Source organism: Allokutzneria oryzae, from assembly GCF_042429765.1.
GTDB classification, from domain to species: domain Bacteria; phylum Actinomycetota; class Actinomycetes; order Mycobacteriales; family Pseudonocardiaceae; genus Allokutzneria; species Allokutzneria oryzae.
Window position 1 is genome coordinate 1 of record NZ_JBHLZU010000008.1, and the last position, 57671, is coordinate 57671.

48 protein-coding genes and 3 pseudogenes (1 of these 51 running past the window's edge) are annotated in these 57671 nt (G+C 68.5%); 21 read left to right on the forward strand and 30 right to left on the reverse strand.

The features are described from left to right. Positions 1–242: 242 nt before the first annotated feature. Complete coding sequence (locus ACFFQA_RS09520) at positions 243–671, forward strand: hypothetical protein (protein ID WP_377851352.1); 429 nt, start codon at positions 243–245, stop codon at positions 669–671. Here ACFFQA_RS09520 and coaD read toward each other — a convergent pair. The 6 genes from coaD to ACFFQA_RS09550 form a co-directional block, all read right to left on the reverse strand. Continuing rightward, complete coding sequence (gene coaD / locus ACFFQA_RS09525) at positions 572–1039, reverse strand: pantetheine-phosphate adenylyltransferase (RefSeq protein WP_377851354.1); 468 nt, start codon at positions 1037–1039, stop codon at positions 572–574. The genes ACFFQA_RS09520 and coaD overlap by 100 nt on opposite strands. A 327-nt stretch (positions 1040–1366) precedes the next feature. Then, positions 1367–1654 carry a hypothetical protein gene (locus ACFFQA_RS09530; protein ID WP_377851356.1) on the reverse strand — a complete coding sequence of 96 codons (288 nt, stop codon included), beginning with the start codon at positions 1652–1654 and terminating at the stop codon, positions 1367–1369. Positions 1655–1672: 18 nt separating this feature from the next. Beyond that, complete coding sequence (locus ACFFQA_RS09535) at positions 1673–2056, reverse strand: hypothetical protein (RefSeq protein ID WP_377851358.1); 384 nt, start codon at positions 2054–2056, stop codon at positions 1673–1675. A gap of 555 nt (positions 2057–2611) precedes the next feature. Further along, positions 2612–2857 (reverse strand): hypothetical protein, encoded by a 246-nt coding sequence (locus ACFFQA_RS09540; RefSeq protein ID WP_377851360.1) that lies wholly within the window; start codon positions 2855–2857, stop codon positions 2612–2614. Positions 2858–2990: 133 nt separating this feature from the next. Further along, a complete protein-coding gene (locus ACFFQA_RS09545) occupies positions 2991–3161 on the reverse strand; it encodes a hypothetical protein (RefSeq protein WP_377851362.1) in 171 nt (56 codons plus the stop codon). Continuing rightward, on the reverse strand, positions 3158–4990 hold the full coding sequence (locus tag ACFFQA_RS09550) for an amidase (RefSeq protein ID WP_377851364.1): 1833 nt from the start codon (positions 4988–4990) through the stop codon (positions 3158–3160). The genes ACFFQA_RS09545 and ACFFQA_RS09550 overlap by 4 nt, the downstream gene beginning before the upstream one ends. 231 nt (positions 4991–5221) lie before the next feature. Here ACFFQA_RS09550 and ACFFQA_RS09555 point away from each other — a divergent pair, with 231 nt between their 5' ends. After that, positions 5222–5998 carry an RNA ligase family protein gene (locus tag ACFFQA_RS09555; protein WP_377851366.1) on the forward strand — a complete coding sequence of 259 codons (777 nt, stop codon included), beginning with the start codon at positions 5222–5224 and terminating at the stop codon, positions 5996–5998. Here ACFFQA_RS09555 and ACFFQA_RS09560 read toward each other — a convergent pair. From ACFFQA_RS09560 to ACFFQA_RS09570, 3 genes are all read right to left on the reverse strand, one after another. Beyond that, positions 5968–6204, reverse strand: a complete 237-nt coding sequence (locus ACFFQA_RS09560; protein WP_377851368.1) for a nuclear transport factor 2-like protein — start codon at positions 6202–6204, stop codon at positions 5968–5970. The genes ACFFQA_RS09555 and ACFFQA_RS09560 overlap by 31 nt on opposite strands. Positions 6205–6330: 126 nt before the next feature. After that, entirely contained in the window at positions 6331–7254 is a 924-nt protein-coding gene (gene ku, locus ACFFQA_RS09565) for a non-homologous end joining protein Ku (protein WP_377851370.1), read from the reverse strand. Between the two features lie 103 nt (positions 7255–7357). After that, on the reverse strand, positions 7358–7660 hold the full coding sequence (locus tag ACFFQA_RS09570) for a DUF6355 family natural product biosynthesis protein (RefSeq protein WP_377851372.1): 303 nt from the start codon (positions 7658–7660) through the stop codon (positions 7358–7360). 405 nt (positions 7661–8065) lie between these two features. Between ACFFQA_RS09570 and ACFFQA_RS09575 the strand changes: the two genes are divergently transcribed. After that, a complete protein-coding gene (locus ACFFQA_RS09575) occupies positions 8066–9064 on the forward strand; it encodes an ADP-ribosylglycohydrolase family protein (RefSeq protein ID WP_377851374.1) in 999 nt (332 codons plus the stop codon). A 755-nt stretch (positions 9065–9819) separates the two neighbouring features. Beyond that, the gene (gene fusA, locus ACFFQA_RS09580) at positions 9820–11844 is read left to right on the forward strand and encodes an elongation factor G (RefSeq protein WP_377851376.1); all 2025 of its coding nucleotides are present in this window, start codon (positions 9820–9822) and stop codon (positions 11842–11844) included. A 116-nt stretch (positions 11845–11960) separates the two neighbouring features. On the opposite strand, the gene ACFFQA_RS09585 is transcribed toward fusA, so the two are convergent. Next, entirely contained in the window at positions 11961–12215 is a 255-nt protein-coding gene (locus ACFFQA_RS09585; RefSeq protein WP_377851378.1) for a hypothetical protein, read from the reverse strand. Between the two features lie 254 nt (positions 12216–12469). Here ACFFQA_RS09585 and ACFFQA_RS09590 point away from each other — a divergent pair, with 254 nt between their 5' ends. From ACFFQA_RS09590 to ACFFQA_RS09625, 8 genes and pseudogenes are all read left to right on the forward strand, one after another. Beyond that, positions 12470–12781, forward strand: coding sequence for a DUF6355 family natural product biosynthesis protein (locus tag ACFFQA_RS09590; RefSeq protein WP_377851380.1), 312 nt, complete (start codon positions 12470–12472; stop codon positions 12779–12781). A 126-nt stretch (positions 12782–12907) separates the two neighbouring features. After that, entirely contained in the window at positions 12908–13039 is a 132-nt protein-coding gene (locus tag ACFFQA_RS09595) for a hypothetical protein (RefSeq protein WP_377851382.1), read from the forward strand. 49 nt (positions 13040–13088) lie between these two features. Beyond that, entirely contained in the window at positions 13089–13256 is a 168-nt protein-coding gene (locus ACFFQA_RS09600) for a hypothetical protein (RefSeq protein ID WP_377851384.1), read from the forward strand. 4 nt (positions 13257–13260) lie between these two features. Next, entirely contained in the window at positions 13261–13458 is a 198-nt protein-coding gene (locus ACFFQA_RS09605; protein ID WP_377851386.1) for a hypothetical protein, read from the forward strand. 234 nt (positions 13459–13692) lie between these two features. After that, a pseudogene (locus ACFFQA_RS09610) lies at positions 13693–13890 on the forward strand (transposase); the annotation flags it as partial. Between the two features lie 50 nt (positions 13891–13940). After that, a complete protein-coding gene (locus ACFFQA_RS09615; RefSeq protein ID WP_377851388.1) occupies positions 13941–14417 on the forward strand; it encodes a hypothetical protein in 477 nt (158 codons plus the stop codon). A gap of 131 nt (positions 14418–14548) precedes the next feature. Beyond that, positions 14549–14866, forward strand: coding sequence for a hypothetical protein (locus ACFFQA_RS09620; RefSeq protein WP_377851390.1), 318 nt, complete (start codon positions 14549–14551; stop codon positions 14864–14866). Between the two features lie 212 nt (positions 14867–15078). Further along, on the forward strand, positions 15079–15258 hold the full coding sequence (locus ACFFQA_RS09625) for a hypothetical protein (protein ID WP_377851392.1): 180 nt from the start codon (positions 15079–15081) through the stop codon (positions 15256–15258). A 15-nt stretch (positions 15259–15273) separates the two neighbouring features. Here ACFFQA_RS09625 and ACFFQA_RS09630 read toward each other — a convergent pair whose 3' ends face one another. From ACFFQA_RS09630 to ACFFQA_RS09645, 4 genes are all read right to left on the reverse strand, one after another. Continuing rightward, a complete protein-coding gene (locus tag ACFFQA_RS09630; RefSeq protein WP_377851393.1) occupies positions 15274–16845 on the reverse strand; it encodes an immunity 49 family protein in 1572 nt (523 codons plus the stop codon). Between the two features lie 174 nt (positions 16846–17019). Next, positions 17020–17205, reverse strand: coding sequence for a hypothetical protein (locus ACFFQA_RS09635; protein ID WP_377851394.1), 186 nt, complete (start codon positions 17203–17205; stop codon positions 17020–17022). 100 nt (positions 17206–17305) lie between these two features. Further along, positions 17306–17629, reverse strand: a complete 324-nt coding sequence (locus tag ACFFQA_RS09640) for a hypothetical protein (protein WP_377851395.1) — start codon at positions 17627–17629, stop codon at positions 17306–17308. A 167-nt stretch (positions 17630–17796) separates the two neighbouring features. Next, a complete protein-coding gene (locus ACFFQA_RS09645; protein ID WP_377851396.1) occupies positions 17797–19326 on the reverse strand; it encodes an MFS transporter in 1530 nt (509 codons plus the stop codon). A 164-nt stretch (positions 19327–19490) separates the two neighbouring features. Between ACFFQA_RS09645 and ACFFQA_RS09650 the strand changes: the two genes are divergently transcribed. Next, the gene (locus tag ACFFQA_RS09650; RefSeq protein WP_377851397.1) at positions 19491–19808 is read left to right on the forward strand and encodes a hypothetical protein; all 318 of its coding nucleotides are present in this window, start codon (positions 19491–19493) and stop codon (positions 19806–19808) included. Here the strand turns inward: ACFFQA_RS09650 and ACFFQA_RS09655 are convergent. Continuing rightward, the gene (locus ACFFQA_RS09655) at positions 19771–22272 is read right to left on the reverse strand and encodes an excinuclease ABC subunit UvrA (RefSeq protein WP_377851398.1); all 2502 of its coding nucleotides are present in this window, start codon (positions 22270–22272) and stop codon (positions 19771–19773) included. The genes ACFFQA_RS09650 and ACFFQA_RS09655 overlap by 38 nt on opposite strands. A gap of 131 nt (positions 22273–22403) precedes the next feature. Beyond that, complete coding sequence (locus ACFFQA_RS09660; RefSeq protein WP_377851399.1) at positions 22404–22847, reverse strand: ester cyclase; 444 nt, start codon at positions 22845–22847, stop codon at positions 22404–22406. 83 nt (positions 22848–22930) lie between these two features. Between ACFFQA_RS09660 and ACFFQA_RS09665 the strand changes: the two genes are divergently transcribed. Together ACFFQA_RS09665 and ACFFQA_RS09670 are read left to right on the forward strand one after the other, a co-directional pair. Continuing rightward, positions 22931–23338, forward strand: coding sequence for a MarR family winged helix-turn-helix transcriptional regulator (locus ACFFQA_RS09665; protein ID WP_377851400.1), 408 nt, complete (start codon positions 22931–22933; stop codon positions 23336–23338). A 115-nt stretch (positions 23339–23453) separates the two neighbouring features. Beyond that, entirely contained in the window at positions 23454–24443 is a 990-nt protein-coding gene (locus tag ACFFQA_RS09670; protein WP_377851401.1) for a BtrH N-terminal domain-containing protein, read from the forward strand. Between the two features lie 12 nt (positions 24444–24455). Here ACFFQA_RS09670 and ACFFQA_RS09675 read toward each other — a convergent pair whose 3' ends face one another. Then, entirely contained in the window at positions 24456–25688 is a 1233-nt protein-coding gene (locus tag ACFFQA_RS09675) for an SLC13 family permease (protein ID WP_377851403.1), read from the reverse strand. Between the two features lie 80 nt (positions 25689–25768). Next, the gene (locus ACFFQA_RS09680; RefSeq protein ID WP_377851404.1) at positions 25769–26035 is read right to left on the reverse strand and encodes a GNAT family N-acetyltransferase; all 267 of its coding nucleotides are present in this window, start codon (positions 26033–26035) and stop codon (positions 25769–25771) included. Between ACFFQA_RS09680 and ACFFQA_RS09685 the strand changes: the two genes are divergently transcribed. Continuing rightward, positions 26024–26281: a hypothetical protein gene (locus ACFFQA_RS09685; RefSeq protein WP_377851405.1), complete on the forward strand. Its 258-nt coding sequence runs from the start codon at positions 26024–26026 to the stop codon at positions 26279–26281. The genes ACFFQA_RS09680 and ACFFQA_RS09685 overlap by 12 nt on opposite strands. Before the next feature lie 175 nt (positions 26282–26456). On the opposite strand, the gene ACFFQA_RS09690 is transcribed toward ACFFQA_RS09685, so the two are convergent. Together ACFFQA_RS09690 and ACFFQA_RS09695 are read right to left on the reverse strand one after the other, a co-directional pair. Continuing rightward, on the reverse strand, positions 26457–27191 hold the full coding sequence (locus tag ACFFQA_RS09690) for a class I SAM-dependent methyltransferase (RefSeq protein ID WP_377851406.1): 735 nt from the start codon (positions 27189–27191) through the stop codon (positions 26457–26459). 544 nt (positions 27192–27735) lie between these two features. Further along, positions 27736–28464: a DinB family protein gene (locus ACFFQA_RS09695; RefSeq protein WP_377851452.1), complete on the reverse strand. Its 729-nt coding sequence runs from the start codon at positions 28462–28464 to the stop codon at positions 27736–27738. 46 nt (positions 28465–28510) lie between these two features. Here ACFFQA_RS09695 and ACFFQA_RS09700 point away from each other — a divergent pair. Both ACFFQA_RS09700 and ACFFQA_RS09705 read left to right on the forward strand, forming a co-directional pair. Next, positions 28511–28594: pseudogene (locus tag ACFFQA_RS09700) on the forward strand (IS21-like element helper ATPase IstB); the annotation flags it as partial. 265 nt (positions 28595–28859) lie between these two features. After that, complete coding sequence (locus ACFFQA_RS09705) at positions 28860–29537, forward strand: TetR/AcrR family transcriptional regulator (RefSeq protein ID WP_377851407.1); 678 nt, start codon at positions 28860–28862, stop codon at positions 29535–29537. 272 nt (positions 29538–29809) lie between these two features. On the opposite strand, the gene ACFFQA_RS09710 is transcribed toward ACFFQA_RS09705, so the two are convergent. The 7 genes from ACFFQA_RS09710 to ACFFQA_RS09740 form a co-directional block, all read right to left on the reverse strand. Next, a complete protein-coding gene (locus ACFFQA_RS09710) occupies positions 29810–30193 on the reverse strand; it encodes a YsnF/AvaK domain-containing protein (RefSeq protein WP_377851409.1) in 384 nt (127 codons plus the stop codon). After that, the gene (locus ACFFQA_RS09715; protein WP_377851454.1) at positions 30190–30537 is read right to left on the reverse strand and encodes a PRC-barrel domain-containing protein; all 348 of its coding nucleotides are present in this window, start codon (positions 30535–30537) and stop codon (positions 30190–30192) included. The genes ACFFQA_RS09710 and ACFFQA_RS09715 overlap by 4 nt, the downstream gene beginning before the upstream one ends. Before the next feature lie 97 nt (positions 30538–30634). Beyond that, entirely contained in the window at positions 30635–35062 is a 4428-nt protein-coding gene (locus tag ACFFQA_RS09720; protein ID WP_377851410.1) for a ricin-type beta-trefoil lectin domain protein, read from the reverse strand. A 28-nt stretch (positions 35063–35090) separates the two neighbouring features. Continuing rightward, a complete protein-coding gene (locus ACFFQA_RS09725; protein ID WP_377851411.1) occupies positions 35091–35615 on the reverse strand; it encodes an SMI1/KNR4 family protein in 525 nt (174 codons plus the stop codon). After that, complete coding sequence (locus ACFFQA_RS09730; RefSeq protein WP_377851412.1) at positions 35593–44457, reverse strand: RHS repeat-associated core domain-containing protein; 8865 nt, start codon at positions 44455–44457, stop codon at positions 35593–35595. The genes ACFFQA_RS09725 and ACFFQA_RS09730 overlap by 23 nt, the downstream gene beginning before the upstream one ends. Before the next feature lie 474 nt (positions 44458–44931). Then, positions 44932–47685 carry an AfsR/SARP family transcriptional regulator gene (locus tag ACFFQA_RS09735; RefSeq protein WP_377851413.1) on the reverse strand — a complete coding sequence of 918 codons (2754 nt, stop codon included), beginning with the start codon at positions 47683–47685 and terminating at the stop codon, positions 44932–44934. Next, a complete protein-coding gene (locus ACFFQA_RS09740; protein ID WP_377851414.1) occupies positions 47682–48236 on the reverse strand; it encodes an ATP dependent DNA ligase in 555 nt (184 codons plus the stop codon). Before ACFFQA_RS09740 ends, ACFFQA_RS09735 begins: the two co-directional genes overlap by 4 nt. A gap of 72 nt (positions 48237–48308) precedes the next feature. Between ACFFQA_RS09740 and ACFFQA_RS09745 the strand changes: the two genes are divergently transcribed. Continuing rightward, positions 48309–48617 (forward strand): DUF6355 family natural product biosynthesis protein, encoded by a 309-nt coding sequence (locus ACFFQA_RS09745; protein WP_377851416.1) that lies wholly within the window; start codon positions 48309–48311, stop codon positions 48615–48617. Positions 48618–48874: 257 nt separating this feature from the next. Here the strand turns inward: ACFFQA_RS09745 and ACFFQA_RS09750 are convergent, their stop codons facing one another. After that, the gene (locus ACFFQA_RS09750) at positions 48875–49246 is read right to left on the reverse strand and encodes a hypothetical protein (RefSeq protein WP_377851417.1); all 372 of its coding nucleotides are present in this window, start codon (positions 49244–49246) and stop codon (positions 48875–48877) included. 587 nt (positions 49247–49833) lie between these two features. On the opposite strand from ACFFQA_RS09750, the pseudogene ACFFQA_RS09755 reads away from it, so the two are divergent. Continuing rightward, positions 49834–50349: pseudogene (locus tag ACFFQA_RS09755) on the forward strand (transposase); the annotation flags it as partial. Here the strand turns inward: ACFFQA_RS09755 and ACFFQA_RS09760 are convergent. After that, positions 50294–55942, reverse strand: a complete 5649-nt coding sequence (locus ACFFQA_RS09760) for an SDR family NAD(P)-dependent oxidoreductase (RefSeq protein WP_377851418.1) — start codon at positions 55940–55942, stop codon at positions 50294–50296. The pseudogene ACFFQA_RS09755 and the gene ACFFQA_RS09760 sit on opposite strands and share 56 nt — an antisense overlap. Beyond that, a complete protein-coding gene (locus tag ACFFQA_RS09765; protein WP_377851419.1) occupies positions 55939–56667 on the reverse strand; it encodes a thioesterase II family protein in 729 nt (242 codons plus the stop codon). The genes ACFFQA_RS09760 and ACFFQA_RS09765 overlap by 4 nt, the downstream gene beginning before the upstream one ends. A gap of 544 nt (positions 56668–57211) precedes the next feature. On the opposite strand from ACFFQA_RS09765, the gene ACFFQA_RS09770 reads away from it, so the two are divergent. After that, positions 57212–57671: the 5' portion of a TetR/AcrR family transcriptional regulator gene (locus ACFFQA_RS09770; protein WP_377851455.1), read on the forward strand. It continues 35 nt past the right edge of the window; only the first 460 of its 495 coding nucleotides appear in the window; it begins with the start codon at positions 57212–57214; its stop codon lies beyond the right edge, outside the window.

Consider the following 57671-nt stretch of genomic DNA (forward strand, 5'->3'; position numbering starts at 1 on the left):
CCAGGTGCTTCTCGACCAGATCGACAAGCCGGTTGAGTGCCGAGATCACGAGGCCTCCCTTCGACGTCAACTCTGGCCGAAGGCACCCAGGCCGCGCCCGACCGCAGCGAACCGATCCGATCATTCGATCACGCGCCTGGACCGAGGCGGAGCCGCCTGGCGCGCCTTCACCACGGTCAGCGCTCGACCCGAAGCTGACCCTCCACCCGTGACGAGAGCCCCGACCGCGCGGAGGCGCTCGGATGCGCGTTGGACGCCTCGCGCGTGAGCACCACCTGATCATCTCCTCGGCGATCGAGGCACTGGACTGGTGTGGCTGGCGCGACACCCTGACCGGAACAGACCTGGCGGCGGCGCTGGCCCACGTCCGCGATCTGCTGAACGAGTGGATCGTCAAGCGGGAGACGGTCCGGTCGTTCTCGCGGCTCGGGAGCACCGGGCACGACCGGCACCTGGTGTTCGACCTGCGGGAGCAGGTCTGGCTGGTGCTGGACCGCGCGGTCGCCAACGGCAACGGCCTGCTCCGGGGCCGCGATCGCAGCCCGTGCTACGCCGTGCCGGACCCACATGTTCACCGACCGGGCACCGCCGGTGGAGCTCCGTCCGCGGTTTGCGCGCTGATTCCCGTGGTGCGGTGCAGGTTGAGTTCGGTCAGCACCGTCGACGAGTAGTGCCCGAGCCCGGAAGTCGTCGGCAGGAAGACCGTCTCCACACCACCGACCGCCGCGTTCATCATCGACAGCCTCAACTCGTCGGCAACGTCTGCCCCGGAACGCACACCCCGCACCAGCACACAAGGTCCGGCATTCCGGCAGTAGTCGACCAGCAGGCCGTCCCACGAGTCCACGACAACCCCGTCGAGCCCGCTCAGACTGTCGCGCAGCATCGCGACGCGCTCGGCAACGGCGAAACGCCCCGCCTTGGCGGGATTCACCGCCACCAACGCGACCACGCGCTCGAACAGCGCCGCCGCGCGCGTGATCACGTCCACATGTCCTGCGGTCACCGGATCGAACGAGCCCGCACACACCGCAATCACCTTGTCAGCCCCCTTCGCACACGGAGTCGAGCGCGTCCTGTGAGCATGCCATCATCGGGGAGTCAGGACAGGTTCTGATCTGATCGCCGGATGACCCGGCTCGACGGGACGAGGGCCGAAGCTGATGACGATCGTGGCCACCGGAGCGACCGTGAGCATCGGGTCCGCCGTGGTGGACGAACTCCTCAGGGCCGGTCACCGTGTGCGCGCTGACCCGTGATGCCGCCGCCGCGGGCCTGCCTGATCACGTGGAGGTCGTCGGGGGTGATCTGGCCGAACCGCGGACCGTCGAGCCGGCGTTGCGGGGAGTCACCGCGATCCACCTGCTCAGCGCCACCGGGGCGACCCCGCTCCGCTCGCGACCGGTCCGCAGCTCGTGGAACTGGCGGGCGTGCGCAGCGCCACCGCCTTCACCACCGGCGTCGACCGCCCGGTGGAGCAGGCGGTGCGGGCGTCCGAGCCGGAGTGGACGATCCCGCTGCCGATCGACGTCATGGCCACCACGCTGGGCTGGGCCGAGTCCATCCGCACCGCAGGAGTGGTCAGGGAGCCGTACGGCGGCCGGCTAACCGCCTCGGTCGCTGTCGCCGACTTCGCCGCGGTGGTGGTGGCCACCGTGCTCGTCGACGGCGGTCAGGAGGGCAGTGCCGCCGTGCCGGCCGCCGCGAGGAGCTGGATCGGGAACTCCGCGTCCGCCTGGCCGACGGCGAGCGCCACCCAGTGCCCGGCTCCGCGCGGCCAGACGAGCGCGCTGCCGCTGAGCTGGCTCAGTTCGAGCATCGGTTCCGGGGCGTCGTCTTCGTCCAGGTAGGGCGACAGCCGCACCGTCGTCGGGTTTCCCCACCGCGCCGTCAGCTCGGCGGCGAGGGCGTCGTGCGCGGCGTCGATCTCGGCCTGCGCCGCCGCGACGACCTCCTCGTCGCGATCGTCCCAGAAGTCCCTGCTCTCCTGGAGAACGAGCACCCCCGCGTCCGACTGGAGCGCGTTCACGGCGACGAACTGGTCTGCGGTGGGCACACCGCGAGGCTACCGCACCTCCGCCCGCCGTCCATCCACTATGGACTGATTCCTCGAAGCCGGTCCAGGATGACGCGTACCTCATCGCCACCCAGCGACACCAACTCCAGCACGAGCTCGTCCCCGACGGCGGCGATGGCCTCCTTCGTCGGCTTCATCCCCCGGCCGATCCCCTTGTCCTGGGACCGAATCGCACGAACGAGCGCCCCTCGCTCCGAGCACCAGCCCGCCGTGGGGGACGCCAGGTACTTCTGCCCGCTGACGAGCACGGCATCTGGCGCGCCCGCCGGGATGCCACGAGCACCAAGCAGGCGGCATCGTCGGAGAACGCGAGTTCTTCTTGTCGCACAAGGGAAACCGTGGCACCGCGAGCCGGATGGCCTGGAGGTTGGCCCCTCGGGCACAACGGCGCCCGCCTCAGCACCGGTCACCTCCGCGAGGATGTCACTGGCACGGTCGGCGAGTTCTTCCAGCACTACGAATTCCGGCAGCGCTTCGGCGACGGCCGCCGAACTCCGCGACACCCCCGGCAGCGTGTACGTCCCCTGGCGTTGATCATCCGGGACAACCGCAGTCGCTCGTGAATCCCCATTTCCCGGCTCCTAGCGACACCCTCCGGTACCGATCGTGCTCGGCATCGGGCGCGTGCCGTTCAACGGACACCATGCCGATGTTGGCGCCCGCGTCGGGCACGGTCGCGCGTGGCGAGAAGGCGACGCGGTGGGCGAAGCAACCGCGCACCTCCTCGCACGGGAACGCGGCCTCCCACGAGTTGACGCGGTGCAGTTCGAGAGCCTTCATAGCTGTGCTCGGTTCCTGTCCGGACAGTGCGCTGTGACGAGCTGCGGCCGCCTCCGGTGGACAGGTCGCTACCCGTGTGGACGTCGAGCACCGCTTCGGCGGTTTCGGACCAGCCTCGGAGTTCTCGGGACGGTCACCGCTGGTCCTTGTGGTCGTGCGGCAGAACGGTCGTGCCCAGCTTCGGCCGCCAGGTGACGGTGAGCAGCTGGCCGTCCTCCGGCGAGGGGTTCCGGGACAGCAGGGCGATGGTGACCGGCGTGCCGAACGCGACGGTGAAGAACGGCTCCGGCGGTGGCGCGCTCATCGGCCCATCGCCTTGCGGATCGCCTCGTCACCGCGGACGGGGTCGTTGGTGGGAGCGTTGGGCGGCAGCGGGGCGGGCTTCGGGATGACCTTCCGATTCGCCGGGAGGGCGGGATCGGGCGGGGTGGCCGTGTGGTGCTCGGGGTGGTGGGCCTGGTAGTCGATCATCGCCTGGACGATCGCGGGTTCGGAGAAGCGCGGCCCCCAGAACTGCGCGGAGACCGGCAGCCCGCGCGCGAACCCGGCGGGGAAGCTGACCATGGGCCAGCCCAGCACGTTGGGCACCTGGTAGAAGGCGCGCATCACGGGGAAGCCCGGTTCGGGCCCGGCGCGCCTTCCGATGACGTCGGCGACGGTCATGACGAGCATGAAGTCCACACCCGCGTCGGCGAGCGCCTTGGTGTAGTTGGCGATGAGCGTCCGCCGCCGCTGTTCGCCCTCGTACCGCACGGAACCCGGGATGCCACCGAGCAGGCGGTCGGCGCTGGCGAAGCTGGGTGCGGTCTCCCCCGGCGCGCGGCGGCCGTACACGGCGGTGAGGGCGGCGACGGCCTCCGCCGAGGGGATGCCGCTCGCGCAGAACTGGGCGACCGCCTCGGCGTAGCGGACCTCGTACTTGTTGGAGTGGATCACCGCGCCCGACGGCGAGACCGGTGAACCGTCCACTGTGGCCAGCACGTCCGTCGAGCCGACGTAGGGGTTGAGCTTCGGGTCGGTGATGTCCAGTCCGGGGAACTCGATGACCCGCGCGCCCAGCGCCCGCAGCTGCTCGGCGAGCCGGGTGAACACCTGCCGGTGCTCCGCGCCGTAGAGCGACTGGGGAGCGATCCCGGGCTTGAGCTCGTAGTTGACGTACATCCAGTCGGTCTGCGGAATACCGATCGTCAAGCCCTGCAAAGGTTTCTTGCCGACGCGCGGGACGAACGGGATGGCCGGGAACGGGTTCGGCGCGGCCAGCGTCTGCGGGTCGCCGACCAGGTCGGGGCCCAGGATGGCGCTCAGCACCAGCGCCGAGTCCCGCGCCGACCGGGCGATCGGTCCGATGATGTCGTAGCCCGGGGCCAGCGGCATCAGCCCGGCGGCCGACACGGTGCCCGGCGAGGGCTTGATCGCGGTGGCGCCGTTGACCGCGGCCGGGCAGATGATGCTGCCGCCGGTCTCCTCACCGAGGCAGGCCGCGGCGAGCCGGGCGACCGGAGCCACTCCGGAACCCTGGCTCGACCCACCGGGAACGCGGTCGAGGTCCCACGCGTTGCCGGAGAAGGTCCCGATGACGGAATCGGAGAACTCCGAGCAGATCGTCATGCCCAGCGGCACCACCCCGGCCGCGCGCAGCCGGGCGACGGCGGTGGCGTCCCGCAGCGCGCGGTTGCCCGCGAACGCCGGAGTGCCGTCCTGCGCCATCATGCCCTTGACGCCGATGGTGTCCTTGATGCCCATCGGGATCCCGCACAGCGGCGACACCGCCTCGCCGCGGCGGCGGTGCCCGGCGAGCCGCTCGTCGGCGGCGCGGGCGGCGGCCAGCGCGGCGGCCTCGTCGATGCGGACGAAGGCGTTGTACAGGCCGTTGTCGCCGTAGACCTCGAAGGGGCCGTTGAACTTCGCGATGCGCGCCAGGTAGGCCCGGGTCAGCTCGACACTGGAGGTCTTGCCCGCCCGCAGCAGCGCCGCCAGCTCGACGATCTCGTAGTCCACCAGGCGGGGCCGGTGCGGAATCTGGTCGACCGGCGGCAGGAACGCGGTGTCGGCCGCGCTCGCGGTGCCGGGAACGACGGCGAGAGCGCTACCGGCGACGGCGGTACCCAACAGTGAACGCCGACTGATTCTCATGGGTGACACGAAGCCGCCTCAGTGTTCGAGCGATCGTCAATCGCAGGGTGTTGGCCATGATGACGCCGATGCCGAAAGCTAAAGACGCCCACCAACAGAGGACAGAGGTTTCACCCTCGACAGAAACGTGAACCAGGCCGCTCGAAGGTCGGTGCCACCGACGCACCGGGCAACCTGCCTACCTTGAAATGCACGAGCCTCCGCGGCCGGGCTGGTGCGAGAATGCCGACCATGTCCCTGAACGTGCGCGAAGTCGACCTGGGCGCGCTCAACTCGCTGACCAAGTACCCGTCGATCCCGACCTACCACGCGCTGGACGCGGGCAACGGCGGATTGCTGGAGACCTGCGTGCGGTTCGCGGGTCCGGTGATCGGCACGGAGAAGGTGGACGGCACGAACGCGCGCGTCATCTCGTTGCCCGGCGGTGATTTCCTGCTCGGGTCGCGGGAGGAGCTGTTGTACGCCAAGGGTGATCTCATCGGCGACCCCGCGCAGGGCATCGTGGCCGCGTTGCGGGCGTTCGCCGAGGGGCTCGCGCCGGTCACCGACGACGTGATCCGCGTGCACTACGTCGAGGTCTACGGCGGAAAGGTGACGGGGGCGAGCAAGCAGTACACAGGCAGCCGGACGACGGTCGGACACCGCATGTTCGACTGCCTGGAGCTGGCCGACCACCGGGCGATGCTGGCGAAGCCGCGGGCGGAGATCTCGGCGTGGCGCGAGGCGGGCGGCCAGCCGTTCGTGCCGGAGGGGGAACTGGTCGCGATCGCGGAGCGCGACGGGATCGACCTCGTGCCACGGTTGTTCACCCTGGATCCGGCCGACCTGCCCTGCGAGATCGACAAGATGCGGCAGTTCCTCGGCGAACGCCTGCCGACGACGCTGGTGGCGCTGGACGAGCAGGCGGGCGGCCAGCCCGAGGGCATCGTGCTGCGCAGCGCCGACCGTTCGACGATCGCGAAGGCCCGCTTCCAGGACTACGACCGAACGCTGCGCCGACGCAAGTAGAGAACGGGTCGTGCGGCCTGTGGAGCTTCAGCCAGGACCAAGCGGTGGCCGCGGGCGGTGTCCACGTACTCGCGAGCCCGGTGGACCAGCCCGTCCCGGAGTTCGAAGACGAAGCAGTAGTCGTTGCCGTAGTAGCTGCCGTCGGCCACCGTGGCCGGGGAGCAGTGGCTGGCGGTGGACGACGGTGTGTGGGCGAAACGCGGCACCGACAGGACCTGAGCTGGTCGTCTCCCCCGCGCTCCGCATCCGCTCCGGCAAACCGGTCCACTCGCTCACGCGATCAGGCGCGTCGCGTGAGCGGTGTGAAGGCTGTTCCGTGCTGACCGAGCTGCTCAGGAAGCCCGTCGCACGGCCTTCTCCAACTCGTCCCGGCTGAGTTTGGAGCGGCCCTTGACGTTCAGCTCCCGTGCCATCGCCACGAGTTCCGCCTTGCGCAGGCCGGACAGATCCGGCCTGCGCTTGGCCTTCCTCCCCTTGCCCCCGCGCGCGTTCTCGACGCTGCGGCGCAGGGCGTCCATCAGGTCGACGACGCCGGTCGGCTCCGGCGGCTCGGCCTCGGCGACGACCGCCTTGCCCTTCTTCTTGGCGCGCACGAGTTTGCGCACCTTGGCGGTGTAGGTGTCGCGGAAGTCTCTCGGATTCCACGGTCCGCTCATCGACTCGATGAGGCCGGTCGCCATGTCCAGCTCCTTGCCACGCGCCTTTCCCTTGCGCGGAAACACTTTCAAATCCCTCGGATCGCGGACCTCGTCGGCGAAGAACATGGTCTCCAGCAACAGGCCGCTCTCACCGGCACGCACCGCCGTGAGGTATTCCTTGCCGTGCATGACGAAAGTAGCGATCCCCGCGCGTTCCGTCTCCGACATCGCCTGCCACAGCAACCGGTACACGCGGTCATAGTGGGAGCTGGCCGGGGCGATCCAGTAGGTGCGGTCGAAGTACACCGGGTCGATCTCGTCGAGCGAGACGAACAGGGAGATCTCCAGCGTGCGCGAGCGACCCGGCGCGATCTGCGCCAGCTCCTCGGGCTCCACCACCACGTACTGCCCGTCGTCGAGCTCGTAGCCCTTGACGATGTCGGCGCGCTCGACCTCCTCACCGGTGCGCTCGTTGACCTGGCGGTTGCGGATGCGGTCCGCGGTGCCGCGCTGGAGCTGGTGGAAGTGCACGGTGTGGTCGATGGTCGCGCTGTACAGGCCCACGGGAATGCTGACCAACCCGAACGTCACCGTGCCCGACCAGATCGCTCTCGGCATGCTCGTCCTCCTCGGCTCCCGCGAGGAATACCCGTGTTCGGCGCGTTTCAGCCGCTCGACCTTCTCCGCCACGGCGGGCTCTCCGGCCGGGCTCGGACAAGGGTCAGCACAGACCGATGTACCAGGCGTTCTGAACGACCTTCGTGGTACCGAGGTAGTACACCCAGTTCGTCACGCCCGCCGAGGTACAGAAGTAGTCGTCCTTGTGCGAGATGTAGTCGACCCAGATCTTGACCCTCGTGTCGCCGCAGTGACGATATTTCGCATCCCTGCCGAGATTGTCCACAAAGTACCCGCACTGAAGGGAGTTCGTCGCTGACGGCGCCGCACTCGCAGCTGTGATCATGGATGTCGTGGCGATGACCGTCGCCGCGATCGCGATGGTGGCCTGAAGAGTCCTGCACATGACGTTCCTCTTTTCGTGCCGGAGGAGCTGGGCACGCAGGACGGTAACCGCAGAAAAAGAAGAAGGTCAGCAACTTCAGACACACCTGAAAGAATCACGGAATTCAAGATCGATTTCGAGCGCCCGGAGGAACACGAAAGGTCCCCGCGATTCTCACTGGACGCGGCACGCGTCGGACTGTCCTCGCGGACTCTGCGGGTATTCGCCCGCTACTGCGGATGTGGTCACCGTGCGCGCCGTCAGAGGATGTTCAAGGGGTCGTTGGGGGTTCGTGGAGTCGGGCGATCCGGCGCCGCACCCCTCTGGCTTGGGGTGAGTGAGCGGATTTGCGGGGCCAGGGCAGCGACTGGGCTCCGCTGGCGTGGGGAGCGGGCGTCTGTGGCCGGCGGCATTAGGGTTGGGGCTGTGGACCGAATCGCGGGATCGTTGTACGGGTTGGCTTTCGGGGACGCGCTCGGTCGGCCAACGGAGTTCCTGACCGTTGTGGAGATCGATCGGGAGTTCGGTCCTGCCGGGCCGGATGATCTGGTGGGTGATCCCGCGTTGGTCACCGATGACACGCAGATGGCGCTTGCGGTCGCGTGGGCGCTCCATGGCGTCGACCGGTACACCGCTGACGCGCTTGAACCGCGATTGCGGGAGCGGTTCGTGGCGTGGGCGCACAGCCCGGACAACAATCGTGCGCCTGGGATGACGTGTTTGCGCGCGTGTGGCGGCCTGGCGGAGGGTGTGCCGTGGGTGGAGGCGACCATCTCGGGGTCCAAGGGGTGTGGCGCGAACATGCGGGTGACTCCGGTGGGGTTGGTGTCCGGGCTTGACCTGGACGCGCTTGCCGGGGTAGCGCAACTGCAGGCCGCGATGACTCACGGTCATCCCACGGCGCTGGCCGCGGCCGAACTCACCGCCTACGCAACGCGATTGCTGGTCGAGGGCTTCGAGCTGGCCGACGTGCCCGCCGCGCTGCTGGCCCGCTGCGGTGAACGGCGCTCTGTCTACCTGGAGGATTGGCTCGGATCCTTGTGGCAGATGCCGGGGGCGACCACGCCCGCTGATTTCATCGCCCGCGGCTGGGACGAGTGTGCCGCGGTCCTCGATCGGCTGGTGGCTGCCATCGCCCGGCCTGACGATGGCCTCGACGCGTGCCTTGCCACCGGCGAGGGCTGGATCGCCGAGGAGGCGTTGGCGACCGGCCTGTACTGCGCGATCCGGCACGCCGACGATCCGGTGCAGTGCCTGGTGCGGGCCGCTCGAACCAGCGGCGACTCCGATTCGATCGCCGCGCTGGCCGGAGCGTTCGTGGGCGCCGCACACGGTCTGGCCGCCTGGCCGACAGACTGGGTCGCACGCATCGAATACGCGGACCAGTTGGCCGCACTTGCTGCTGGCACACACAAGCGGAACTGAGGCATCGGAACTCACGAACTGGTGTCCGGCGAGCATTGTGCTGTTCTACGGCCGCGCGACCAGCGGCATGAGCGGACGTTCAACAGATGTCGAGCCCGGTGCCCACAGTTGTCCGTTGCGGGGTCTTCACGGCGGGCTTGGTCGCGTCCGTGGGCGCTGCGCCGGGGCGGAGTGAACGTGATCGCCATCGCGCCTCTCATCCAGGGCGAGCCAGCCAGCGAGGACGTCGATGTCGTCGATGAGTGCGGCTTCGGCGGAGTTGGCGGCGGGCACGATCACACGGCGCATGCCTTGGGCGCATAGTCGTGGACGTCACGCGCAGCCAAGGTTTCCTGTTCGCGTGCATCACGGCGGCGGTGGTCTGCGGGCAGTGCTCGGTGACCGGCGCGTGCCTGGGGTCGATGCTGTGCGCTGTGATCTCGGCGGGCGTGCACCAGGGGGGCCGGGGCAGCGACTGGGCTCCGCTGGCGTGGGGCGTGCTGCTGGTGTTCTCCCCCGCAATTGTCCTTGCCAGCCGCCCGAGTTCGGTTACAGTTCCCCCGGGACTGACCGTGACTGTTTGGAGAGGAGATCGCTCGTGTTCACTCGCGACGCCGTGATCCTCCGGTCGCGTTCCCAGGTGATCCTGGTGTCCCCGGTAGTCCGGTGCTGGCCGCGCGGCCAGCACTGGGCTCGGTGACGAACGCCCTCTTTCGCAGTTCGTCCCGTGAATCGCGCTGACCTGGTCTCCGATTCACCGCGAAAGGCCCTGTGCCGTGCGTACCAACCAACCTCTGACCACCATCCGCAACCTCGGCATCCTCGCGCACGTCGACGCCGGTAAGACCACGCTCACCGAACGCGTCCTCTACGCGACGGGCACCACGCACAAACGCGGCGAGGTGCACGACGGGACGACGGTCACCGACTTCGACTCGCAGGAGCGCGATCGCGGCATCACGATCTTCGCCGCGGCGGTGAGCTGCGCGTGGGACGGTCATCAGATCAACCTGATCGACACCCCCGGGCACGTCGACTTCTCCGACGAAGTGGAGCGGTCGCTGCGCGTGCTGGACGGCGCGATCGCGGTCTTCGACGCCGTGGCCGGCGTGGAGCCGCAGAGCGAATCCGTGTGGCGCCAAGCTGATCGTCACGGTGTGCCGAGGTTCGCCTTCGTCAACAAGATGGACCGCGTCGGCGCTGACCTGGACGCGGCCGTGGAGTCGATCCGCGAGCGGCTGCACCCCGCGCCGATGGTGGTCCAGCTGCCGATCGGCCAGGAGAACGAGTTCCGCGGTGTCGTCGACCTGGTCCGGATGCGCGCGCTGCTCTGGGCCGATGACGGCGGTGTCGAGGAGGGCCCGGTTCCGGACGCCCTGCTCGACGAGGCTCGGCGCCGGCGTCGCGTGCTCGAAGAGGCTGTGGCGGAAAGACATTCGGCGGCGTTGGAGGAGTTCTGTGCGCAGCAGGAGGTTTCCGCGCCGACGTTGGCTTCGGCGCTGCGCGAGCTGACCCACAGCGGTGAGGGTCTGGTTGTGCTGTGCGGCTCGGCCTACCGCAACCGCGGGATCGAGCCCTTGCTGGCCGCCGTCATCGCGTACCTGCCGTCCCCTGTGGACGTTCCACCGGTGCGCGGTGTCTGGGCCGACGAGGAGCACGAGCGCCCAGCCGATCCGGCGGCTCCGTTCTCTGCCTTGGCTTTCAAGGTGGTCGTGGCGCCAACGGGACGGCTGACGTTCCTGCGCGTGTACTCCGGGACAGTCCAGAAGGGAGCGGAGGTGTTCGACGCCGGCACGCGGAAACCCGAGCGGATCTCGCGCATCCTCCGGGTCCAGGCCGACCGGCACACGGAGGTGGAGCGGGCCGTGGCGGGCGACATCGTCGCGGTGGTCGGTCCGAAGAACGCGCGTGCTGGAGCGAGCCTCTGCGCGCGTTCGGTGCCGGTGCTCTTCGAGCCGCCGGTGGTGGCTGATCCCGTTGTCTCCGTGGCGATCGAGACGCGTTCGGCCGCCGACACCGATCGGCTGGCGATGGCGTTGCTCCGCACGACCGACGAGGACCCGTCGCTGGTCGTGCGGACCGACTCCGAGACCGGTCAGACGCTGTTGTCCGGCTTGGGCGAGCTGCACCTGGAGGTCGCGGTGGAGAAGATCCGCCGCGCCTACGGCGTGGAGATCTTCGTCGGCCGCCCCCGGGTGGCCTACCGGGAGACGGTGCTGTCCGGGGTGTCAGGACTGGAGTACAAGCACGTGAAGCAGGACGGGGGTTCCGGCCAGTTCGCTCGCATCGTCCTGGACGTCGAGCCCACGGATGAGGAGGAACTCGTGTTCCAGTCGGCCGTGGTCGGCGGCGCCGTGCCACGCGAGTTCGTGCGCGCTGTCGAGGCCGGGTGCCGGGACGCGCTGTCGGAGGGGCCGCTCGGTGGTCATCCCGTCACCGGCGTGCACGTCACGCTCACCGACGGCTCGACGCACGTGAAGGACTCCTCGGAGATGGCGTTCCGGACCGCCGGTCGGCTCGGGCTCCGGGAAGCGTTGCGCGCCAGCAAGATGGCGTTGCTGGAGCCAGTGTCCGAGGTCGCGGTCACCGTTCCGGAGGACGCGATGGGCAGCGTGCTGGGTGACCTGGCGATGCGGCGCGGTCAGGTGTCGGCGTCGGCGACGCGCTCGGGCACGGTGACGATCACCGCGTCGGTGCCGCTGGCCGAGCTGTTCGGCTACTCCGACCGCCTGCGCAGCCGGACCCACGGCCGGGGCAGCTTCACCGCCAAGGCCGCCGGTTTCGCACTGGCGCCCCGGTGAGGTCGAATGGCCCCGCTCCACGCGAGCGGGGCCATTCGGCACGCCTAGCACCTTGACCTCGGCGGTGAAGGGCAGCCCCGGGTCGTCGTAGCTCGTTCCGCCGAAGCGCCTTTGCATCACGCCCTGGAGCCCGCCTTGAGCTGGAGGGTTCCCTTGCGCAGCTGGAAGGTGGTGCCGACGGCGATCGGGCCGGGAACGGACTCGATGACGTGGCCGTCGGCGTGGGGCGCGCTCGGCCGACCCGGTCCCAGGTTCGAGCCGCCGGAGAGGCTGATGGAGACGAACGCGGCGTTGTCCGGCAGCTTCGCCCGGAACCGGATGTTCTTGAGCGCCTTGATCTTCTGGCTGTTCAGCTCGGCGGGGGCCTGCATCGCGTCGGTCTGCGAGGTCGAGGTGAACCCGCTGCCCGCGGCGACCGACTCCGGCGCGTCGGCCTGGATCGTGCTCTGCTGGACGAACTCCTGGGCGGGCAGATGACCGGCCGTGAACGCACAGGTGGCGCGGAGCTGGCGGTTTCAGCCATGGCTGACATCCCTGGGGCATTGTCCGGTTCGTCGGTATTTTTCGGCCATCTCACCGGCTGACGGTGAGATTCCGTATCAAGTACGAAAACCAGGGGGATTGCATGCGCAAGGGCATGCGCACCGTCGTGGCGATCGCGGGGGCCGTCACCGCGCTCGCGGCGGGAACGGCCACGGCGGGTGCCGCTCCGGCGACCGAGGTCGCACAGGTCAAGGCCTCGGCCGACCCGTGCGGCTGGTTCGTGAGCTGGGGTACCGGGTACTACAACCACTGCGGCCCCACGAACGTGGTCATCTACGTCGACCGGACCAACATCGGCGGGTTCAAGGACTACGAGAAGTGCGTTCCGCCGGGGACGACTCGTCTCGGCCCGTGGCCGGACTGGAAGGGCGCCTGGTACCTGCGCCCCTGCTGAGTCGGAACAGCGAAGCGCGGTCGGCGATCATCCCGCCGACCGCGCTTTTGTCGTGCGCCAAGTCCGCCGCACGGCTCCCCCGGGGACACTCCCGCGCCCGAATACCCCTGCGGCAGCGCGAGCTCGGTGACCGACCACCGCTGGTCGTCCCGCATCAACGCCGCGCCCGAGGAGTCGAACACCAGCTCCGGCTCGGGCAGGCCCGCGATCAGCGCGTGCTCGCTCGGCAGGAACACCCGCCGCACCATGCCGAGGTGATCCAGGCGGCTGGGTGTGGTGCGCAACGGATGCGCCTGATCGTGTTGTGGTGCCCCGACTTCCCCGCGGTCGCCGCGGCCACCGCACCCGGCAGGCGCAGATCCTGCGCCCCGAATTGCTGGCCATGGTCGAGTTACTCGTGCGAGGCCGGGGCTGGCCACTGCACCGCCACGACGGGGCGATAGCCGAGCAGGTGGTGTGGCGTTTCCCGGTGTGACCGGGTGTTCAGCACCGAGTTGGAGTCCAAGGCCCTGCAGATGCTGTTGGCCACGCTGCCCGACCCGGCCCGTGTCGCCGCCATGCCCCCGGCTGATCTGGTACGCCACGCCGCCGAGCATGAGGTGCGGATCCTGCGGCCCAAGGCAGTCCAGGTCATCGCCGCGGTCACCGAGGCGTTGTGCGTTCCCGACGCGCAATGACAGGCCGCTGGTCTGCTGACCTCTGTCCGTGGCATTGCGGCACAGCCCTGTCAGTTGTCAGCGACGGTGGATGGACTGAAGGTCCAGCACGTGCCGGATCACGTCGGGCGGGCCGTTGGTCGTGGATGCGATGCCGCTGCCCTGCGGTCAGCCTCTTTGACGCGTGTGATTGCCTCCTGGAGGCCATGCGGAAGCGAGGGGGCCGGCCCCGCTGGCGCTCTCATCTTCTTCATCATCGCCGTGCGCATCGCCCGCAAAGGCATCGACTCCTCGGAGAAACTGGGCCGACACCGCTGGGTCGTCGAACGCACCCTCGCCTGGCTCACCGGCTACCGGCGCCTGACCCTGCGCTACGACCGCACCGCCTTCCACTTCCTCAGCTTCGCGACCCTCGCAGCGGCCCTGACCTGCTACAAAAGACTCCCCAAATAAGACACCCCAAGCAGCCAGGGAATAGCCGCATTCGATGAGATTCGAACAGCTTGCCAGAATTGATCCCTGCGTGCGATCCTCGCAAAGCAAATCAGGCATCTCCGGGCCTGTTCGGTATTTTTGAGAGGATTCCGTTTCCGATGTCGACGTCTTGGGGAATTTCGGCGGGTCGCGCCGTCGCGTTGGGCGCAGCTTTGGCTCTGGCGACCACGCTTTTCTCGGCAGGGGTCGGTCACGCCGCCGATGAACTCTGCGGGCACGTGAAAGTCTACGAGCACGCCAACAGGGGAGGCAGCCAGGCTGACTTGCTGCTGTGCAGCCCTAGTCCCAGCGCGGCGGAGCTCGGCCCCGACCTGCGGGGCAAGGTCAGCAGCTGGGAGTACGTCGGCGGAACGGTGAGGGTTTGCCTCTGGGACAGCGGCAAGAACTATCTCAACGTCTTCCGGACCCCGGGATCAGGTTTTGAGAACCTGCCCGACTACGCGAACGACAAGGCCTGGCACGTAACCCTCTGCTTCGACCACTGATAGTTGGCGGAATCCGGGAGCGCCGTCCGCGCGGCGGTGAGCGGCAGTGACCGGCATCCCGGACGCAAACCTCCAGGAATCGTCCGGCGTCCCGCTTGATGTGGGAAGGTTGGCGTATGGGGAAGCGCGAGATGGACGACGAGCAGCGCGAGCGGATGCACGACCTCAAGCGGTTGACTTGGCGCGGGGTGCTGACCGGTGGCGCGTTCTTGGCCTTCGCGATCGTCGCGGGGGTGTTCCTGCGCGACGACTGGACGGCGTTCCTGTTCTCGGGCTCGCTGAGCCTCGTGTTGACCATCGTCGTGTTCGTCTCGCAGTGGCGCTATATCCGTCGCGGACCGTTCCCCCGGCTGCCCGTGAGCAAGCGTGATAGCACCACGCCCTTGACCGATTCTCATCCAGCGACCGGGTCGCTGGATGAGAATCGGTCAGCAGGTCAGGGTGGCTGAGTTGCTGTCCGCTCGAACTCGCCGCAAGACGTGGTGGCCTGCGCACCGTCGTCGGCTTGGTTGTCCGGGCTCAGCTGACGGTTTCGGCGGCGGTGTCCAGGTGGGGCGATTGCGCTGGTTCTGGCCGACCCCATTCGCTGGCGCGGAAGGCTGCGACCTCCTTGGCGGTGAGCAGCTCCAGCTTGTGTGACCAGTCGCGCAGGACAACGGGTGTGAGGGTCCGGTGGTGCGGCATCGCGTCGCCGCCGCGGTGGTGGCGGCTGAACCAGAGGGTCCTGGTCGTCGGGTCCGCCGACGCTCTCATCTTCCTCATCCCAGCGGGCACAGTGCTCTGGGAGCTCGGCATCGCCAGGACAGCCTGCACCAGCGTCGGCGTCAAGCTGCTCGGATGATCACACGACGAGCGATCACCTCGGTGCGCCTTCGCCGACGCGGCCACCGTTCAGCAGCGTCAACGGCAGGTACGGGGAGCGCACGGTGACACTGAGCCAGCCCGACTCCAGTGCCCGGCCGGCCAGCGCGAGCGGCGCGAGCGCGAGGAAACCTTCCGGCTCCTTCGCCCGCTCCTCGGTCCGCGTCCAGTACCGCCGGTGCCGCTCCAGCGCCCGCGCCAGCGAGTCGGTGAACCCGGTCTGGTCGTCCTCGGAGATCTGGTAGAACAGCTCGACCGTCGGGTAGAGCAGGTCGTCGTCCTGCGGCACGGCTTCCAGCGATCGCTTGGACATGCTGTACCCGCCGTACCAGTAACCGTGCAGCACGCTGATCCACTCGTGGACGGCCTCGTCGTGTTCCGCGCCGGACGAGCGCCGCAGCTCCTCCGGCACCCGCACGAGGTCGTTGATGCGCTCGCGGTCGCGGCAGATCATGCTGAGGTACATCGCCTTGAGCCACGTGTCCGCGTTCGTGTGCTGTGTGGCACCGGTCGGCGGGAGGAGGACCTTGTCGTCTCGCAGGCGGACGGAGGTCTCCCTGGTCCTCGTCGCCCGCTCGAAGATGCCGTGGTACGCCTGCATGGCCAGCGTGATGCTGTCCCAGGTGTGGATCCAGGACCCCTGCTCATCGTTGATGAGGTGGTAACCGGTCTCCTGGAGCGCTTTCGGCCCGATGACGTGAAGTTGGCCCGGGTCCTGCTCGATCAACTCGTTCAGCCGCGCGGTCAGCGAGTCGCCTTCGCGGTCCGCCACGTCCGCGTCAGCCTCGTGCCGGTCGACGAGGCGCCAGGTTCGTTTCACGGACGCGGGCGGTGGCACCGGAACTTCGTTGCGCCACTTCCGTTCGACGATGTTCTTCGGCAGGTAGCCGGACTCGACCCCGATCGGGAAGCCGTGGTCGAACGCGGCGCACGCCACCGCCAGCGGGCCGAGCGCGACGCCTCCCGTGGAGTCGTCGCTGGACCTCCACCGCTGCTTGTGCAGCTCCAGCGCTCGCACCAACGCCTCGGCGAACAACTCCGGCTGGCCGCCGAGAAACCACGACAGGGCCTTGATCGTCGGATCTTCGGAATCCCTGCGGGCGCCTCGGCCTTGACGCAGGTAGGACTGCATCACCTCGACTTCGGGATTGCCCTTGATCCGCGTGTTCATCAGCGTTTCCAGCACACTGGACTCGCGGCAGATCATGCCGAGGTAACAGGCCCTGAGCCAGTTGTCCGCGTCCGCGATCTCCTTGGTCGCCCCGGCCGCCAGGGTGAGCTCGCGTGCGCCGATCCGCACCGTGACGTCGTCCCTGGCGATGGCCGCCGCGAAGATCGCGTGCCCGGCCCGCAGCGCCGTCATGGCCGCCTCCCAGGTCGGGGCTTCCGCCGCCTGAGGATCGATGTGCGCGCGGAAACCCAGCAGCGCCAACGACGTCCTCAGGACCGCGTCCAGCTGCGGCGGTTCACCCTCTGCCGTCTTCAGCAGATCGTCGATGCCGCTCGCGAGACGGTCCCCGTAGTCATCGGCGGTGATGACGAACTGGTGCTGTTCAACGGCGCTCAACGTGCCACCTGATCCATTTTCCTTCTGTTCCAACGGGTTGAGCGGCGGCCAGTTGCCCTTGTTGCTTTTCGTCCCGGTGGGTGCAAAGGGGCCAGGCCAGCGACCCGCCCTCGTGACGAGATCGTCGCTGCCCAACAGGTGCTGTGGGACCTGATGGCCGACTCCTGCCGCAGTCTACTGCGGGTCGCCGCGCAGGGCCGCGACGTGTTCGAGCGAGCCGTGGCCGAACCGGACACGTTGGCCGACCTCCCCGTCATTCGCGCTGCGGCGGACGACGGGGCGCGAAGAGGCGCTGAGCATCGCCGTGAACGCCCACCTCGCGGCGACCGGGGAGGAGCTTCCCGCTGACGCCTTCACCATCCGATACCCGGAACTGGACTCGGCCGGGGAGTTCGGTTCCGACGACCAGAGCGAGCTGAGACACCGTTGCCACGCTTGGCCGCGCTCCACCTGGGCTGAATCAGGCGAAGGGGGTGCAGTGGAAGCGGTTGGAGCCCACGTTCACGCAGGCGCGCCACGACGTGCCCGCGCGGAACATCTCGGCAGTCTGGCCGATGCCCGCGCCGAGCGGGCCGTCCCAGCCGCCCGGGCGTGCCCGGTCGAGGTGGACGGGTCGGTTCCAGCTGTCCGTGCCCTGCATGTAGACACCGTTCGAGCGCGGGTACCCGTGGAGGCTGACGAATCCACCGCTGGCGGGGTACGCCGTACAGGTCAGCTTGCCGTACGGATCGGTCGAACAACCGTCGGCGAACGCCGCGGGCGCGGCAACAACCATCCCGGCCACCGCCGCTGCTCCGACAAGAACAGCAGAAACCTTCGTGCGTAAAGACATTCTCTCTCCCGAAGCTCGCAAGTCCTCCGTGCCCGGACGGCGGGGACGTTACCCCCGCTGAACAGCGGGTCGAGAACCTGCGGCGAAGGTTTCACAGCTGCCTGAATCCGTTGCCGTGATCAGTGGTTCCGCAGAACGGGAATCGGCTCGGCGGCGGTCTCCGGGCGAGTCTTGCGCAGCGCGATCATGCCCGCGACCGCGAAGACCGCGACGAGCACGGTTCCGATGCCGGCGACCGTGTGCAGTCCGGCGGAGAAGGCATCCCGCGCGGTGGCGAGGACATCGTCGGCCAGAGAAGCGGGCAAGGCGCCCGAAGCCTGGAGCGCGCCAGCCATGCTGTCAGTGGCCAGAGCAGCGGCCTCGGCGGGGACATCGGCGGGAACGGAGATCTGGTCGCGGTAGACGGCAGTGCCGATGCTGCCGAACACCGCGATTCCCATGGCGATCCCGAACTCGGCGCTGGTCTCCGACATCGCCGAAGCTGCACCGGCCCGCTGCGGCGGAACGGAACTCACGACCATCTCGGTGCACAGCACGCCCTGCGGCCCCATGCCGAAGCCCGCGATCGACATGCCCACCACGACGAACGCCACACCGCTCGCGCCTGCGGCCTGGGTGAACAGCGCGATGCCGCCAGCCGCGATCAGCATTCCGAAGCCCAGCACGAACTCCGGCCGCCAGCGCCGCGCCAGCCGAGGCGCGATCATCGAGCCGACCACCACCGCACCGGCCTGGGGCACCAACCAGAGCCCGGCCTCCACTGCGGACAGTCCGGCGACCATCTGCAGATACTGGCTCACCAGGAGGAAAACACCGCCCATCGTAAGCGCGCCGACCAGCGTGATGCTCACCGCAGCGCTGAACGCCCGCACCCGGAACAAGCGCAGATCCAGCATCGGGTCGGCCAGACCGCGCTGACGGCGGACGAACACCACACCAACCGCCACGCCCACGACGAGCACGATCACGTTCAGCACCGACACACCGTCCTTGGCGGTCTCCTTGAGCGCGTAGACGAACGGCAGGATCGCGCCCAGCGACAGGACCACACTCGCCAGGTCGAGGCGTCCGGCGGCGGTGTCGCGGTACTCCGGCAGCAGCTTCGGCGCGGTGGCCAGCAACAGCACCATGACCGGCACGGCCATCAGGAACACCGAGCCCCACTGGAAGTGCTCCAGCAGCACTCCACCGACCACCGGCCCGATCACCATGCCGCCCATGAAGCAGCTCATCCACACCGCGATCGCGGTCCCGCGCTGCTTGGCGTCCTGGAACATGTTGCTGATCAACGCCAGCGTGGACGGCATCAGCGTCGCCCCGGCGATCCCGAGCACGGCCCGCGCGGCGATCAGCATCTCCGGACTGGTCGCGAAAGCCGCCGCGATCGACGCCAGGCCGAAGGCCGCACCGCCGATCATCAGCAGCTTCCGCCGCCCCAGCCGGTCACCCAGGGTGCCCATGGTGACCAGGAAACCGGCGATCATGAAGCCGTAGATGTCGATGATCCACAACAGCTCGGTGCCGCTCGGCCGCAGATCGGCGGCCAGGTGCGGGACCGCGAGGTGCAGCACGCTCATGTCCAGCGACAGCAGCAGCGTCGGCAGTGCCAGCACTGCCAGCCCCCACCACTCACGTCGTCCTGCCCTCATCCTCAACTCCCACAGCTCGTTCGACCCTGTCACTCCTACGTCGAACCGCGGTGGCCTGAATCGACATCGGGGCCGAAAACTCGGAGAACCCGCGTGCTCAACCAGTGAGCGCACCCCACCTACCTTGCTATTCAACCTGACGGTTGACTACAGGGGAATCCGAGATGACGAGCCCCGCCCATCAGCACGCGGAGAGCGCGGCGCGGTTCACCGGCCTGGTCGAGTCCGCCTCGTCGTTTCGGACCTGGCCGACCAGTCTGTTCGAACAGCACCGCGTCGACGGCGTCGGGCTCCCCTACGGCCACGAGGTCCGGCTGAACTACATCCCCAAGGACTACGTCTCGGGCCAGGACACCTTCGACAAGTGGGTGTGGCTCGACCGCCCCTTCGACAACGGCAAGACCTGGACGCAGATGGGCGGGGACGTCAAGTGGCGCGCCTGCATCAAGGAGCGGGTGTTCCACTGCGCGGGCTGGCACTGAGCAGCGGCTGACCGGCCGCGTACCGGCGGAGGAACACCGCGGTCGGGGTGTCGGCCGACGCGACGACCTCGGGCGTGCCCTCCGCGAGGATCGCGCCGCCGTCGGGTCCCGCTCCGGGGCCGAGGTCGATGACCCAGTCCGCGGACGCGGCGACGGGGATGTCGTGTTCGGCGACGACGACGGTGTTGCCGGAGTCGAGCAGAACGTCCAGCGCGTCGACCACGCGCTGGACGTCGGAGGGGTGCAGGCCGGAGACGGGTTCGTCGACCACGACGAGCCCGGCTGCGCGCCCGGCGGCTCCGCGTTGAATCGCCGACGCCAGCTTCAGCCGCTGTGCCTCGCCGCCGGAGAGTTCGGTGGCGCTCTGGCCGAGCTGGAGGTAGCCGAGGCCGACCTGGTTCAGCGCGCCCAGGGTCTCGGCGAGCTGACGCGGCTCGGTGAGGCGCTCAACGGCCTCGGCGACGGTCAGCTCCAGCACCTGGTCGATGGCCAGGCCCTGGTAGGTGATCTCCAGGGCCTCGGGCCGGTAGCGGCGACCCTCGCACGCGTCGCAGGCCACCCACACGTCCGGCAGGAAGTGCATGTCGACGAGCTTGCGCCCGTAGCCGGTGCAGGTCTCGCAGCGCCCGCCGCCCGCCGTGTTGAAGCTGAACCAGGACGCGGTGAGCCCGCGCTCGCGCGCGGTGTCCGTTGCGGCGAACAAGCTGCGCACGACGTCGAAAGCCTTGCTGTAGGTGGCCGGGTTGGAGCGCGGCGTCCGTCCGAGCGGCTCCTGGTCGACGACGGCGACCCAGCCGAAGCCGTCGAGTCCGCGTACCTCGCCCACCACGTCGGTCGGGGCGTTGTGCGGTTCGGTTCCGGCGAGGGCGGCCGTGACGCCCGCACCGAGCGCGCTGAGCAGGCTGCTCTTGCCGCTGCCGCTCACCCCGGCCAGGCAGGTGAGACGGCCGACGGGGAAGCGCACGTGCTCGGCGATCACGTTGTGCGCGTGCAGACCGCGCAGTTCCACCCAACCGGTTTCCCGCACCGGGCGCGGGGTTCGGCGCAGGCGCGGTCCGGCTCCCGCGAGGTAGCGGCCGGTGAGCGACCGCGGGTGTTCGGCGACGGCGGCGGGCGGGCCCGACACCAGGACCTCGCCGCCGAGCCTGCCCGCGCCCGGGCCCATGTCGATCACCCAGTCGGCTCGGGCGATCAGCTCGGGGTCGTGCTCGACGAGCAGGACCGTGTTGCCCGCCTCGCGCAGTTCGAGCGCGATGTCCAGCAGCTGCGCCTTGTCCGCGGGGTGCAGCCCGTTCCCGGGCTCGTCGAGCACGAAGACGATGCCGCTCAGCTCGGTGCTCAGCTGCGCGGCGAGCCGGGTCCGCTGCAGCTCACCGCCGGAGAGCGTCGCCGCGCTCCTGGACAGCTGCAGGTGCGCGAGGCCGAGCCGGTCGAGGATGCCGAGCCTGCGGTCGAGGTCCTGCAGCAGCGGCTCCCCCACCTCGCGCCGCCGTTCGTCCAGCTCGTCGGCGACGCGCCGCGCCCACTCGCGGACCCGCCGCACCTCCACCTCGATCAACTCCGGGTAGGACAGCCCGCCGAGCCGCACCGAGCGCGCCGCCACGTCGTAACCGCTGCCCGCGCAGGCCTCGCAGGGCTGCTTGCGCATGTACCGCAGGTAGCGCTGTTTCGCGCTGGAGGTCTTGGCGTTGACGAACACCCGCTCCACCTCGGCCAGCGCGCCCTTCAGCGGCTGGTTCCAGGTGAAGGTCATCTGCGCGGTCTCGTGCTTGTTCGGAATGTCGACGGAGGCAACGACTTTCTCGTCACCGGTGCCGTGGAGCACGGAGTGCCGGAACGCCTCGGGCAGCGACCGCCACGGCCGGCTGAGGTCCACTCCTCGCTTCTCCGCGAGCGCGGGCACGAACGCGTGCTCGCCCGACCGCCACTTCTCGAACCACGGCGACGCGCCCTCGAACAGCGGCAGCTCGGGGTGCGTGACGATCAGTTCCTCGCGCGCCTGCCAGCGCCCGCCGACGCCGTGGCACTCCGAGCAGCCGCCCTCCGGCGTGTTCCGGTCGAAGTGCGAGGTCGTGAGGTGCGCGTCCCCGTCGATGCCCGGCAGGCGCGAGTACAGCAGCCCCAGGTGTCCGTCGATGCCGGTGATCGTCGCGACCGTGGAGCGCGGGTTGCGGTTGAGGCGGCGCTGGTCGACCGCGAGTGTCGCGCCGAGGCCGAGCACGCGGTCCACCTTCGGCCGGTTCCGCTGGGTGATGTACTGGCGCACGAACGGCGAAAGCCCTTCCAGGTACCGCAGCTGGGCCTCGTTGTGCAGCGTGTCCACGGCGAGCGAGGTCTTGCCGCTGCCGCTCACCCCGGTGAAGGCGACCAGGTTCCCCTTGGGGATGCGCACGGACACGTCTCGCAGGTTGTTCGTGCGAGCACCGACCACTTCGATCGACTCGCTCTTCTCAACGCTTCTCACGGCGACCATCGTCGCCGCGAAACCTGACAACCCGTGTCAGCGTTTCGTTCAGCTCCGGCCGCGCCGCCGCTGAGCGCGTGCGACCGCCCGCACCGGAGACGGCTCGGCGCGGGCGGCTCTTCTGGATGAGATCACTGGGCGGTGATCTGGTTCATCAGGTTGCCCATGTCAGGGGCGACCCACTCCTCGGCGACCTTGCCGTCGGCGAAGCGGTAGTACTCGACGCTCCAGAAGTCCACCGAGCGCCCGGTGGCCGCAACGCCGTTGAACTCACCGTTGTGCGTACCGCGGAAGCGAGCGCGGACGGCGACCTGGTCACCGGCGGCGGTCATGTGCTCGACCTCGATCTGCAGGTCCGGGAAGCCCTTCAGCATGGCCTCGGCCCCCATCCGCCAGACCTCCCTGCCGCGGACCGGCTCGGGCAGCCCGGGCAGGTTGGCGACGAAGTCCGGGGTCAGCATCTCCACGCAGGCTTCGAGGTCCCCGCTCACCAGCGTCTCGTACGCGGTGCGCATCGCGGCCATGTTCCTCTCGGCGACGGCGTCCATGTCGGTTCCCTCCTTCGTGACCACCACGCGGTAGCATGGTGAATATGAAACATGATGAACATAGTACATCATCTCTCCGCGAACCGTCCTCCGGAGCGCTGTCACCCCGCGTGACACTGGACATGCTGCTGCGGGCAACGGAGCTGATCACCGAGGACATGACCACCGCGCTGCGCGCCGACGGGCTCACCCAGGCCAGGGCCAAGGCGCTGTGGGGGGTGGCCGCCCGCGCCCCGCTCACCCAGCGCGAACTGGCCGACGCGCTGGAGGTGACGCCGCGCAACGTCACGACACTGGTCGACGCGCTTGAGGAGGCCGGGTTCGTCGCGCGCGGCTCGCACCCCGACGACCGCAGGGCGATCTGGGTCGACCTGACGAAGAAGGGCCGCACGGCCGTGGCGCGCATGGAGAAGGCCGCCGACCAGCTGGCCGAGCAACTCTTCGGCGGGCTCTCCCCCGAGGAGCTGGCCGCCGCGACCCGCGCGCTCGCCAGCGTGGCCGAGCACTTCACCGCCTGAGGCGCCGACGGTGCGCCTGCCCCACTGCGGTGCGGTGCGGGTGTTGACTCTCTCCCAGTGGGAGGGTCGAGCCTGGTACCCGTCGGACCGGCGCCACGAGCAGAGCAGGAAGCACATGATCATCGAGAACGTCTCGTTCCCCTCCGGGCAGCACTGCGAGACCACCGCGCTCGGCGCGCTGCTGCGCCACGACGGGATCGAGCTGTCCGAGCCGATGCTGTTCGGCCTCGGCGAGGGGCTCGGCTTCGTCTACTGGGACGCGAAGAACATGGACTTCCCGTTCCTCGGCGGGCGCGTGAAGCCGACCCTGATCACCAGGACGGTTGCCGAGCGGCTCGGTCTCCAGCTGCACGTCCAGGAGACCGGCTCCACCCGCAAGGCCTGGCAGAACGTCACCGACGCCCTCGATTCCGGACGCCCCGTGGGACTCCAGCTGGACTGCTACCACCTGGAGTACTTCACCTCGAAGGTGCACTTCGGCGGCCACTTCGTCGCGATGTACGGCTACGACGACGCCCGCGCGCACCTGATCGACACCGCTCAGCAGGGCGGCGCCGTGACGACATCGCTCGCGAGCCTGGAACGCGCCCGTGGCGAGCGCGGTCCGATGACCGCGCGGAACCTCTCCTTCACCGTGACCGCCTCCGAGCGTCGACCCGCACTGGGCGAGGCGATCCGGAAGTCCGTGCGCGCCAATGCCCACGCGTTCCTCAACCCGCCCATCGCCAACCTCGGCCACAGGGGTATCGGCAAGGCCGCGCGCCAGGTGCTCGGCTGGCTCGACCGCGCCGCTTCGCCTGCGCGCGATCTGCCTCTGGCCGCGACGCTGATGGAACGCGGCGGGACCGGAGGGGCGCTGTTCCGCGCCCTGTACCGCGACTTCCTCGCCGAGAGCACGTCGCTCGTGGACGACGAGAACCTCCGTGCCGGGCACCAGCTCTACGCCGAGATCGCTCCGCTGTGGACGGAGGTTTCCGAGCACATCGCCGCGGCCGGTGCTCGCAGTGACGCATCCGCTCTGCGGCGCGCATCGGAGATCCTCACCGACCTCGCTTCTCGGGAGCGCCGCGCCATGCAGGTCCTGAGCACCGTCCGCGCCGCATGAGCGGTCCGGGGGTCAAGCGCCGACGGTGAGGACTGCGAGCCAGAGGCCGAGGACGGAGAGGGCGATCGACAGGGGGACGGTGAGCAGGCCGAGCCGGGTGAACTCGCCGAGGTCGGGCTGGATGTCGTGCTGGTGCACGATCCGCCGCCACAGCAGGGTGGCCAGCGAGCCGACGTAGGTGAGGTTGGGGCCGAGGTTCACGCCGATCAGCACGGCCAGCACCACCGGCGTCCCGGCGACGGCGGCCAGGGGCAGCAGCACGAGCACGGCGGGCAGGTTGTTGATCAGGTTCGCCACGACGGCGGCGATGCTGGCCGCGAGCAGCAGGGCGAGCAGCGAGGAACCGGTGGGCATGAGATGGCCGAGTGCGGTGGCGAGGCCGTTGTCCACCACGGCTCGGACCACGACGGCCAACGCCAGCACGAAGGCCAGGAAGGGCACGTTCGCCGCGCGCACGATGGCGAACGCGGTGGTGCGCCGACGCCGCAGCGCCCGGAAGGCCAGCGTGAGCGCTCCGGCCGAAGCGGCCCACCCGGGGCTGAGCCCGACCAGGGAGGTGACCGCGAAGCCCGCCAGGGTCAGCCCGAGCACGACGAGTGCGAACATCGGCGTCGGCACGGGCGGCGCGGGCTCCCCGGTGCGGGGCGGAGCGCTCAGGTCGGCGGAGAAGAAGCGGCGGAACACGAGGTACTCGGTAGCGACCGCGATCACCGAAGGCAGTGCCATCAGAGCGGTGAAGTGCAGAAAAGAGATGCCGGTGGCCGCGACGGCGAGCAGATTGGTCAGATTGGACACGGGCAGCAGCAGCGAAGCCGAGTTCGCCAGGTGCGCGCAGGCGTAGACGTGCGGCTTCGACCGGATCCCGAGCCGGGCGGCGGTCGCGAACACCACGGGCGTCAGCAGCACGACAGTCGCGTCCAGGCTCAGCACCACGGTGATCACCGCCGCGACCGCGAACACCGCCAGCAGCAACCGGCGTGGCTGACCAGCACTGACACGGGCCACCAGCGCTCCGGCGTACTGGAAGAGCCCTTCCTCCTCGCACAGCCGTCCCAGCACCAGCACCGCCGCGAGGAACCCGACGACGGGCGCCAGGCGGGTGACCTCGGACCACGCCTCGGGCACGGGGATCGCACCAACGGCCAGCACGAGCCCGGCAGCGGGGACGGCGACGACCGCCTCCGGCAGACCCCGGGGCCGCATCACCGCGACGATCAACACCACCAGAAGGACAGCAACGGACACGAGCTCAGCGACCCAGCCGGACAGAACGCACCTCCCCACGCGAGCGGAATCCTGGCACACCGCTGGGGGAAGCCGGATACCTACGAGGCTGTGCCGAGCAGCGGCAGGCACGGGGCCAGCCCGTGCACGGTGACCTCGGTCGCGCGGCGGCTCCGCCAGGCCCCGTCGGTGATCCGCAGCCGGTGCTCGACGGCGAGCGCTCCGCGGACGACCTGGCGCGAGGTGCCGACCTCCTCGTAACCGAGCTTGCGCGAGACCGCCAGGGAAGCCGCGTTGTCGACGAACGCGCTGGAGGACGCCTCGGCCGCGACCAATCCCTCGAAGGCAAGATCTACGTGTCGGAGCATCTGACCAGCGTGTGTCGTCGGATGGGGATCTCGATACAGCCAGCCAGGTTGCGGACGGGCCGGGACAAGGGGCCGGTGGAGCGATTTTTCCGCACCCTGCGGGAAAATCTGTTGCAGGCGCTGCCGGGCTGCAAGGGCCCGGACGTCCATTCTCGCGGGTCGACTCCCGAGGCGGACGCGTTCTTCTTCCTCGACGAACTCGAAGCGATCATCCGCGAATGGGTCGCGACGGCCTACCACCACTAGCCACACCGCAGCCTCTCCGCAGGACTCAGATCCCCCGTCACCTTCTTCTTCGTGATTCCCGATGAGGGAGCTGTGGTCACCGAGCCAGCACGACTTCGTCCCAGTCAAAGGCGTGATCCCAGCGGCACCACCGGACTCGGCGGCATCGCCGGACCACCCACACGCCGCGCCGCGGTCAGACGGCTTCCAGGACGAAGAACAGGAAGCTCAGGAAGGCCCCGGAGGGGAACCTCGCCATCTCGTCGGGGAAGAGTTCGCGGGCTTCCGGCGCCGGGGGCGGCTCGCTGATGACGGCCGTGCGGAAGCCGGCCGCGGTGAAGGCGTCGGTCATCGCGTGCAGCGGCCGGTGCCAGAAGGTGAGCACGGCCTTCTGGCCGTTGAAGGTGCACTCGTCGGACCACTTGCTGGTGGCGAAGTAGCTGGCTTCGGGATGGATGATCTTGAAGATGATGGGGTGGTTGACGACCACGATCAGCCGACCACCGGGCTTCACCACCCGCCGCAACTCGGCCAACGGGGCGGTCCAGTCCTCCAGGTAGTGCAGGACCAGGGCCGCGATGACATCGTCGAACGCGCCGTCGGGATACGGCAGCGGTTGGCCGATGTCGGCGACCCGAAGGTCCGTGTCGGCGCCGAGCCGCTGCCGGGCCAGCTCCACCATTTTCGCGCTGCGGTCGAAGCCGGCCACGACGGCGCCCCGGTCGCGCAGCGCCTCGGACACGGCACCGGAGCCGCACCCGGCGTCGAGAATCCGCCGACCCGCCACGTCCCCGGCCAGGTCCACGATCGCGGGCCGCGCGTAGTAGGCGTTGAGGAGGCTGGTGTCGTTCTCGACCGTGTACGCCTCGGCGAAGCTGTCGTAGTCGTTTTCCACGGCCACGTCGGTGGAACTCTTGGGATCGGCAGGCATGTTTCCCATACTGCCGAGCGATCGATCAGGATGCCAGGAGATCATCTCGACCACCAGTCGCCCGCTCGGGCAACGCGGTCCCGTCAGCCCAGGTCGACAGCTACTCCACCCATCAGACAGCGAGCGGGCCGCATTGAGTGTTGTTGATCGGTAACCGGCATCCGCTTCCCAGCTCGAACGCATGTGACTACAGGAGACAGTTGCCACCATGAGTCGTGGCGATCTGGTGTTCTGTTCGTGGATTCCAGCGATAGTTGTCACCAGTTACAGGTCCTATGTGTCACCGGCGCTAGTGCAGACATAGTTGTCAGTTGATCGAGTGATGTTGAGCGAGCATCCTGCGGTGAATGCGAGCGGACTCGGTCAGGTCGGCACACCCTTCCCAAGCCACGGTGTGCCGGGTCGCCGTGGCGACCGATGACGTTCGCCCCGTCATCTCGTCATAGTCAGCGACACCGAACTGGCGATAACCGACGCATGTCTGCTCATCCGGCCGACGGTCAGCGATGCCCGCATCCGCACGATGCTGAGTCCGTCGCCGGCCCTACTCAGCGTCCTGTGCCTCGATCAGGTCGAGGTCGCGGACGCAGAAGCCGAGGTGCTCGAAGGTCTCGTTGAGCACCGTGCCGAGGCACTGCCGCACCAGGCGGCCCCGGGCGTACGGCGGCCACACGTCGTCGTCGGGCACCGGCGCTCGCGCTGCGAGCTGCACAGCGGTGACCTCGTCGAGCCAGGCCTCGAGCTCGGCGGCCTGTGCGTCACGCACGCTCACGATCTCGTCGAGGGACGGATCGAGCGAGAGGTCAAGCCCGTGCGCTCCACGGTAGGGCTCGACGGTCGTCCCGATGCCCATCGGCGTGAACAGCTCCTTCGAGCCCAGGCAGCAGCGGCGGAACCACGAGTCGTGGACGAAGACGAGGTGGCGCATCGTCTGCACCGCCGTCCACTCGTCATTAACGCTGCGGCGCTCGATGCCGGGCGTACGGCGGATGCGCTCGATCGTGGCGGCCCAGCCGGCATGGAGCTGACGCGATGCCTCACGCAGATCGGCAGGGTCCTCGGAGCGGATCAGCACCCGCACCGGATGACGCCGGTCGAGCTCTGCCTCGACGTACTCGGTGACCTCGACACCGTTCACCACGAGGTTGGTGATGAGCCCGTCGATCACGGCATCCTGCATGACGACGCCGATCAGGCGTGCCCCGGTCAGATCGCACTCGCGGAACTCCGCACCGTGCAGATCCTCGTCGACATACCGCGTCATGCTCCGCATACTAGGTCCGAGCACCGACAAGCCGGCCTCCCCGGCTTGATTTGGCCTCTTCCAGGTCCTGACCGAGCGCGAAGAACGCAACAGCGTCGCGATCGCCTCCAACGAATCCTTCTCCGGATGGACCAAGACTGATCACTTCCGCGTCCTCCTCCTGGTGCGTGGTCGAACGAGCAGTGTGGACAGAGCGCCTTGCGTGTCGCACCGCGCACAATCCGCCTCTGCGAAGGGAGAACGAGCATCGGCGGTGGCCGACGGCAGCGCCTGTTGCCGGGCTGCCCGGTCACGGTGGGCATCCGGTTCGCCGACGTCGGGCGACGCCAGGACGTGAACGGCCTGGCCGGGAGATCGAAAACGTCTGCGCACCAACGACTTCCCCACGCGTTACTGTGTCTCGCATGCCTAGGCAGCCCTATCCGCTTGACCGCGTCACGCCTGAGCGCATTGCCGAGACAGCCTTGGCGATCCTGGACAGCGCAGGTCCGGGCGCACTGAGTTTCCGTTCGCTGGCCCAGCATCTCGGTGTTTCGCACATGACGATCTACCGACGGTGCAGCGACCTGGACGGACTGCTGGACCTGTGCGTGGACCACCTCGCCGCCTACCTGCCCGACTCCGTTCCCGGCAGTGACTGGGCGCGGGTGACCGAAACGAGGTTCACCGGGCTCTACATCCTGCTGACCACGCACCCCGGGTTGATGGCGTTGCGAGGCGCTCGGCCGTGGCTGGGTGAACAATTGCTCCGACGACTGGTCGAACCCGCTGTCGGCGACAACATCGCCGTCGGGATGAGCGCGCAGGAGGCGGTCCTGACGTATCGGCGAATGTATCTGCTCACCCTTGGATGTGCGAGTTTCGTCGACCATCGCAATCCGAACACCGTCATCGCCAATGTGCGTACGACGATCACAGGTCTGGACCCGCAGGAGTTTCCTGCCCTGACAGGGAATCTGGAGGCGATCCTGCCGATCATGAGCGACGACGAGATCTACTACGGCGCCCTGCGCCAGCTCATCCGCAGTGCCCGGCCCGAGACCTCCGAACCCCCTGCTGGTTCCCACCATCGACGCGGCTGACGCTGGGGTCGGGGTGAGCACCACCATCAGCTCCAACAAGCCAGGCTCACCGCGCCGGCTGGCAGTCAAGTCAGCATGGTGCTCCCGGCCTGTGTGTGGTGTTCCGTCGCGCCGGTCCGGCCAAGCGTCTTTCCAGGACTCGACCTGAACGCGAAGCGCTCGGCTGGGCCGTCCCAGCCGGGCGCTTCGCCACCTTCCTGGCCGAAAGCAGTCGACCACCGGTGCCGCGCCGTCCCCTGCGATCCGCCGGCGGGCCGGGTTCCGGCGAGGGTTCAGCGCGAGCGGCGGTGGTCGGCGTCGTCGCGCACGGTGCCTTCGGTGTCGATGCGTTCCTTGCGGACTTCACCCGCGACGGTCTCGGTGTCGGTGACCTGTTCCTTCTCCAGGCGGACCCGCTCGACCGGGACGGTCTCGGTGCCGACCACCGGGCGTTCCTCGTGCAGGGTGACCTCGTGCTCGGCCTCGGAGACCTCCGGGCCGGACAGAGGCTGTTCGCGGTTGGCTTCGGTGATCGGTTCGCGCTCGACGCGGACCTCCTCGCGGGTGAGCGGCACGTGGACCTGCTCGGTTTCGGTGACCACGTACTTGCGCAGCCGGGCACGGCCGACTTCGTGCTGCTCGGTGCCCACCCGCAGGTGCTCCTCGGAGCGGGTCATCGCGTCGTCGGTGGCCTGACCGGGGGCGCCGCGACCGGCATTGACGTCGGTGTGGTCACTGCAGTTGAGGCCGTAGTAGCTGTAAAGGCGCTGTTCCTCGTCAGCGTCGAGGTGCCGGCCGTCGGGATCGATGGAGGGGCGTTCTTGACATGGTCCTTGGCGTAGGGGCTGTTCAGGTCGCCACCCTGGGTGCCGCGCAGCCCCTTCACGGGCAGGAACGACTGCTTGAGCCCGAGCAGGCCGGTGGTGACCGAGATCCACTCCAGGCGGCCGGTCCAGTCGTCGAGCCAGACCTGCTCGACGGTGCCGATCTTGTTCCCGGACGGTGGTAGACAGCCGGCCAGCCCAGTCGGTGATGTTGTCCTGGGTTCTGCTGGTCATGGCTGATCTCATTCCTGGCTTCGCTTGTCTTGCGTCGATCCCCCTAACACGTAAAGATCTCTAGCTCGCGAGGACCGGAGTGGCCCAACGCTCAGCTGGCCAGCCCACGCAGTCGTAGAGCTGCAGGAAGGCACCCTCCGCCTGGTTTCCGCCCTGGTTGTCCATGCACCGCCCGGAAGGGATCGACACGAGTGTCCCGTTAGGACGGTGCACCCACGACTGAGTGGGTTTGGCCTGGCAGGCGCCGATGATCATCCCGTTGCCGTTGTCACCACCCGCGACGTCGAGGCAGTTGCTCTGCGCCCAGATCGAGCCGGTGCCGACGTAGGACCACACCTGCGCGTCGCCGCCGTGACAGCTCCACAGCCAGACCACGCCGCTGGTGGGGGTGCCGTTCTTGACATCGGCGCACTTGCCGATCCAGCCGACGATCGAGCCACGCCACAACGTCGGCGCGGTCAGTCGCCAGCTCTGGTTCGCGCCGCTCCCGCAGTTCTGCACGGTGAACTTCGCACCGTTGGCCAGCGACGCTGAGGTCAGGCACAGTCCGGACGCCGGGTTCACCACCGCACCGTCCTGCCGCAGCTCCCACTTCTGGCCGCTGCCCGCGGTGCACGTCGCCAGCGCCACCGCGGTGCCGGCCGCGGTGGCCCCTCCGGTGATGTCCAGGCAGCGGCTGCCGTTGCGCACCGTCGCGTCGCCGGCGAGCGCCCACACCTGGGCCATGGTGCCGTTACAGCTCCACACCGCGACGCTGAGCTTGCGGGAGTCGTTGTCGGCGACGTCGAGGCACTGCCCGGTGGTGGTGGCCAACATGCCGCTGCGTCCGCGGTCCTCGCTGAAACGCCACACCTGATCGGCGCGCGTCCCGCAGTCCTGGATCTGCAAGGCCCCGCCGTCGGCGGAGGACACGGCGGTGAGGCATCGGGTGGAGACGGGGTTGATCAGTGAGCCGTCCGGGCGCTGCACCCACTGCTGCTCCGGCGTCACGTGACAGGCGGCCAGCCCGACAGGGGCGCCCTGTGCGGCGCCGGAGGTGGCCAGGCACTTCCCGGTGTTGCTGATGGTGCCGTCACCGATGGAGGTCCACACCTGGTGCGGGGAGGTGTAGCAGCCCCACATCTGGACCTTGCCCTGGTTCGGGTCACCACCGGGCACGTCCAGGCAGGCGTTGTTCAGCCCGACCAGCGCGCCGGAGCGCACGGGCGTGTTGCGCTTGATCCGGACGTCGCGGAAGTGCACCGGTGCGGAGGCTCCGTGGTTCTGCAAGCCGATGAAGCTGTGCGCGTTGAGCCTCGCGGGGTCGGTCGTGGTGAACTGGTTGACCTTCTGACCGTTGAGCACCACGGTCACCGTGTTCCACGCGACGGTGATCTCGTAGGTGTTCCACTGCCCCACCGGCTTCGCCGCGGCGGCGTCCGGTCCCCGCCCCGGGGTGATCGCACCGGTGGCCGCCGTTCCGGTGGCGCCCGCGGGCCCGATCTGCGCCTCCAGGCCACGGGCGGCGGGAACGGCGGGGTCGGCCCCGGGGTGCGGGAACATCACCAGCACACCGGACTGCGCGGCCTCGGAGGTGGACTTCCAATCCAGCTTGACCGTGTAGTCACCGCCGAAGGTGTGGGCCGCGTACCAGGTGACGTCGTTGCCGGATTGGGTGATCAGTTCGCAGTTCTGCGACACCAGCGGGGTCATTCCGGCGGTCAGCCACGCGTCGAGGCTGGTCTCCGCGCGACCGTCGAAGGCACTGAGGAACCCCTTCTCGCCCTTGCTCGCCGGGCAACTGCCCGTCCCGGTCGGCGCCGGGCGCCCGCCGACGAAATAGCCGGCGACGTCGAGGGCCACCCTCGCCTGACCCCGCTCGTTGCGCACGCCGACCTTGCCGCTGACGCCGAGTGGGACCAGTCCGGTGTTGGCCGCGGTTTCGAGCTTGTTGAGGCCGAAGTCGGTGACCCCGGACCATCCGAGATCGGTGGGGCGCAGGGAGATCTCGGTGCCCTGGGTGTCCTCACCCGCGGTGGTGGTGAGCACGACCGCGGTCGCCGCGCGGCTGACTCCTGCCAGACCGCCGACCTGGAAGTCGGCCGTCTCGCCGTGGCCGATCGCGGTGTTGCGCAACCCGGTGCCCGTGCTGGTGTCGGCGATGCGCACGGCTTCAGGTAGCGCGACGTAGCGCGCCCCGGCGCCAGGAGCGAACCAGCCGAGCACGTCGACGATCACATGGGCGTGGCCCGCCCACGAGTGATTGCTGATGCGGATCTTGCCGTCCTCGGCGATTCCGACGATGGCCAGGTTGGAGCGGCGGTCGGTGGGCAAGCTCGGGCTGACCGTGCCGGTCCCCGTGCGGTTCTGGGTGTAGGCCCCCAGCCAGCTCTCCCCCGTGGCCTCCACCGCGGTGATGTTGACCGCCACCGCGGTGGCGTTCTGGGGAACGTCGGCGACGCCCCGGATCTGCACGGCGCGATCGGTTTGCGCCTTGAGTGCCTGGGTTCCGCTGGCTCCCGTCCACGCGCGGGTGTCCAGGACGCGGCCCGCGGTGGGCCTGGCGAAGTAGGTCGATGCGCCGGTCGCGCTGAAGTAGCCGAGCAGCTCCACTCCGACCCAGGTGTGCCCGGGTCCGCCCCGGAGTCGGATCGCCCGGTCCTTGCCGAGGGTGGCGACGAAGGTCGTGGAGGTGAAGGTCCCACCCTTGCGGACCTGCAACCCGGTGGCCTTGCTGCCCGAGGTCGTGGGGTCGCCGGGGAAGACATCGACCCGGGAGTCGATGTCGGGTCCCACCCCGGGGTCGGTGCGACCGGTGAGGGTGATCGTGACCGCGGAGGTGTCGGCGGGGACGTCGGGCATCGGCACGGTGAAGATCTGGTTCGGTGCGAGCGCGATGTTGCTGGTCCGTTTGGGTTCGGGCAGAGACGTGTAGCCGTGGCCGGTGACCACGGGCACCGTGTCGGGAGTGCCCAGTGCCAGGGTTCCGTTGCCCCACAGGTTGTCCGAGCGCTTCGGGTTGGTGCGGGAGAGCAACGCGGCCTGCAACTGGGAGGCGTCGAGTTGGGGGTTGGCGGACTTCAGCACCGCGGCGGCGCCTGCGACGTGAGCGGCCGCCGCGGAAGTGCCCACGAGCGCGCTGGTGCCGTAGGTGCTGGTGCTGACACCGGTGAATCCGGTGATGTCGGGCTTGGTCCGGCCGTCGACCGTGGGGCCGCGTCCGCTGTAGGGCGCAACAACTCCGGAATGTGGCTGGGTTCCGCCCACCGCCATGGCGTAGGCCGAGGTCGCGGGTTCGGTGATGCTGCCATCGGGGGTGGCGAACTGCAGCGGGTCGCTGGGCCCGTGCACGAAGAGCTCGAAGGGCCGGGTGAAGGGAGCGTTGTTGTTCTTGACGTAGACCCAGTACTGCTTGGCGGCCCCGTCGTCGTTGGTGAAGGTCAGCTCCTCGGTCGGCCGGGCTCCCCCTGCGACGTCGCGCTGGTTGTTCACCGAGGATGCCTTGATGTCCGGGTCGGTGGGACCGGTGGGCTTGTGATTGCCCTTCATCACATAGACGTCGAGGTCGTCGTTGGTCCTGGGCCAGGCGTCCCAGCGCAGACCGACGGTGGCACTGCGGCCTGCGGCGAGGTTGAACCCGTTGTTCTGGGTGGCACCGCTGAACTCCACGTAGCCGTCGCCGTTGGCGTCCACCGCCTTGCCCGCGAAGTGGTTCACCGCCAGGTTGCCCGCGGCGATCGACCAGAGCATGCCCGCCTCGCGGGTGCGCTTGACGACCTCCGCCGGGCTGTTCGGCTCACCCGTGCCGTCACCGCGACCGGAGGTCAGGAAGCCGACCGCGGCGGTGGTGACGTGAACACCTTGCTGTTGCAGCCACTCCGCCGCCGGGGCGAAGTCCAGCGGGCCGTCGATGCACGCGAGGTAGAGATCGGCATCCGGTGCCATGTCGTGCACGACCTCGGCCACGGCGGTTCCGTGGTCCTCGAACTTCGTCGCGTCGCGGCAGTTGGTGTTGTTCACCGCGAGCCGGGTTCCCGTTGCGGGGAGCTCTCCCGCCGACTGGGCGTCACCTAGTCCCTGGAAGCCAACGTCGATGATGCCGATCCTGACGCCCGCGCCCTTCTTGCCGTCGCGGATCCACGCGTCGGCACCCGAGGCGGCGACTCCCTCGGAGGTGATCGCCATCGGGATGGCACGTTCGGGACGTCGCACGTCTCGGACAGCGGGGTCCGCCGCGAGCGCGGCGACGCGGTGCTGCGGCACGGCCGCCTGCACTCGGCCGTCACGACCGCTGGTGACCTCGCCCCCGGCGTCGGTCACCGCCCGGCGTAGCGCCGTGTCCTGGGCGCCGTCGAGGTAGAGCAGCGCGCGTCCCTTGGCATCCCGGGGAGCAGCCTCTCCGGGACGAGCACTGGCTACGGGATGCCCCGTGCCCGGCGGGCCCGCTGCGTGGGCTGGGATGGCCACCACCGCGGCCCCCAGCAGGAAAGCCGTTGTCACAACGGCCATTCGTCGCGTGGTTGTCATCTCATTCCATTCACGGGTTCGGGTCGGCGGGAACGAAGACGGCACGGTCTCCGTGGAGTTGGTCAGCGAAGACCGGGTGGGTGAACTCACCGGTGAGCACGGCGCGGAGGAACCCGGTCGCGGTCCCCGGATAACTTCCCCACGTGGTGAAACTCGCCTCGCAGAACAGCACCGGCCAGCTCGCCGGATCCGCGGAGTTGGTGTGCCAGAACAGGGAGTGCCCGTCGAACCCACCGCCCCAGGGCAGCAATTCCTCGGCTGGGAAGGGCAGATGTGGTTGCTCTGCAAGCAGGTCCCGCATGTCGGAGACCTCGGCGAGAAGGGCCGAGGTGCCGCCGGGAACCACCAGGGGCGAGTACACCTCGAGGAATCCGGCGAACCAGCCTGTGGGGAAGCGGGTCATCAGTGCCTTGAAATCCACGGGCAGCACCACGTCCAGCTCTGCCTCGACCGCGCGCCACGCCGGATCCGCGTCCACGGTACCCGTCCAGCCGACGAGCTCGGCGATCTCGTCAACAACTGGGTCTGCTGCCATTGTTCTTCCCGTTCGGATAGCCGTTGCTGGGATGCGGGTTGTATATCGTCACGTCACAGACGAATCCGCCGTCTCCGACCGCGCGGATGTGCACCGACGCGGGTACCGCGTCATCGCGATTGGTGTAGTTGGCGGTCACGCGGTAGTAGACCTTCTGGCCTTTGTCGACCGCGGCGGCAACCTGGTTCTCGACACCGAGCATGTCCGGGGTGTTGACGTCTTTGTCCAACGGAACGATGTTGTCGCGTTGGTTGCTTCCGTGAAGCTGGTGGCCGATCAGGTGGCTGCGGTGGTGCCGCCCGGCTACGTAACCGAAGGGGGTTTGCGGCTTGGATCGAGCCGCGTCGTTGGTCGTGGCCAAGCACGCCGTGCCTCCAGTGGCACGATAGGCAGACCCGTTCTTGGGAACCCCACGAGGTCGAGGCCCGGAGTAGTTGATGGTCTGCACCGGGTCGTTAAAGGTCTTGTCATTAGCCGCTCCGCCGAAGCAATCGTCTTCGTCGAAGGCGTCGTCGGTGGGAAGATCAACCCCGGTGGGGTCCGCCTGGTCATCTTCGTTGATCTTGATGCTGTCGACGAAGAAGTCGATCGTCAGGTCCCGCAGGAGCGTCGCGGCCGTGGTCGCTGCGACCTCAGTGATCCCGGTGACCACCGTCGACCCCGCCGAAAGCAGCCCCAACGGGCTGAGGGCGTCGATCACCCATTGCGGCGGCGGGGGCGGCTTCGGTGGGTCGAACACCGGCCGAGGTCGAGGACCGGAGGTACCGGGGCCGCCGATCTTGCGGTGGCCGCCGCGAATTTCTTCGCTGTGCCACCTGCGGTCCAGCGCGGCGTTGTCCCGATCACGCCGTCGATCCAGCTCTCTCTTGTAGGCACCGCAAGGGTTTCCGTACTGGTCGTACATCGTCGACCGGCATTCCCCTGACAGGGGCGCGGAATTGCAGAAGAAGTTGACGATGAAGAAGCCCCACACCCCACCGCGGGCCGCGGCTTTGCCGCCCTTGCCCGAACGGCCTCCGGAGCTGTCGCACGGATCGGCGTAGTGGCCCGTGGGGTCGGTGTTGGCCAGGGGATCGGCGTTGCCGTAGGCGTATCGGTTGGCCGCGGCCGAGGGTTTCGGGTCCAGGGTCCAGTCGTCGCGACTGAGGAAACGACCTGTCTCCGGGGAGTACCAGCGAGCGGACATGTTCACCGCGCCGGTCTCGCTGTCGGTCCAGTCCCCCTGGAATCCCAGCGAGGACGCACCCGCCGTGGAGGAGATGACCTTGCCGAAGGGGTCGAAGCCGCGGAGCCCCTCGGTGGAGGCGTTGAGGTAGCGGCCGACGACGTCGCCGTGGGCGTCGGAGTAGCTCATCCGCCCCGACGCGGGGTCGGCGACCGAACGGTCGGCGAAGGCGCTGCCGTCCGGCAGGCGGCTGACGAGCCGGGAGCCGTCGGAGACCACTTCGTTGCTGCGGCCGTCGTAGGTGAACGCGGTGCCGTTGCGGTCGCTGACCCGGTCGAGGCTGTCGTAGCCGTAGTGCCCCAGTCCGTTGACGGTCATCCGGTCGAAAGCGTCGAAGGCGGACTCGCGGACGGTCGTCCCCTGGGTCACCTTGGTGAGCGTGCCGCGCGGGGTGTAGTCGTAGCGCGCGCCTGCTCCCTCGGTGAGCCGGTTGCGCTGGTCGTAGGTGTAGGTCTTGTCACCGGCGGAGACGCGGTTGCCTGCGGCGTCCCAGCCGTAGGCCGTCGCCGTTCCGGTGCGGTCGGTCCAGGAGGACAGACGCGCGGCTCCGTCGTAGCCGTAGGTGTTGGTCGCCGTGCCGGTGGAGTTGATCGCCTTCTTGGTGGTGATCTTGTCGTCGTTGTCGTAGCCGTACTCGGTGCCGAGCAGGACCTGGGGTGGGGCGCCGACGCTGATCACGCGCTCGACCCGGTCGGAGGCCAGGCGGCCCAGCAGGTCGTAGCTGGTGTAGCGGCCGATCCGCCCGCCGGCTGAACGGTCGATCACCGAGGCTCGCCGCCCCGCGCTGTCGTAGCCGAGGTCGACCGTGCGGCCGGTCACCGGGTCGGTGACCGAGGTCAGGCGCGCCGCGGAGTCGTAGCCGAAGCTGGCCGCCCCCGAGGCGTCGGTGCGGGAGGCCATGGTGCTGTCGGCGTTGTAGGTGTAGGTGCTCGCCCCTCCCGCGCCACGTGACTCCAGCAGGTTGCCGCGGTCGTCGTAGCGGAAGGTGCTCTCGCCGGTGGGGCCGCTGGCGCGGACGACGCGGTCGGCCTGGTCGTAGCCCAGGATCCGGTCAGCGGTCGGGGTCTGCGCTCCGCTGCCGCGTTCCAGGACCAGCCGGTCACGCGCGTCGTACTCGCGAGTGGTGAGCACTCCGCCCGGTTTGGCGACCCGCACCGCACGGCCCGCGGCGTCGTAGCTGGTCGTCCAGGTGCGATCGGCGAGGGCGGGAGTGGCCGCGGTCGCGGGTTCGACCACGGACTCCGGCTGCCCCCACGGGGTGTAGGTGTAGTCGGTGGCGTTGCCGTTGCCGTCCACGAAACGGCTGCGGTTGCCGAGCCGGTCGTAGCCCAGGGCGGTGGTGATCGTCCGGTTGGCTTCGACGTGCTCGACCTGGTGGGTGAGCCGGTTCAGTTCGTCATAGCCGTAGGTACTGGTACGACCCTCTGCGGTGGTGTGTCTGGTGAGGTTGCCGTTCCCGTCGTACTCGCTGGAGGTCGACCGGCGCTGCACTCCCTCGGTCAGGTGGGCCATGCGCACGGGTTGGCCGATGAGGTTGTAGCTCACCTGGGTGCTCAGACCGGCGGGGTCGGTGCCTCCGGCATCGCGTCCGGCGTTGTCGTGGGTGAAGCTCCGGGTCCGGCCGGTGGGGTCGGTCTCGGTGAGCTTCTCCCCCGCCGCGTTGTAGGTGAAGACGGTGGTGAATCCCTGCGGTGTGCGGGTGGAAAGCATGTTGCCCGCGTCGTCGTAGGTGTGAGTTGTCGTGTAGTAGACCGTGGTTCCCGAGGAGCGGTCGGCGCGGGTGGAGGTGAGGCGGTTGCCGAGTTGGTCGTAGGTGTGGCGAGTGCTCGCTCCGCTGGCGTCGGTCTCCACGAGCAGTTCGCCGAGCTTGTCGTAAGCGGCGGTAACCACAGCCGGGAAGTCGCCGACTGGTGGCAGCGAGGTGGTCAGCAGCCGGTTGTAGGGGTCGTAGGTCCGCACGGTGCTTCGGCCGAGCGCGTCGATGACCTTGATCGGGTTGCCTGCGTGGTCGTACTCGGTGCGCGTGGTCGGCGTAATCGGGTTTCCGCCGGGTGGGGTGTAAGGGGGCAGCGTGCCTGCCACAGCTCTGCCCAAGACGTCCCACTCGGTGATGGTGACTCCGCCTGCGCCGTCGCGGGAGTGAGTGATCTCCCCGAAAGTGTTGCGTCCGACCGTCTCCACGCGCTTGAAGTCCTTTGTGGATACTCCAGCGGCCCAGACTTCGGTCGGTGGGTCGATGGTGTGGACCAGTTCACCGTTGGCGTCGTAGTCGAAGGTGGTGGTGATGCCCCTGCGATCGGTGGAAGAACGCACCAGACCACGCTCGTCACGGACGTTGGTCGCCGACGTCACGGTGTTCGCATCGAGCTGCGAATCGCGGCGCGTCAGCAGGTTCTGCGCGTCGTAGGCGTAGGTGGAGCTCTCCACCCGGTTGGGATCCGCCGCGCCGCGGTGCTCGGTGCGCACGGGGTTTCCGTCGGCGTCACGCAGGAAGGTCGTACTGCGCTTGAGCCCGTCGGGATCGAAGACGCTGGCGAGCACGAGCCCCGCGGGATCGTAGGTCTGTACCGCTTTGACGCCGCCTGCGGTGACTTCCTCGGTCAGGTGACCGGCCGGGTCGTAGCCGCGGCGTTCCAACTCGACCGTGCGGGTGGTCCCGTCGAGGTTCTCCACCCGTTTGCTCACGGTGGCCAGAAGATTGTCGCCGTAGTAGGTGTAGGTGGTGGTTCGACCCATCGCGTCCGTGGTCGACGACAAGCGCCCACCGGGGTCGTAGGCGTTGACCTCCAGCACCATCGAGGTCGCGGCGGGGTTCTCCGGGTTGACTCCCCTTCCGGAGGCACTGCGGGCGAGGACACGGCCGAACTCGTCGATCTGCTCGGTCCACGCGGTGCCGCGGACGTCGGTGATGGTTCTGCTCAGCGCGTTGTCCCGGTAGGCGGTGCTTTCCTTCCCCCCGTCGGCGAAGGTCGTGGTGGCCAGCCGGTCGCTGCTGTCGTAGGTGTAACTCGTAGTCCTGGGCACGTCCCCGCCCTGTGCCCGTGGCGTCGCGTCAGCGCTGGTGGTCTCGACCAGTTTTCCGTTGGCGTCGAAGCGGTTGGTGGTGACCTTGGTGTGAGTCACTCCGGTGACGGGATTGACCACCGGCGGCTCGGTCACCTTCGTCACCTGGGACCGCGAGTTGTACTCGTATGTCGTGGTCCCCAGGGGCGCGTCACCGGCGTTGGCCTCGGTGACGGTGCGCTGACGGCCTACCAGGTCATAGGTGTACTTCGTGCGCAAGCCACTGGGAGAGATCAGGACCGCGAGGTCGCCGTTGGCCCGGTACTGGCGTGTGGTGACCTGTCCTCGTTTGCCGGTGCTGCGGATCAGTAGCCCGGCGGGCACTTTGCCGCCATCGACGGCGTCCTCCGAACCGGTGGAGAACGTGCTGGTCTCCTGCGGCGCGACAGTGACGCCTTCGGGTTTGGGCAGGGTCAGCGTGCTGGGGCGTCCGAGGCTGTCGTAGCCGTAGGTGGTGCGGAACCGGGTGTCCTCTGGGCCTTCCGAGCGTGCGTCGGAGGAGGTGGCGAGCTTGTCGCGGCGTGGGTCCAGCGGGTCGGTGGAGCTGAGGTAGGTGAAGTACTGGGTGTTACACGATTCCGTGGCACGGCAGGTTTTCCGACTCAGGACGTTGCCGCGCGCATCGGTGGTCTGCTCGGTTCTGTTGCCGTTCTCGTCCACTGTCGCCGCGAGGAAACCAGCGGTGTTGTACTCGAACTTCTTCGTCGCGCCGCGGTGGGAGCTGGACAGTGGTCGGCCGCCGTTGTCGGCATCGGCGGTGTAGGTCCAGTCCCCGTGACTGCTCGGCCCGCGCAGCACCGAGGTCACCGTCGAGTCGAGGACCTGGGGCTGGTCGAGCTTCCAGGTCAGCCCCTGCTGGTCGAGCAACGTGGCGACCCGGTCGCTGCCGGCGTCGTAGGTCAGGCTCGCCGCCCGCTTGCCGTCCTGGGGAAGGGCGATGCCGGAGAGCTTGTCCACTGTCGTGCCCGCGGCGTGGTGGCGGGCGACGGCAAGCGGCCCGAGGGTGTGGGTGTAGAGGGCGACCTCGTCGAGCGTGCCACCGAAGTGGAACGCCTCCCCGTTGGTGCTGGGCCAGTCCTTGCCAGAACCCGCTCCGAGGGTGAGCCTGGTCTGGTTCCGGTGGTCGATCAGGCCGGGCAGCCTGCCGACGGCTTTCCCGTCCAGGTAGAGGGTCTGGGTGTTGATGGCGCCGGAGAGCACGGCGTGGTGCCACTTGTCGTCGTTGACCGGTGTGCTGCTGACGATCTGCCGGGCGGCGCCGGAGTCGCGCAGCGAGAACCCGCCGTGCAGCAACCCGTCCACCCCCACGTAGAGCAGCGGGGTGGAGAACGTCGCCGGCTCCGGGAAGGGCTTGTCGGCGTAGCTGATCAGCGTGCCGTTGGAGGTGGTCCGGAACCACAGCTCCACGGCCAGGGAGAGGTTCTTGCTCGCCAGCTTCTCCGGCAGTGCCACGCGGCTGCCGCTGCCGTCGAAGACCACGGCCTTGTCGGTGCTGCCGCCCAACGCGCCCTCGACGCCGAAGATCACGCCGTGCTGGTTGGCCACGTCGGCCCCTGGCCGCCGGGAGACGGCACTGGCCAGGGTCGAACCACTGCTGTCGCCGAGGCGCCAGTACGCGCGGGGGTTGTTGTCCACCACCGTGCTGCGGTAGAGCGAACCCGGGGTGTGGGTGTAGTTCGTGCAGTTCTCGCCGGCGGCGGGCGCGCAGGCCCGGACCAGCCGCCCGCCCTCGTAGCTGTAGGTCCACACCGGTGACACGCCACCGGCGACCGGCGCGGGTGCCTGAACGCGGGTCACCCGATTGCCGTCCCAGGTCAGACCCAGAACTCGCTTGCTGGTCTCGCTGGTGATGGTGGCGATGCGGTCGTTGGCCCCGTACTCCAGCGTCTCGCGCAGCCCGGCGGAGTCGATGATCTCGGCCAAACGTCCCAGAGCGTCGAAGACCCACCGCCCGGCGGCGGCGTCGCGCAGTGTGTAGTGCCCGGAGACCGTGCTGTACACCAGGTCCGCGTTCTGCCCGGTCGGTGGGGCGAAACTGCCGTCGGGGTTCTTGCCGAAGCGCGCCTGGCGGCCGGTGGGGAAGGTGATCACGACGTTGCCCGAGCCGTCGTTGTCGGGGTCGAGCCGCATGTCCAGCCGCGAGGACCAGCCCCGCCCGAAGGCCGTGTCGTCGCGGGGATCGAGGCTGTTGTAGGTGCGCGTGATGGTCAGGTCCGGCCCCGGCGTGGTCACCGAGGCGTCGGTGGCCACCGTGGAGTAGTTGCCGATCTGGGGATCCAGTCCCGTGCCGTTGCGGCCCTCGGGGTTGCCCGCCAGGTGCGAGGTGATCTCCGGCTGGTGCACGCGGGTGGAGAGCACCAGCGGCCCGATCCAGCTCGGGCTCGGTGTGATGGTGTCGTGCACCTTCACACCCCAGAAGTAGGTCCGGCTCCAGGACAGCGGCGCCGGGGTCCAGGTCTGGCCGCCCCAGTCGGACTCCTGGCAGTCCTTGGACAGTTCCTGGTCCGTACAGATCCGGAAGCGGTAGGTGAAGCCCTTGGCGGGCCAGTTGTCGTCGTCCTTCGGTTCGGCGTAGAGGGTCGGGGTGCGGGTCTCCACCGTCGCGCCGGTACCGGGTTCCTGGTAGTCGCTGCCGGGCGGGGTGTTCTGGACGGTCAGCTCCATCGTCCCGTACGGCACCTCGTGGGCATCGAGGAAACTGCGGCCGTCGGGGCCCCACATGCTCATCTTGACCGTGTAGACATCCGGTGTGAGCGGGGCGACGGGCACGTCGAAGGTCGTGGTGCTCATGGGCGCGACGGATGCGGACGGCGCCCAGTCGTGGACGGTGCGCACGTGTTCGCCGTTGCTCTTGCGGGTGATGACGTAGCCGAAGCGGAAGCCTCCGCCCGCGGCCCAGGTCGACGTTCCGAGGTTGGTGACCTTGGCCACCAGTCGTCCTTCCCGGGTGGCCGAGGGCAGCGTCGCGGATTCCACCTCGAAGGAGGCGCCCTCCGGGGAGTAGCGCACGTCGAGGTAGGGCGCGTTGGGGGTGTTCGCCGAGGCGAAGCGCATCCCGTTGCGGTCGGCCTCGTTGGAGGCGCGCAGGCTCAACCCGTGCGGCACACCGGCACCGTGGGTCCAGCGGGTCATGACCCCGGCGTTGAGCGGGATGCCCTCCCAGGCCGCACCGGAGCACCCGGGGGCCCCGTGTGCGAAAGCCTTGCTGCCCAAAGCCTGCCCGACGCCCGCTCCGGGCCAACTCATCGACGAGCCCCAGGGCTGGGTCACCTCGAAGACGGTGACCGAACGCGGGCTGCAGGTGGTGGTGTAGATGTTGTCCACCACCAGCGAGGCGCCGACGATGTACTGGTTGCGCAGGGACTGCAACGCCGAGCTCAGGCGCAGGTAGGAGCGGGACAGCTTCCCGTTGACGTAGCCGGTGGCCAGCTCGATGTCGTTCTGGTTGCCTGAATTCCCCTGCGCCACATAGGTGTCGTCGACGTCGGCCTTGTACCGGCCCACCGACGGGTCGACTGTGACGGGGAAGACCCGGGCGGGATCAGTGAGCCACCCCCGGTCCACGACCACTCGCAGGGTCCAACTCCCCCCGCCCGCCGGCTCGAGCTCGTAGCGCACGGCGGTGGAGCGCACCGGCTGGGGCGCGGAGTCGTCCATGAACCCCGGTGGGATGACGGCGACGATCTCGGCCCCGGAGACCAGCTCGACCGCACCCGAGACCGCCAGGCGCGGCGTGATCCCGTTGGGGCGCAGGGAGAAAGCGTAGGTGTTCGGAGCGGCGGCGGAGGCCAGGACCAAGTCCTCCTTGACCCCGGAGCGGGTGGCCGACAGGCGCAGGTCGACATCCTTGAACACCTCGCGGTAGGTGAGGTGATCCCGCTCCGGGATTCCGGTGCTGCGGTTCGCCCCCGCCAGCCCGTAGGACAAGGAGCGGCCCGGCCCGAAGTTCATCCGAACCAGCTCGTCGGCCGGGGCAGCGGGCGCGAAACTGACCTCAACCGGTGAGGTCCTCGGCAGTAGTCGTCCGTCAGCCGAGTTCACCAGGTTCAGGTCAACGAGGTTCCGCCCACCTCCAGGAGCGTCCACACTGGACTGCCCTGAGTGGACGCGCAGAGTCCTGGTCCCGTCGGGGTTGTCGAAGGTCTGTGTGGTGGCCGTGCGGTCGGCGACGCGTTCGCGAGCGGCGGTGTCGATCGCGGGCACGTCGCCGCTGGGGTGCAGAGCGGGCTTGACCCGTTGCTGCGCCACGGAGGTACCGCGAACCTCGGGCAGCGCGGGCTCGCGGTCGGCGACAGCGCCCGCCGGACGCGGCGAGCTCCGCTTCTCCAACGCGAGCGCCGCGCTGGTCGACCCCGAACTCGCCCGGTGCCCGCCGAGGGTCGCCGACCCACTGCGCTGCACGGGGGCCTCGGTGGCAGCGCCCCACGGCAGCGTGGTGCTCGCACCGGTGAGGACATCGACCGCGGACGCCGGGACCAGGCCCACCACCAGGGTCAGCGCCAGGCCCGCCGCCACCGTCCGCAGGACAGAGTGGTGCCCTCGAACAGATCTCACTTCAGCTCCCCCAAGCCAGGCTCTCGGCCGCCACATGACCGAAGATCGTCGGACCACGCGCTGGATAGCGACGCTGGATGGCCGCTTTCGGAGAACTGGCACAGCTCAGCTGGTGCAGTTCTCCGTTGCTCGAGGTTCCCCCTGGCCGACCCAAGCGTTCTTCAATGCCGTTGTGCAGGCGTTGTGGGACCGTTGAATCCACACAGGTGGTCACCGAGTTACGAGACGTCCCTCAGCTTGAGTTCTCGCCCGCTCGGCCGGGTCGAGGGTGAGCCGATCTGGTTGTCTTGCGGTTACGGGGTTGCCCCTGTTCTCGCTGGTCACGGCATGCACGTCTTGACGAGGCGAAGGCCCGTGGCTGGACCGTCCAGCAGGACGTCCCGGACCAGGCCGGGACGGTTGCGGCGCAACAACACCTCGGGTGAACGTCCGATTTCCGGGGGTGATCGCGGCCGCTCTGACGGTGGGCACCCGTCAGTCGGGTGGCTCGACCGCCCATCGGGTCGAGGTCTCGTCCGCGGGGAGACCGAGCTGCTCGGCGAACACGCGGGCGCGGGCGTGGTGGCTCGCGGCCCGGTCGTGCTCGCCGAGCTGGTCGTGGATGGTGCCGAGGCAGTGATGGGTGCGGGCCTGGTGCAACTGCTCGCCGATCTCTGAGGCGAGGGCGAGCGACCGCCGGTGGTGTTCGGCGGCGGCGGTCAACTCACCGAGCGCTTGGAGAGCGAAGCCGAGGCAGAACAGGTTGGAGACGGTGGTGTAAGGATCACCCGCCGCGCGGGACAGGTCGAGGGACTCCGCGAGCCGTTGCCTGCCGTCCTCGGCCCGGCCCAGGCGCACCAGGGCGAGGCCGACGCCGTTCAGCGCCTGCCACTCCAGGGACCCGATGCCACCCGCCGCCCGGGCGATCTCACATGCGGCCCAGTGGTGGTCGAGCGCGCGGGCGTAGTCCTCCACCCAGTGACTGACGTACCCGGCGCCGAGGTGGGCGTAGCCCTGCGTGTAGGCGTCGTCGAGGTCGCGGCCGATCGTCAACGCCTCCTCGTGCTCGGCGCGCGCCTGCTCAAAGTCGCTGAGCCGCCAGTGGGCCAGGCCGAGGCCGTTGAGCGCCTCCGCCTCGGCAAGCCGGTCGCCTGCGGCCTTGGCGTGGCCGAGCGCCCGCTCGTAGTGGGTGATGGCTTGAGCGGTGTGGCCCAGTCGCCAGTGGGTCAGGCCGAGGCAGAACGACGCCTCTGCGGCCAGGTCCGGGTCGCCGATGTCCAGGATGAACCGCGCGAGGTCGAGTGCGGCGTCGTAGTGCCCGAAGGCATCCAGCATCCGCGGCACCCGTCCGGCCAGCGCGGGCAGGCGGGACAGCCAGCCCTGGTCGGCCGCGAATGTGGTCGCGGCGACGAGATTGCCCACCTCAGGCAGCAGCGCCGGGGACGCGAAGTGCTCGACAAGGTCCTGGTAGTGCGTGAGCAGCCTGCGCAATGCGTCATCAGCCGCGCCCGCGTGCTCGGCCGCGTACAACCGGACCAGGTCGTGCATGCGGTAGCGGCCCGGGGTCTGCTCCTGGACCAAGTGCAACGCGGCCAGTTCGCGGAGCAGCGCGCGGGCCGAGGACTCGGCTACGTCGGCGAGGACCGCGGCGGCGGGCAGGCCCAGGTCCGGGCCAGGAGCCAGCGCGAGCAGCCCCGCCAGAGTCACCGCGTCCGGGGACAGGGCCCGGTAGGTGGTGGCGAAGACGGCACGGAGGTTGGCGGTCAGCTCTCCGGAGTCCAGCGTGTCCAGGCGGGTGCCGCCCTCGCGGAGTTCCTCGGCCAGCGCGGACAGCGGGAAGCCAGGGTGGGTCGCGGCGCGCGCGGCCACGATGCCCAGTGCCAGCGGCAGCCGGGCGCAGCGGTCCAGCAGGTCAGCGACAGCCTGCGGTTCAGCGGCCACCCGGTCCGCACCCAGGAAGCGCACGAGCAGGTCCTTCGCGTCCGGCTCGGTCAGGACGTCCATGGGCAGCGGGTGCACGCCGTGGGTAGCCAGCAGGCCGTCCAGCCGGTGGCGGCTGGTGATGACCACCGTGCACATCGAACTACCCGGTAGCAGGGGCAGCACCTGCTCGGAGTCGCGGGCGTTGTCCAGCACGATGAGCAGCCGCCGCCCGGCGACCAGGCTGCGGTACAGCGCGGCCTGCGCGTGCTCATCGACGGGCACTGCGGTCGCAGGGACGCCGAGCGCGTCCAAGAACCCGCGCAGCGCGATGGCCGGGGCCATCGGCGGTGCGGCGGGGTCGAAGCCGTGCAGGTCCACGTGCAGCTGACCATCCGGGAAAGCGGCCAGGTTCGCGTGCGCCCAGTGCAGGACAAGCGCTGTCTTGCCGACGCCGCCCATTCCGCCGACCGCGGACACCGTCGCCGCGTTGCCCCTGGCCAGCACGCCGCTGAGTCGGGCCAGCTCGGTCGCTCGGCCAGTGAACAGCCTGGGCGGCGCGGGAAGCTGCGCGGGCGCGGTGCGCGCGGCCGGGGTGAGCTCCGGGGCGGCGATGAGGATGCGCTGGTACAGCTCACGCAGCCGAGGGCTGGGGTCGACACCCAGTTCCTCGGCCAGGCTCGTGCGCAGCCCGGCGTAGTGGGTGAGCGCATCGGCCTGCCTGCCGAGGCGGTACTGGGCCAGCATGAGCTGCCCGGCGCGGCGTTCGTCCAGCGGTGCGGCGGCGGCCGCGGTCACCAGTTCCGGCAGCAGCTCGTTGTGCCGGCCCCGGTCCAGCAGCAGGTCGACGCGGTCCAGTTCGACGCAACGCCGTTCCTGGACGAGCAGAGCGCGCAGGCCGTCGAGGCCGGGTGCGGTCAGACCGGCGAAAGGCTCATCGCCGCGCCACAGCGCGAGGGCCTGTTCCAGCAGTGGCAGCGGGTCCTCCGCGGAGCGCGCGGCGGCCACGAGCGTGCGAAACGCATGCAGGTCCACGGTGCGTGCGGGCGCGGTGAGCCGGTAGCCAGCACCGGCACGGGTGATGGTGACCCCGGCCGGGGCGAGCGCGGCGCGCAGGCGGGAGAGGTAACTGCGCAGGGTCACGCGGGCGGTGTCCGGCAGGTTCTCGCCCCACACGCCGTCCAACAGCGCGGGCACTGGAACCACCCGGTTGACCTCGACGAGCAGCAGTGCCAGGACGCAGCGTTGCCGCGCGTGCCCGAGCGACAGGCCAGCTCCACGAAACACTGCCTCGACCTCACCGAACAGGCGGAACTCCACCAGGCTCACCCGCACCTCCCGCGGGTAGCTTTCCGGCTCGTGCCCGATGAGTACAGCGCCGCATGGTTCTGCGCCCGCCGGGAAGAGGACCTCACCACTTCCTGAAGGATGTTGCAGAAGCGTGTGGTTGCCCAGCCCGAACCGCCGACGCCCAGTACCGCACCGGACCGCACGTTCCCGAAGAACCCGCGGTACCTGACCTCCCCGACCACTACCGAGTCGACCCACTGCGCACCCCGCACCTGATCCCGAGGCGGCTCCGCCGCGAACGGATGCATCGCGCGCTCCAACGGCGCAAGACGAGCGCTGATCTCGCGGCGGGCAGCGTCGCTGAATCCGGTCCCGACATCGCCGATGTAGACAAGGTCGCCAGTGGACGGGTCGTGGGCGCCCGGCAGCAGTCCGCCGAGCACCCCACCGAATCGGCTGTTTCCCGCGATAGCTGCCCGTGGCACGCGGCCAGGGCAAAGTGGCGCGCTTGCCACAGTTCCCCGACTCTTCAGTCCACCGTAGACAGTCATGGTGGTCATGAAGGGGGGGTCAGTCACCCCCAGGTACATGAATGCGAGTTCATTTGCCCCTGAAGCGTATTGACAAGAATCTCCTTGCACCTGACCGTACCGGGGCAAGTCATGAATGCCGATCAGGAAGGTCCAAACGTGAAGCTCGCCCCCGCTCTCGCTGCAGCAACCTTGGCCGTCGCGACTTTCGCACTTCCAGCCGCCGCGAGCCCGCACGATTCGAGCGAGGCCGCGAAGTGTGGTTACTTCACGAAGAATATTGGCGCCTACTACGACCACTGCACGTCCGACGGGTCCAGTGTCGTGATCGTGGTGCAGAAGAAGTCTTCAGATGAAGAAAGGTGCGTCAAACCCGGCGTGACGTACCTCGGCTCGATTTATCAAATCCGCGGCGCCTACTACAACGGAAAGCTCTGCTGATCTCAACCACGAGCGAGGTCAGCTCTTTTCCAAGAAATCGCCGTGCTCGGCGCGGATGAGGTCGGGCGGCCATCCCGGCTAGCCCGGGGTGGTCAGCAGATTCCGGATCGGCTACGTCCACGTCTCTTCCTCAGCGACAGGGAGCACGGCCACCGAACGCGAAGACGCCTCGTCGCGTTTGCCTTCAGGTCCTCGTGGTCACGAAAAAGCCCAGGCCCGTTCGGAACGGGCCTGGGCTTGATGCCGGGCGCAGCCGTTCAGGCCCTGTCGAGGACCGCCAGCGGAGACCACGCGCCGCCTTCCTCGCGAATCCGGAAGCTGCGAATCTGGTTGTGCTCTCCCCACAGCGTGCGCTGAGCGCACCCGTTCAGGGCAGAATCGGAGAGATCGATGCGAGCGCCGCCGTACGTGTAGAACTCGGCGTAAACAGAATTTCCGTCCAGCTCCTCGTCGCACAGGCTGATATCCGATTTGTAATTTCCTGAAGGACGAAAATTCCCGGCGCCAGCGACGTCCCAGCCGTCGTAGATCCTGTCGTCGGTCCTGGCCGTCGCCGGAAGTGCGCTCAAGAACATCGTGGACAGGGTGAGGAGTGCAACGGTGCCGACCTTGCCTCGCGTGCTGCGCATGACGACCTTTCATAATCGAAGAAGTTGATGGTGCTCGCGTGAAGGTAGGAAGGCGCGTCGCGCTGGTCCAACGGTTTCATCCTGTGCGCAAACGCGAGGGGTCCACCTGGTCCACGGCGCGAACGAGCCCTGGCCCGTGTGCGAGCGAGCCGGGGCTCGTTCCTCGGCGTCGCTCTGCCGATCGCCCTCTCGAGGTACGCCGCGAAGAGTTGGACACACCGATGCCGCGACATCGCCAGCACCGGCAACGGGCTCCGAGGGCACGGCACAGCGAACATCCACGCTTCAAGGACCGACGAACAACGTTGCCACAGCGGCATGTTCTGCCCCAGATGCCACACTGCTGTTCCAGAGTCGTCGCCGAGCGCGGCCGAACTCCGCTACTGACGGAAAGGAGCTGACTGACGAGCATCAGCGCGGTCGCCGTCGTAAACCTCTGGCGCCGGTCCGTCGGAGACGATGCCCGCGAGCCGGTGCACCATCTCATCAGCGCTCGGCCGGGCTAGTCACCGGCTTTCAGGCCAGGTTATGCAGCGCAACGAAACACAGGCCGCGCCGACGGCGGAGATCATCCACGAACCGGAAATCCGCGGGGTAAGGGAGTGTCCGAGAGCGAGTTGCACGCCCTGTCCGACCGCAACGGCCTGCCGTTGGTCAACGGGGTCTCCGCAGCCAACCTCAACGACCACCTCGCGGCCGAATCCATGGTCACCGCGATCCCGCAGGTCCGTTCCCGCCGCGGGCCGCGACGGCGTAAACCCGCCAAGCTGCACGCCGACAAGGCATACGACGTTCGGGATCTGCGTTCCTGGCTACGCGAGCGGGGTATCGCGGTGGGCATCGCCCGCAAAGGCATCGACTCCTCCGACGAACTCGGACGACACCGCTGGGCCATCGAGCGCACCCTCACCTGGCTCACCGGCTACCGCCGCCTGCCCCTGCACTACGACCGCACAGCCCTGCACTACCTCGGATTCGCCACCCTCGCACCGGCTCTGACCTGCTTCAAGAAATTCCCAAATCCTCTATGCACTAGATTCTCCGCATCTACCGCGAAAGTGCTGCCGTCACATCTTCGATCGACGCCCCTTTCAACAGTTTGAGCATGGGTATGTCAACTCCGTACTCGTTCTTGACGCGGGTCCGGATTTCAGCGGCCATGAGCGAGTCCATCCCCAGCTTGTTGAGGGGGCGACGGTGGTCGAGGCTTTCGGGTGAAAGTCGCAGCACGGCAGCGACGAGCTGGCCGACGCGATCGCAGCCCTCCGATGCTGTGATGACTTGGGAATGTTCCCCTGCTGTGAGTGGCGTCTGCTCGAGAGTCGGTGTCATGCGTGCGCGTGGGATGTACACGTCCTGCTTGACGGACGGTGCCAGTTCGGCGAGCAGGCTGCGGGTGGATTGGTCGGGATAGGTGTTGGCGTAGGTGGGCCAGTCGGCCGGGGTCGCGACGATATGACCTGTGACGCCTCGATCGAGCAGTTGCCCGAGCACGGCCGCGCCGCGTGCTGGGGTGAAGCTGGCCAGTCCTGATGGCACACGAAGCTGTCCCGGACCGTTGAGCCGGACCGCCATGCCTGTCTCCCAGAACCCCCAGCCGATACTCAACGTCGGCAGACCACGTGCGCATCGGTGCAACGCGAGAGCGTCGAGCCAGGCGTTCGCCGCGGCATACGCACCGAGCAGTGGTGACGGCAACACCGCGGCCGCTGATGAGAACAGCACGAAGAAGTCAAGGGGCCGGTCTGCGAGAACGTGGTGCAGTGCGGCGGCTCCCTGGAGCTTCGGACGAAGAACTTCGCGAATTTCGTCAGCGCTCAGGTCGGTGACAGGCGTGTGCATGCCGATGCCTGCGGCGTGCACGACACCACAAATCGGGCGATCCAAGATCGTACGAAGCGCGGGTTCGTCGGCGACATCGAGCGTGTGGTACTCGACGTCAACGCCTCGGTCACGCCACCGGTTCACTGTCGCTGTCCGGTGAGTCGGTACGGGACTACGACCGACGAGCAGGAGGTGACGAGCACCGCGATCGATCAACAAATCGGCGACCACGACACCGAGGTCCCCCAGTCCACCGGTGATCAAGCACGCAGGTTCACGCCGGTCGATGCCGACCACCACTCGTGCAGGGGTCTGCCTGAACGGGAGCGGGTGGAGTTCACCACGATGCACCAGCGCCAGCACCTCGTGGAGCAGGACGCTGAGATGCCGAGCCGGCAGGGAGGCGATGTCCACGCGGTGGTAGGACGCGTTGGGTGGCCACGTTGATGGAGCCTGGCCGCTGAGCTGGACGCAACGTCCTCCGCTGGGGACCGGAGCGCCAGTCGTGGTGAAGACGACATCCACGTGATCACTGGGTTCCCCGATCCCCGCCCAGCCAAGCAGGGCTCGTTCTTCGGCTGAGTCGGCACGTGAGGCCACAACCGTCGCACCCACCAGACGGGCAACGTGCATCGCGGCGATCGCCTGAGAACCTGTCGCGGGATGGATCAGGACGGTTTCGCCGGCACGTAGCCCCGCGAGGTCTCGCAATCCGTGGAGAGCGGGCACGTAGGTGTGCGGGAGCGTCACAGCTTCAGCCGGGGTGAGCCCGTCCGGCGTCGGCACCGTGAGAGCGGCTTCCACCAGAACGGACGAACCGACGCGCGTGCTTCCCAAGGCGAGGACGACGTCTCCCCGCGTAGGCGTGCGTACTCCCGGCCCGACGTCGGTGACGGTGCCTACGCAGCTCCACAAGCCAGGACCGCCGCTCGCGGTTGTCACCGCGATGCGCACTTGGCCGGGTCCGGGTTGCGGAGCGATCCCGGCGTGCGGAGGGCATGCCACCAGACGGGCGGCGTACCGTCTGCCTTCCCGCAGCGCGATCTGGTGCTCGCCGACGGGAAGCACCAGTTCATTCACCAGAGCGGCGAAGTCCGTCTCCGTCGGCTCCACCGGCAGGTCGATCGCGGTCGCATCGAGCCCAGGGTGCTCAACCATCACTGTTCGAACGAGACCCCACAGCGTTGCGGCCTCGGGCATAGGCACGGTGTCGGACTCGATGACAGCCTGGCTGCCTCGGGTGATCACCCACAAGCGGGTCGCACCGACTCGCTTGTCGAGTGTCCTCACCAGTTCCACCAGGTCGGAGCAGGCTTGTTCGCCGCGCGTCGTGAAGATGACCCCTAGGTAGTCGTCGGCGGCGCCGATTTCGGTGTCGACCACGCCGGCGAGCCGGTCACGTAGCGGGAGATCGTCGCCGATGACCAGCCACCGCCGTGTCTGTTGCGCTGAGGGGGCTGAAGCAGCCGAAAGTGGTCGCCATCGCACCTCGTGCAGCCAGTTGCTCCCCGAAGTGCGTTGTTCTCCGTTGAGCAAACGGGAACGTAGTCCGTGGATCTCCATGAGCGGGGTGCCTTGCGGAGCGGTAATCCACAGGTTCCCCCCGAAGGAAACCCCGTCATCGTGCTGATCGTCGAGGTGGGCGATGACAGACGATCCCGGGCACCCGTACCAGCGAACCCTGGCAATCGATTCGCCGACGAACGGACCACGGATGAGCGCGGCGGCAACCTGACCACACGCGTCGAGCAGCGCGGGATGGAAGGGGTGAGCCTTCACCTCGTTTCTCAGATGCGGAGGTAGGTCGAGCATGGCCAGTACTTCCCCGTTGCCGCGCCACAGTTCGGTGATTCCCTGGAAGGACGGGCCCCAGTCGTTGCCTTGCGCGCGGTGCTCTGCATAGAAGTCCTCGACGTCCAGTCGAGCAGTGCAGCGCGCTTTCCAGATATCGGGGTCGACCGTGACGGGTACACCAGAGGTCACAGGCCCGACGCTGCCGGTGGTGAGTGTGATCCAGGAACCGTCGGCATCCTGGCCGCTCACGGTGAACCGCCCGTTGTCCAGCTCCGTCCGCATCTGCGGTGGATCGTCGGTCAACCGCAGTGGTGCGAGGAACCTGATGTCGCTGAGCTCGACCGGGCCGGTGCCGAACTCGTGGTGCGCGGCCTGCAGAGCGAGATCGACGGTGACCATTCCGGGCAAGATCGACTCGCCCTGGACGCGATGTTCGACCAGGTAGTGAGCTGCTTCGGCGGTCATGGGGGCGCCCGCCGCGGGTGTGGCCGCGGGCATTTCCGGGAGCCAGTACCGCTGATGCTGCCAGGGGTAGCAAGGCAGATCGTGGTGCGGAGCACGACCTCCGTACACGCCATGCCAGTCGATCGTCACCCCGTCGGTGTACAGCTCGGCCAGGCGAGCGTGCAGGGCGGCCTGCCCCGGTTCACCGCGCATCAGCGACCCCAGGGCTCTCGTGGCACCGCAGTCGGTGATCGCGTCCGTGAGCACTGGATGCGGGCTGATTTCCAGGAACACCCCGCACCGCTGGGTCTCGGCTGCGATCGCGTCCGCGAACAACACCGGCTGACGCAGGTTGTCGGCCCAGTAGCGGGCATCCAGTTCCGTGCCGTCGAGATCACCTCCGCGGACCGTCGAGTGGAAACGCACCTGGGCCGTCCGAGGCTGGATGTCGGCGAGTGCCTTGAGCAGCTGTTCCCGGATCGGATCCATCGACGGGCTGTGTGAGGCGAAGTCGACTCGCACCAGGTGTGCGAACAATCCCCGGTCCGTGAGCCCGTCCACCGCCGCTCGCACCCTGTCGGTTGGACCGGAGATCACGGTGGTGCTCGGACTGTTGTGGGCAGCAATGCTCAGGTCGCCATCCACCAGTTGCGCCATCTCGGCCGACGGCAGCCCGACGACAGCCATCGCCCCGGTGCCACTGACTTGCCTGGCCAAGCGGCTACGCAGACAGATGACCTTGGCAGCGTCGGAGAGATCGAGGGCACCGGCCACGTACGCGGCGGCCACTTCACCCATGCTGTGACCGATCACCACGTCCGGTTCCACACCCCAGCTGCGCCACAAGGCGGCCAGCGACACCTGCATCGCCCAGAGAGCAGGTTGCACAACGTCCAGATCGGACAGTGCGTCGGGCGTGTCGTCGGCCAGAACGTCGAGCAGCGACCAGCCCGCGTGATCGGAAATGGCCTCCGCGCAGTACCGCAAGGCGTCTCGGAACACCGGCTCGGTGTCCAGCAAGTCCCGGCCCATACCCGGCCACTGCGAGCCCTGACCGGGGAACACGAACGCCACACGTGGCGTTTCGTCAACAGCACCCGAAGGTGACTGCGCGGCCAGTACCGCCCCGGCAAGCTGCGTCGCGTCGTGTCCCGAGACCGCGAGCCGATAGGGATGGTGGTCACGACGCTGCGCGGCAGCGGCGCACATACCCGGCACGTCAGCCGGGTCGATGTCGTGCAGCAGTCTCGCGTAGTCGCCTGCCAGCACCCGCAGTGCGACGGGATCTGCGGCAGAAATGGGCAGGACCAACGAGTCCGAGGCGGGCTGTGGCTGCGGCCGGGGTGCATCGGTCGAGGCGAGCACCACGTGCGCGTTACTGCCCGCGATGCCGAACGCGCTGACCCCGGCGATCGCGCGGTCCTCACGCGGCCAGGGCACGGTGGTGGTCGGCACCGCCAGCCCGGCCTGCTCCCAGTCGAGCGCGGCGTTGGGCTCGTGCATGTGCAGGCTCGCCGGGATCTGCCGGTTATGCAGGCTCAGTACGGTCTTGATCAGACCAGCGACGCCGGCTGCGCCCTCGGCGTGGCCGATGTTGGTCTTGCTCGAACCGACCAAACACGGACGGTCGGGGGCGCGTCCCGCACCGAGGACTTCGGCCAGGGCTCGCAGTTCCACCGCGTCACCGACGCGCGTGCCTGTTCCGTGGGCCTCGACGTAGTCCAGCTGCTGTGCGTCGAGACCGGCGTCGGCGAGTGCGGCGCGCATCATCGCGACCTGCCCGTCCTGGGACGGCGTGAGTAGGTAGCCGCTGGATCGACCGTCGCTGTTGGTCGCGCTGCCCACGATTACCGCGTAGACGCGGTCGCCGTCGGAAACGGCTCTGCTCAGCGGTTTGAGTACGACCACGCCGACGCCGTCGCTGCGGACGAAGCCGTCGCCGGACGCATCGGCGAACTTGCACCGCCCGTCCCTGGCGAGCATCCGGCCCCGGCAGTAGGCGATGCTCTCGTCCGGAAGTAGCACCACGTTCGTACCGCCCGCGATGGCCAGTTCGGACTCCCCGTCACGCACGCTGCGGTACGCGAGATGCAGAGCCACCAACGACGAGGAGCACGCCGTGTCCACCGAGATGCTGGGTCCTCGGGCGTCCAAGGCGAAGGACAATCTGCCCGCCAGCACTGACCTGGCGGTACCCGTCACCGCGTACACGTCTAGGTCGGGCAGCCTGCTTGCGAGGTCCGCGTAATTGACCGCGATCTCACCGATGAATACGCCGGTCCGAGTGCCCTCGATCGTGCTCGGGGCGATGCCGGCGTCGTTCAGGGCGTCCCAGGCGACCTCCAGCAGGTGACGCTGCTGAGGGTCCATCCGCTCCGCCTCCCTCGGCGAGATGCCGAAGAACGCCGCGTCGAACCCCGCGATGTCGTCCAGGAAGCCACCCCACCGGCTGTAAGTGCGGCCGACGGCATCGGGGTCGGGATCGAAGTAGAACTCGATCGGAAATCGGTTGTCGGGAATCTCGCGCACGACATCCAGACCGTCACGCAACAATCGCCAGTACTCGTCCGGCCCGTCGGCGTTCGCGAAGCGGCAACCGATCCCGACCACAGCCACCTGATTAACGTCAATCATGTCGCCGCGCTCCCTTTCAGCTCCCTTTGAACCACGTCGACCACCAGCGGGTCACGAACGAAGAAGTGATCTCCGGGTAGCACCCGGATCATCGCGGGCGTCGTGGTCAGCTCCGACCACCGGCGCACGCTGTCTGCAGTGACCACCGGGTCGTCACGACCAACAAGCACCGTGACGGGGCACGAGAGAACGTGTCCCCTGTGGCGGTAGGTCTCGACCACAGTGGCGTCAGCTCGCAGTGCCGGCAACGCGTGGCTCAGAGTGTCCTGGTCTGACCGCACCGCGTCAGGAGTCCCTCCGGTCGCAAGCACCTCGGCCAGCAGTTCGTCATCGGGCAACGTCCGCACCGATTTCAATCGGCTCGGCCGATGCGGCGCGCCTGCTGCGACGGCGAACAGCCGCACCGGCACCACTCCGTGATCACGCTCCAACGCCACCGCAGTCGCGTACGCCAGCAGCGCTCCCATGCTGTGGCCGAACAATGCGATCTCTCTTTGGCGCGAATGGATCGCAATCTGACGTGCCAGAGGAGACGTGATCTTCTCGGTTGACGTCAAAGCTGGCTCGTCGGCTCGTCGTCCGCGTCCGGGCAGGAGCACCGGAACCACGTGCAGCGCCGTCCGTTGCTCCCAGCTCAGGTACAACGATTCACTACCGCCGGCATGCGGGAAGCAATACAGGTGAAGTCCCGCGCCTGGATGGGGATCGAACCAGTCGTTAAGCATCGGTCCTCGCGATCCGTCACAACGACGTCACGTTACGCAGTGTTTTCCTCGTTTGAATTCCAGTGGTCAGCAGGAATTCCCCATGGACGGCCACTTGTCGAGGCCAGCCGCGCTCTCCGGTCGCAGCCGTTTGCGCGGGCTGTGACTATGGGCTGCGTTGTACGTCTTGCATCCCGGACGCATCGCATCCACACCAACGACCTGCTGTGCGACTGTCCACGGCGCTATCCGGAGGCCGACGCCGTCGACCGCCCGGCCTTTCGGGCGATTGCACCCGTCGACACGCACAGCAACTCAGACGTGGCCAGATATCTCTCCGCTGAGCAGCTGCCAGTGGGGAATCTGAACTGGCCACCGACACAATGGGAACACCTCGGCATCGCACCGCAAAGCAAAGTCGCCCGACCGGGCACCCCGCACGAAGGCAGATGACCTCATGCAATCGGATCGAGCCACCAGTTTCACCTGATCGCGACGGGAGACTCCCGATGCGGATCACGCCCCGCCGACGCAGAGAACCGGATCGCATCCGAGCCCGCAGGGGCTGCACACCATCGGCTTCCGTGACGTCGCCGCAGAAGCCGGTGTCTCGGTCAACCTCGTGCAGTACTACTTCCCCACCAAGGCACGACTGCTGCACGGCGGTCTCATCCACGTTCGCGCCCGCATCAGCGAACGCCTCCGCCAACGCCTGAACGCGCTACCGCGCCGGGCCGACGCGGCACGGCGCATCCGCACGATCCTGCACGAGCTCCTGCCCATCGACGAGGCCAGCACCGACCTCTACCGCGTCCACGCCGCCTACGCCGCACTCGCGCTCACCGACCCGGACCTGGCTGCCCTGCCGCACACCGCAGGCCCCGACGACCTCCACCCCGAACTGACCAAACTCCTGACCACCGCCCAGCGCACCACCCGAGCGCACCGCCACCACCCTGCTCGCCCCAGCCACCGGCCTGTCGGCTTACACCGTCTCCGGCTACCACAGCCTCGCCGAAGCCACC

Bases quoted from the DNA above. Each gene is read 5' to 3' on its own strand.
- ACFFQA_RS09520 (WP_377851352.1), top strand. From the start codon at position 243: ATGCGCGTTGGACGCCTCGCGCGTGAGCACCACCTGATCATCTCCTCG.
- ACFFQA_RS09540 (WP_377851360.1), bottom strand. From the start codon at position 2,857: ATGAAGGCTCTCGAACTGCACCGCGTCAACTCGTGGGAGGCCGCGTTC.
- ACFFQA_RS09545 (WP_377851362.1), bottom strand. From the start codon at position 3,161: ATGAGCGCGCCACCGCCGGAGCCGTTCTTCACCGTCGCGTTCGGCACG.
- ACFFQA_RS09550 (WP_377851364.1), bottom strand. From the start codon at position 4,990: ATGAGAATCAGTCGGCGTTCACTGTTGGGTACCGCCGTCGCCGGTAGC.
- ACFFQA_RS09555 (WP_377851366.1), top strand. From the start codon at position 5,222: ATGTCCCTGAACGTGCGCGAAGTCGACCTGGGCGCGCTCAACTCGCTG.
- ku (WP_377851370.1), bottom strand. From the start codon at position 7,254: ATGCCGAGAGCGATCTGGTCGGGCACGGTGACGTTCGGGTTGGTCAGC.
- ACFFQA_RS09570 (WP_377851372.1), bottom strand. From the start codon at position 7,660: ATGTGCAGGACTCTTCAGGCCACCATCGCGATCGCGGCGACGGTCATC.
- ACFFQA_RS09585 (WP_377851378.1), bottom strand. From the start codon at position 12,215: ATGCAGGCCCCCGCCGAGCTGAACAGCCAGAAGATCAAGGCGCTCAAG.
- ACFFQA_RS09590 (WP_377851380.1), top strand. From the start codon at position 12,470: ATGCGCAAGGGCATGCGCACCGTCGTGGCGATCGCGGGGGCCGTCACC.
- ACFFQA_RS09620 (WP_377851390.1), top strand. From the start codon at position 14,549: ATGGACGACGAGCAGCGCGAGCGGATGCACGACCTCAAGCGGTTGACT.
- ACFFQA_RS09635 (WP_377851394.1), bottom strand. From the start codon at position 17,205: ATGGTGAAGGCGTCAGCGGGAAGCTCCTCCCCGGTCGCCGCGAGGTGG.
- ACFFQA_RS09645 (WP_377851396.1), bottom strand. From the start codon at position 19,326: ATGAGGGCAGGACGACGTGAGTGGTGGGGGCTGGCAGTGCTGGCACTG.
- ACFFQA_RS09650 (WP_377851397.1), top strand. From the start codon at position 19,491: ATGACGAGCCCCGCCCATCAGCACGCGGAGAGCGCGGCGCGGTTCACC.
- ACFFQA_RS09670 (WP_377851401.1), top strand. From the start codon at position 23,454: ATGATCATCGAGAACGTCTCGTTCCCCTCCGGGCAGCACTGCGAGACC.
- ACFFQA_RS09680 (WP_377851404.1), bottom strand. From the start codon at position 26,035: ATGCTCCGACACGTAGATCTTGCCTTCGAGGGATTGGTCGCGGCCGAG.
- ACFFQA_RS09690 (WP_377851406.1), bottom strand. From the start codon at position 27,191: ATGCCTGCCGATCCCAAGAGTTCCACCGACGTGGCCGTGGAAAACGAC.
- ACFFQA_RS09695 (WP_377851452.1), bottom strand. From the start codon at position 28,464: ATGCGGAGCATGACGCGGTATGTCGACGAGGATCTGCACGGTGCGGAG.
- ACFFQA_RS09705 (WP_377851407.1), top strand. From the start codon at position 28,860: ATGCCTAGGCAGCCCTATCCGCTTGACCGCGTCACGCCTGAGCGCATT.
- ACFFQA_RS09710 (WP_377851409.1), bottom strand. From the start codon at position 30,193: ATGACCCGCTCCGAGGAGCACCTGCGGGTGGGCACCGAGCAGCACGAA.
- ACFFQA_RS09720 (WP_377851410.1), bottom strand. From the start codon at position 35,062: ATGGCCGTTGTGACAACGGCTTTCCTGCTGGGGGCCGCGGTGGTGGCC.
- ACFFQA_RS09725 (WP_377851411.1), bottom strand. From the start codon at position 35,615: ATGGCAGCAGACCCAGTTGTTGACGAGATCGCCGAGCTCGTCGGCTGG.
- ACFFQA_RS09740 (WP_377851414.1), bottom strand. From the start codon at position 48,236: ATGTACCTGGGGGTGACTGACCCCCCCTTCATGACCACCATGACTGTC.
- ACFFQA_RS09745 (WP_377851416.1), top strand. From the start codon at position 48,309: ATGAATGCCGATCAGGAAGGTCCAAACGTGAAGCTCGCCCCCGCTCTC.
- ACFFQA_RS09750 (WP_377851417.1), bottom strand. From the start codon at position 49,246: ATGCGCAGCACGCGAGGCAAGGTCGGCACCGTTGCACTCCTCACCCTG.
- ACFFQA_RS09760 (WP_377851418.1), bottom strand. From the start codon at position 55,942: ATGATTGACGTTAATCAGGTGGCTGTGGTCGGGATCGGTTGCCGCTTC.
- ACFFQA_RS09765 (WP_377851419.1), bottom strand. From the start codon at position 56,667: ATGCTTAACGACTGGTTCGATCCCCATCCAGGCGCGGGACTTCACCTG.